56 protein-coding genes, 4 tRNA genes and 2 pseudogenes (2 of these 62 running past the window's edge) are annotated in these 56,819 nt (G+C 48.5%); 42 read left to right on the top strand and 20 right to left on the bottom strand.

The window, feature by feature from the left end; all coding sequences use genetic code 11:
* The 15 genes from MK185_04720 to MK185_04650 form a co-directional block, all read left to right on the top strand.
* Positions 1-30, top strand: the 3' portion of a protein-coding gene (locus MK185_04720; GenBank protein MCH2039912.1) for a hypothetical protein. The gene continues 192 nt to the left of window position 1, outside the view; 30 of the gene's 222 nt are visible here — the last part of the coding sequence; the start codon falls outside the window, past its left edge; the stop codon is at positions 28-30.
* The gene (locus MK185_04715) at positions 30-1,535 is read left to right on the top strand and encodes a phage portal protein (GenBank protein ID MCH2039911.1); all 1,506 of its coding nucleotides are present in this window, start codon (positions 30-32) and stop codon (positions 1,533-1,535) included. The genes MK185_04720 and MK185_04715 overlap by 1 nt, the downstream gene beginning before the upstream one ends.
* 84 nt (positions 1,536-1,619) lie before the next feature.
* A complete protein-coding gene (locus MK185_04710) occupies positions 1,620-3,467 on the top strand; it encodes a phage major capsid protein (protein MCH2039910.1) in 1,848 nt (615 codons plus the stop codon).
* Between the two features lie 83 nt (positions 3,468-3,550).
* A complete protein-coding gene (locus tag MK185_04705) occupies positions 3,551-3,778 on the top strand; it encodes a hypothetical protein (GenBank protein ID MCH2039909.1) in 228 nt (75 codons plus the stop codon).
* 2 nt (positions 3,779-3,780) lie between these two features.
* Positions 3,781-4,104 (top strand): hypothetical protein, encoded by a 324-nt coding sequence (locus tag MK185_04700; protein MCH2039908.1) that lies wholly within the window; start codon positions 3,781-3,783, stop codon positions 4,102-4,104.
* Complete coding sequence (locus MK185_04695) at positions 4,101-4,622, top strand: phage tail protein (protein ID MCH2039907.1); 522 nt, start codon at positions 4,101-4,103, stop codon at positions 4,620-4,622. Before MK185_04700 ends, MK185_04695 begins: the two co-directional genes overlap by 4 nt.
* On the top strand, positions 4,619-5,038 hold the full coding sequence (locus MK185_04690) for a hypothetical protein (protein MCH2039906.1): 420 nt from the start codon (positions 4,619-4,621) through the stop codon (positions 5,036-5,038). The genes MK185_04695 and MK185_04690 overlap by 4 nt, the downstream gene beginning before the upstream one ends.
* A gap of 15 nt (positions 5,039-5,053) precedes the next feature.
* On the top strand, positions 5,054-5,491 hold the full coding sequence (locus MK185_04685; protein ID MCH2039905.1) for a hypothetical protein: 438 nt from the start codon (positions 5,054-5,056) through the stop codon (positions 5,489-5,491).
* Between the two features lies 1 nt (position 5,492).
* Entirely contained in the window at positions 5,493-6,023 is a 531-nt protein-coding gene (locus tag MK185_04680; protein ID MCH2039904.1) for a hypothetical protein, read from the top strand.
* A 224-nt stretch (positions 6,024-6,247) separates the two neighbouring features.
* Positions 6,248-8,362, top strand: coding sequence for a phage tail length tape measure family protein (locus tag MK185_04675; GenBank protein MCH2039903.1), 2,115 nt, complete (start codon positions 6,248-6,250; stop codon positions 8,360-8,362).
* A 71-nt stretch (positions 8,363-8,433) separates the two neighbouring features.
* Entirely contained in the window at positions 8,434-8,856 is a 423-nt protein-coding gene (locus tag MK185_04670) for a hypothetical protein (protein MCH2039902.1), read from the top strand.
* 14 nt (positions 8,857-8,870) lie between these two features.
* On the top strand, positions 8,871-10,994 hold the full coding sequence (locus tag MK185_04665) for a hypothetical protein (GenBank protein MCH2039901.1): 2,124 nt from the start codon (positions 8,871-8,873) through the stop codon (positions 10,992-10,994).
* Positions 10,994-11,524, top strand: coding sequence for a DUF1833 domain-containing protein (locus tag MK185_04660; GenBank protein MCH2039900.1), 531 nt, complete (start codon positions 10,994-10,996; stop codon positions 11,522-11,524). Before MK185_04665 ends, MK185_04660 begins: the two co-directional genes overlap by 1 nt.
* A gap of 50 nt (positions 11,525-11,574) precedes the next feature.
* A complete protein-coding gene (locus MK185_04655) occupies positions 11,575-12,000 on the top strand; it encodes a hypothetical protein (protein ID MCH2039899.1) in 426 nt (141 codons plus the stop codon).
* A complete protein-coding gene (locus MK185_04650; protein ID MCH2039898.1) occupies positions 11,942-14,476 on the top strand; it encodes a phage tail protein in 2,535 nt (844 codons plus the stop codon). The genes MK185_04655 and MK185_04650 overlap by 59 nt, the downstream gene beginning before the upstream one ends.
* Here the strand turns inward: MK185_04650 and MK185_04645 are convergent.
* Positions 14,473-14,736, bottom strand: a complete 264-nt coding sequence (locus MK185_04645; protein ID MCH2039897.1) for a helix-turn-helix domain-containing protein — start codon at positions 14,734-14,736, stop codon at positions 14,473-14,475. The two genes, MK185_04650 and MK185_04645, sit on opposite strands and share 4 nt — an antisense overlap.
* Before the next feature lie 171 nt (positions 14,737-14,907).
* Positions 14,908-15,123: a helix-turn-helix transcriptional regulator gene (locus tag MK185_04640; GenBank protein ID MCH2039896.1), complete on the bottom strand. Its 216-nt coding sequence runs from the start codon at positions 15,121-15,123 to the stop codon at positions 14,908-14,910.
* Positions 15,124-15,334: 211 nt separating this feature from the next.
* On the opposite strand from MK185_04640, the gene MK185_04635 reads away from it, so the two are divergent.
* Positions 15,335-15,532, top strand: a complete 198-nt coding sequence (locus MK185_04635) for a hypothetical protein (protein ID MCH2039895.1) — start codon at positions 15,335-15,337, stop codon at positions 15,530-15,532.
* Between the two features lie 291 nt (positions 15,533-15,823).
* The gene (locus tag MK185_04630) at positions 15,824-16,192 is read left to right on the top strand and encodes a hypothetical protein (GenBank protein ID MCH2039894.1); all 369 of its coding nucleotides are present in this window, start codon (positions 15,824-15,826) and stop codon (positions 16,190-16,192) included.
* Positions 16,193-16,408: 216 nt separating this feature from the next.
* Here the strand turns inward: MK185_04630 and MK185_04625 are convergent, their stop codons facing one another.
* The 7 genes from MK185_04625 to MK185_04595 form a co-directional block, all read right to left on the bottom strand.
* Positions 16,409-16,888 carry a hypothetical protein gene (locus MK185_04625; protein MCH2039893.1) on the bottom strand — a complete coding sequence of 160 codons (480 nt, stop codon included), beginning with the start codon at positions 16,886-16,888 and terminating at the stop codon, positions 16,409-16,411.
* 10 nt (positions 16,889-16,898) lie between these two features.
* Positions 16,899-17,231 (bottom strand): STAS-like domain-containing protein, encoded by a 333-nt coding sequence (locus tag MK185_04620; protein MCH2039892.1) that lies wholly within the window; start codon positions 17,229-17,231, stop codon positions 16,899-16,901.
* Positions 17,232-17,244: 13 nt separating this feature from the next.
* Positions 17,245-18,105 (bottom strand): hypothetical protein, encoded by an 861-nt coding sequence (locus tag MK185_04615; protein MCH2039891.1) that lies wholly within the window; start codon positions 18,103-18,105, stop codon positions 17,245-17,247.
* Between the two features lie 19 nt (positions 18,106-18,124).
* Positions 18,125-18,778 carry a high frequency lysogenization protein HflD gene (gene hflD / locus MK185_04610; protein MCH2039890.1) on the bottom strand — a complete coding sequence of 218 codons (654 nt, stop codon included), beginning with the start codon at positions 18,776-18,778 and terminating at the stop codon, positions 18,125-18,127.
* Positions 18,779-18,790: 12 nt separating this feature from the next.
* Positions 18,791-19,903, bottom strand: coding sequence for a tRNA 2-thiouridine(34) synthase MnmA (gene mnmA, locus MK185_04605; protein ID MCH2039889.1), 1,113 nt, complete (start codon positions 19,901-19,903; stop codon positions 18,791-18,793).
* Positions 19,904-19,984: 81 nt separating this feature from the next.
* Positions 19,985-20,434, bottom strand: a complete 450-nt coding sequence (locus MK185_04600) for an NUDIX hydrolase (protein MCH2039888.1) — start codon at positions 20,432-20,434, stop codon at positions 19,985-19,987.
* A gap of 76 nt (positions 20,435-20,510) precedes the next feature.
* On the bottom strand, positions 20,511-21,143 hold the full coding sequence (locus tag MK185_04595; protein MCH2039887.1) for a pseudouridine synthase: 633 nt from the start codon (positions 21,141-21,143) through the stop codon (positions 20,511-20,513).
* 241 nt (positions 21,144-21,384) lie between these two features.
* On the opposite strand from MK185_04595, the gene MK185_04590 reads away from it, so the two are divergent.
* On the top strand, positions 21,385-23,619 hold the full coding sequence (locus MK185_04590) for an NADP-dependent isocitrate dehydrogenase (GenBank protein ID MCH2039886.1): 2,235 nt from the start codon (positions 21,385-21,387) through the stop codon (positions 23,617-23,619).
* 57 nt (positions 23,620-23,676) lie between these two features.
* Here MK185_04590 and cspD read toward each other — a convergent pair whose 3' ends face one another.
* Entirely contained in the window at positions 23,677-23,931 is a 255-nt protein-coding gene (gene cspD / locus MK185_04585; protein ID MCH2039885.1) for a cold shock domain-containing protein CspD, read from the bottom strand.
* 217 nt (positions 23,932-24,148) lie between these two features.
* Between cspD and clpS the strand changes: the two genes are divergently transcribed.
* Complete coding sequence (gene clpS, locus MK185_04580; protein MCH2039884.1) at positions 24,149-24,508, top strand: ATP-dependent Clp protease adapter ClpS; 360 nt, start codon at positions 24,149-24,151, stop codon at positions 24,506-24,508.
* A gap of 15 nt (positions 24,509-24,523) precedes the next feature.
* Complete coding sequence (clpA, locus tag MK185_04575) at positions 24,524-26,785, top strand: ATP-dependent Clp protease ATP-binding subunit ClpA (GenBank protein ID MCH2039883.1); 2,262 nt, start codon at positions 24,524-24,526, stop codon at positions 26,783-26,785.
* A 55-nt stretch (positions 26,786-26,840) separates the two neighbouring features.
* Here the strand turns inward: clpA and infA are convergent, their stop codons facing one another.
* From infA to aat, 3 genes are all read right to left on the bottom strand, one after another.
* Positions 26,841-27,059, bottom strand: a complete 219-nt coding sequence (gene infA / locus MK185_04570) for a translation initiation factor IF-1 (protein MCH2039882.1) — start codon at positions 27,057-27,059, stop codon at positions 26,841-26,843.
* A gap of 88 nt (positions 27,060-27,147) precedes the next feature.
* Positions 27,148-27,852: an arginyltransferase gene (locus MK185_04565; protein MCH2039881.1), complete on the bottom strand. Its 705-nt coding sequence runs from the start codon at positions 27,850-27,852 to the stop codon at positions 27,148-27,150.
* Positions 27,849-28,565: a leucyl/phenylalanyl-tRNA--protein transferase gene (gene aat, locus MK185_04560; protein ID MCH2039880.1), complete on the bottom strand. Its 717-nt coding sequence runs from the start codon at positions 28,563-28,565 to the stop codon at positions 27,849-27,851. The genes MK185_04565 and aat overlap by 4 nt, the downstream gene beginning before the upstream one ends.
* 192 nt (positions 28,566-28,757) lie before the next feature.
* Here aat and MK185_04555 point away from each other — a divergent pair.
* The 8 genes and pseudogenes from MK185_04555 (at position 28,758) to MK185_04520 (ending at position 38,286) form a co-directional block, all read left to right on the top strand.
* Positions 28,758-29,150 (top strand): annotated as a pseudogene (locus MK185_04555) (DNA translocase FtsK 4TM domain-containing protein).
* A 780-nt stretch (positions 29,151-29,930) separates the two neighbouring features.
* Positions 29,931-31,403, top strand: a pseudogene (locus MK185_04550) (DNA translocase FtsK).
* A 39-nt stretch (positions 31,404-31,442) separates the two neighbouring features.
* Positions 31,443-32,081, top strand: a complete 639-nt coding sequence (lolA, locus tag MK185_04545; GenBank protein ID MCH2039879.1) for an outer membrane lipoprotein chaperone LolA — start codon at positions 31,443-31,445, stop codon at positions 32,079-32,081.
* Positions 32,082-32,098: 17 nt separating this feature from the next.
* On the top strand, positions 32,099-33,442 hold the full coding sequence (locus tag MK185_04540; protein MCH2039878.1) for a replication-associated recombination protein A: 1,344 nt from the start codon (positions 32,099-32,101) through the stop codon (positions 33,440-33,442).
* Positions 33,443-33,817, top strand: a complete 375-nt coding sequence (crcB, locus tag MK185_04535) for a fluoride efflux transporter CrcB (GenBank protein MCH2039877.1) — start codon at positions 33,443-33,445, stop codon at positions 33,815-33,817. It abuts the gene before it with no gap.
* Positions 33,818-33,861: 44 nt separating this feature from the next.
* Complete coding sequence (gene serS, locus MK185_04530) at positions 33,862-35,148, top strand: serine--tRNA ligase (GenBank protein MCH2039876.1); 1,287 nt, start codon at positions 33,862-33,864, stop codon at positions 35,146-35,148.
* 47 nt (positions 35,149-35,195) lie between these two features.
* Positions 35,196-36,572 carry a siroheme synthase CysG gene (gene cysG / locus MK185_04525; GenBank protein MCH2039875.1) on the top strand — a complete coding sequence of 459 codons (1,377 nt, stop codon included), beginning with the start codon at positions 35,196-35,198 and terminating at the stop codon, positions 36,570-36,572.
* Between the two features lie 94 nt (positions 36,573-36,666).
* Complete coding sequence (locus MK185_04520) at positions 36,667-38,286, top strand: methyl-accepting chemotaxis protein (GenBank protein ID MCH2039874.1); 1,620 nt, start codon at positions 36,667-36,669, stop codon at positions 38,284-38,286.
* 83 nt (positions 38,287-38,369) lie between these two features.
* On the opposite strand, the gene MK185_04515 is transcribed toward MK185_04520, so the two are convergent.
* The 3 genes from MK185_04515 to tusD are packed head-to-tail and all read right to left on the bottom strand — an operon-like array spanning position 38,370 to position 40,420.
* Positions 38,370-39,329: a glycosyl transferase family protein gene (locus tag MK185_04515; GenBank protein ID MCH2039873.1), complete on the bottom strand. Its 960-nt coding sequence runs from the start codon at positions 39,327-39,329 to the stop codon at positions 38,370-38,372.
* A gap of 13 nt (positions 39,330-39,342) precedes the next feature.
* Complete coding sequence (locus MK185_04510; GenBank protein ID MCH2039872.1) at positions 39,343-39,654, bottom strand: TusE/DsrC/DsvC family sulfur relay protein; 312 nt, start codon at positions 39,652-39,654, stop codon at positions 39,343-39,345.
* 1 nt (position 39,655) lies between these two features.
* Complete coding sequence (gene tusD / locus MK185_04505) at positions 39,656-40,420, bottom strand: sulfurtransferase complex subunit TusD (GenBank protein MCH2039871.1); 765 nt, start codon at positions 40,418-40,420, stop codon at positions 39,656-39,658.
* Positions 40,421-40,578: 158 nt separating this feature from the next.
* Here tusD and MK185_04500 point away from each other — a divergent pair.
* Positions 40,579-40,669 (top strand) — tRNA-Ser (locus MK185_04500).
* 223 nt (positions 40,670-40,892) lie between these two features.
* Here the strand turns inward: MK185_04500 and MK185_04495 are convergent.
* Together MK185_04495 and MK185_04490 are read right to left on the bottom strand one after the other, a co-directional pair.
* Positions 40,893-41,126, bottom strand: a complete 234-nt coding sequence (locus MK185_04495; protein ID MCH2039870.1) for a hypothetical protein — start codon at positions 41,124-41,126, stop codon at positions 40,893-40,895.
* 112 nt (positions 41,127-41,238) lie between these two features.
* Positions 41,239-42,162, bottom strand: a complete 924-nt coding sequence (locus MK185_04490) for a histone deacetylase family protein (protein MCH2039869.1) — start codon at positions 42,160-42,162, stop codon at positions 41,239-41,241.
* Positions 42,163-42,239: 77 nt separating this feature from the next.
* On the opposite strand from MK185_04490, the gene MK185_04485 reads away from it, so the two are divergent.
* The 9 genes from MK185_04485 to MK185_04445 all read left to right on the top strand — a co-directional run bounded on the left by MK185_04485 (position 42,240) and on the right by MK185_04445 (position 50,382).
* Positions 42,240-44,957: a GNAT family N-acetyltransferase gene (locus tag MK185_04485; GenBank protein MCH2039868.1), complete on the top strand. Its 2,718-nt coding sequence runs from the start codon at positions 42,240-42,242 to the stop codon at positions 44,955-44,957.
* Positions 44,958-45,049: 92 nt separating this feature from the next.
* Positions 45,050-45,712: a UvrY/SirA/GacA family response regulator transcription factor gene (gene uvrY / locus MK185_04480; GenBank protein MCH2039867.1), complete on the top strand. Its 663-nt coding sequence runs from the start codon at positions 45,050-45,052 to the stop codon at positions 45,710-45,712.
* A complete protein-coding gene (gene uvrC / locus MK185_04475; GenBank protein ID MCH2039866.1) occupies positions 45,712-47,538 on the top strand; it encodes an excinuclease ABC subunit UvrC in 1,827 nt (608 codons plus the stop codon). The genes uvrY and uvrC overlap by 1 nt, the downstream gene beginning before the upstream one ends.
* Before the next feature lie 33 nt (positions 47,539-47,571).
* The gene (pgsA, locus tag MK185_04470; protein ID MCH2039865.1) at positions 47,572-48,120 is read left to right on the top strand and encodes a CDP-diacylglycerol--glycerol-3-phosphate 3-phosphatidyltransferase; all 549 of its coding nucleotides are present in this window, start codon (positions 47,572-47,574) and stop codon (positions 48,118-48,120) included.
* Positions 48,121-48,238: 118 nt separating this feature from the next.
* Positions 48,239-48,314, top strand: a tRNA-Gly gene (locus MK185_04465).
* Between the two features lie 28 nt (positions 48,315-48,342).
* A tRNA-Cys gene (locus tag MK185_04460) sits at positions 48,343-48,416 on the top strand.
* A 75-nt stretch (positions 48,417-48,491) separates the two neighbouring features.
* A tRNA-Leu gene (locus MK185_04455) sits at positions 48,492-48,578 on the top strand.
* A gap of 449 nt (positions 48,579-49,027) precedes the next feature.
* Entirely contained in the window at positions 49,028-49,801 is a 774-nt protein-coding gene (locus MK185_04450) for a radical SAM protein (protein MCH2039864.1), read from the top strand.
* 50 nt (positions 49,802-49,851) lie between these two features.
* Positions 49,852-50,382 carry a DUF1285 domain-containing protein gene (locus MK185_04445; protein ID MCH2039863.1) on the top strand — a complete coding sequence of 177 codons (531 nt, stop codon included), beginning with the start codon at positions 49,852-49,854 and terminating at the stop codon, positions 50,380-50,382.
* Positions 50,383-50,500: 118 nt separating this feature from the next.
* Here MK185_04445 and MK185_04440 read toward each other — a convergent pair whose 3' ends face one another.
* Both MK185_04440 and MK185_04435 read right to left on the bottom strand, forming a co-directional pair.
* A complete protein-coding gene (locus tag MK185_04440; protein MCH2039862.1) occupies positions 50,501-51,217 on the bottom strand; it encodes a glutathione S-transferase N-terminal domain-containing protein in 717 nt (238 codons plus the stop codon).
* A gap of 227 nt (positions 51,218-51,444) precedes the next feature.
* Positions 51,445-53,088 carry an electron transfer flavoprotein-ubiquinone oxidoreductase gene (locus MK185_04435; protein MCH2039861.1) on the bottom strand — a complete coding sequence of 548 codons (1,644 nt, stop codon included), beginning with the start codon at positions 53,086-53,088 and terminating at the stop codon, positions 51,445-51,447.
* Positions 53,089-53,429: 341 nt separating this feature from the next.
* On the opposite strand from MK185_04435, the gene MK185_04430 reads away from it, so the two are divergent.
* From MK185_04430 to gspE, 4 genes are all read left to right on the top strand, one after another.
* Complete coding sequence (locus MK185_04430) at positions 53,430-54,179, top strand: electron transfer flavoprotein subunit beta/FixA family protein (protein MCH2039860.1); 750 nt, start codon at positions 53,430-53,432, stop codon at positions 54,177-54,179.
* Between the two features lie 12 nt (positions 54,180-54,191).
* The gene (locus MK185_04425) at positions 54,192-55,121 is read left to right on the top strand and encodes an electron transfer flavoprotein subunit alpha (protein ID MCH2039859.1); all 930 of its coding nucleotides are present in this window, start codon (positions 54,192-54,194) and stop codon (positions 55,119-55,121) included.
* 116 nt (positions 55,122-55,237) lie between these two features.
* Positions 55,238-56,563, top strand: a complete 1,326-nt coding sequence (locus MK185_04420; GenBank protein ID MCH2039858.1) for a UDP-glucose/GDP-mannose dehydrogenase family protein — start codon at positions 55,238-55,240, stop codon at positions 56,561-56,563.
* A gap of 3 nt (positions 56,564-56,566) precedes the next feature.
* A protein-coding gene (gene gspE / locus MK185_04415; protein MCH2039857.1) for a type II secretion system ATPase GspE crosses the window boundary here: on the top strand, positions 56,567-56,819 show its 5' end (the start). The gene runs 1,319 nt beyond the window's last position; only the first 253 of its 1,572 coding nucleotides appear in the window; the start codon lies at positions 56,567-56,569; the stop codon falls past the right edge of the window.

Below are 56,819 nucleotides of genomic sequence, written 5' to 3'. Positions count from 1 at the left end.
CCGCGTCGAATCATTCATAGGATGTACTGATGGGAATTTGGGATATTTTCAGGGGGAGTCGTACGGAGACTCCTATTGCTGACTCTGCGGCGTCAGTAGCGAGGCATCCAAACCACAAGCAGCACGTCCGTTTTGCAGCTGCAAAGCAAAAGCAGCACAGCCTTGGGCGCTTTAGTGGTGGCTCTATGAGTGCTGATGCTGAGCTGCAGCGCGACCTAGTGCGTCTGCGTGAGGCGAGCCGTGTTTCTGGTGGTGATGTTGGTTATGTGCGTCGCTATTTCAATATGGTTCAAACGCATGTCGTCGGTGAAAACGGTCTGCGTTTGCAGTCATTGGTTCGGGATCGTGATGGCAAAATTGACCGCGATGCGAGCCGGATGATTGAGCAGGAGTTTGCTGAATGGGGTGATCGGGATACTTGCGAAGTTGGCGGTAAACTTTCTTGGGTTGCGGCGCAGGAGCTGACTGCAAAAACAACAGCCCAAGACGGCGATATGCTTATTCGCTATCACGTTGATAAGTCGAATCCGTATGGCTTTTGTACTGAGCTGATTGAGTCTGATTATCTCGATGTTTCCCTAAATCAGCAGTTGAGAAATGGCAATCGCATTGTGATGGGGGTTGAATTGAATCAGCGCCGTCAGCCGGTTGCGTACCACCTGCTGACGAATCACCCCGGCGATAACACTTGGTCTTGCGGTGGTCGGCGTTACGACCGTGTTCTTGCTGACGAGATTGGGCTGACGTTCCCTATGTGGCGACCGGGGCAGACTCGGGGGGTGCCGTGGGCGCATGCGTCGTTGTTGGAGTTATATCAGATCAACGGCATGCGCGAAGCGCAGCTGGCAGGCGCTAAAATCGGTGCCGCCAATATGTTCTTTTACGAGCGAGACCCAGAGCAAGAAGTATCTGATGATTTCGACGAAGAAGGTGAGTTCGTTCAGGAGTTGGAGGCTGGTCAGTCGTCAGTGGTGCCGGAAGGCTACAAAGTAAATTCTACTAATTACACCCAGCCAGCAGCGACTGGCTTTCAGAAGGATGCGCTTCGCGGTTCTGCTTCGGGTCTCGATGTTAACTACAACGTGCTGGGTAATGATTATGAAGGTGTTTCGTTTTCCAGTTTGCGACAGGCGGTTTTGGAAGATAGAGAGGCTTGGAAGCGCAAGCAGCGTTGGTTGATAGAGGACTTTGGTTCGCCAGTGTTTAAGCGCTGGCTGAAGATGGCGCTACTGAAAAATAAATTGCGTGGCTTGAGTCCTGCAGATTTAGCTCCGCTCAGTAAGCATAAATTCATGGGGCGTCGCTGGCCGTGGGTCGATCCACTGAAGGATGAGCAGGCGGCAGGTGAAGCGATGAAAAATATGACGACTTCACCACTTCATATCCTGCGTGATAAGGGGCTGGATATCGATGATGTTAAAAACGGCTGGGAAGAGTATTTCGATGCAATGGGAGACGTTATTGAGCGTAAGCAGCAACTGATGCCAGACAAGCCAGTCGAAAAAGCTAAGCCAGATAAAGCTGAGCAAGAATAAAACGAATTCAAATTAATAGACCGTCTCTGTTTTAAAGATAGAGGCGGTTTTTTTATGCCTGGGAAAAGGTAAAGGAAAACTGTAATGCCAAATGAGTTAAGCCCGATTCAAAAAGTGCTCGCGTCAGAGCGTGGTCTGCCTGAGCAAGAAATGGCAGCAACTATTGAGCATGTTGATGAAGAAAATCGACAGGTTACGTTTTCATTTAGCTCTGAGTATGAAGTGCAGCGTTGGTATGGCATTGAGGTTCTTGATCACTCAGACGGGGCGGTTCGCCTGGATCGTATCAATAACGGTGGTGCATTTTTGATGGATCACAACCGTCGCGATCAGCGTGGGGCGGTTGTGAAGGCGGAAATTAAAGATCGCCGTGGAATTTGCACTGTAAAGCTTAGTCGTCACGACCGGGCTGAAGAGTTGTGGCAAGACATTCTCGACGGAACACGCACGCAGGTTTCTCTGCATTACATGATTCACGAAATGGTTCTCGAAAAGCGTGAGGGTGACCTGGAGTACTACCGGGTTACTGACTGGGAGCCAACTGAAATTTCTTCTGTATCTATTGCGGCTGACCCTTCTGTTGGTATGGGGCGTTCTCAGGATGCGGGCAGAAAACCACAAACTTTAAACCCTGTAATTATCAAAGGAGTTCGAGCTATGCCGGACGAAAAAGTAGAAGTGGAAGCACCTGAAGCTTCCGAAAAGAAACCAGCTGCTGCGGCTCGCTCCGGTGGTACGCCCGCGGCAAAAACCACGGTGAAGCCAGCTGAAAAGCCGATTGATCATGCGCGTGAAATTGCAGCGATTGGTAACGAATACGGTCAGCCTGAGCTGGCTATGCGTGCTATCGCAGAAGGTAAAACGGTCGATCAATTTAAAGATGATCTGCTGCAGCAGCATCAAGAACGTTCGTCTTCTGGTGATACAAAAAGCACAGTTGTCGGTTTGGGTGATCTGGGCCTGTCAGATAAAGAGCGTTCTCAATACAGTGTATTAGGTGCTATTCGTGGTTTATTGAATCCCAAGTTGGCTGGTTTTGAGCGTGAAATCTCGGAAGAACTTGCAGACAAAACAGGCAGTGATGCTCGCGGTATTTTGGTGCCTTACGATGTGATGGGATTTGGCTTGCGTCAACAGGAAGTCGCTACTGCTGCAAAGGGTGGTGACCTCGTTTCTCAGGAATTGCACTTCGATAAATTCATTGAGGCTTTGCGTCAGGGCACTGTGCTTGGATCTTTGGGGGCGAAGGTATTGACGGGTCTGGTGGGTAACGTCGATATCCCTAAACAAACCGGTAAAGCCACCTTTGCCTGGGTTGGTGAGGATGGTGATTCCAGTGACTCAGATGTTGATTTTGGTCTGGTTTCTCTGTCGCCTGAGACAGTCACTGCATCTGTTCCATTGACTCGCCGCGTGATGCAGCAAACTGGTGGGTCGATGGAAATGCTGGTTCGTCAGGATTTGATGGCGGGCGTTTACGAAGCGCTGGATACGCGCTTGCTGACTGATATTTTGGCAACAGCGGGTATCGGCGCTGTGCCGTTTGGGGCGCCGGGCGCGCCAACCTGGGCCGAAGTGGTTGGACTTGAGACGGAGGTTGCTGAGGCTAATGCTTTGCGCAATTCACCGGCTTACCTGATGCGCCCAGCGCTAAAAGGTAAATTAAAAACCTCAGCGAAAGCTGCGAACACTGCTGAATTTATTTGGGCAAATAACGAAGTGAACGGTTATCGCGGTGCCGACATCACATCGATGGTTGCCAACAAAATTCTGTTTGGTGATTTCAGTCAGGCCATGATTGGCCTGTGGGGTGCGCTCGATCTGACGGTTGATAAATCAACCAAGGCGAAATCTGGTGGCACAGTACTGCGTCTGTTCCAGGATGCAGATACAGCGGTTCGTCATGCGGGGGCGTTTGCTCTGGGTCAGTAAGTCCGAGCGTTAAATAGACTAAAGCGGCTTCGATATCGGAGCCGCTTTTTTATTTCCAATTTGAAAAAATCAGGGGAATTCTGATGGCTAAAAAGCAAGTTAAAAAAGCTTATGTGAAGGTTCAACGAGCCTTTATGTTTGGTGGTGAAATCATCGTTCCAGGCGAAGAAAAGAAGCCAGTTATTGTTGCGGTTTCTGTGGCGCTGGGACGTGAGCTGGTCGCTAACGGTAAGGGGGAGGTTGTTGAAGAAACCAAGGGTGCAAAAGACCTGACGGTTAAAGATGAAGACGAATTCGACCTGGGTGATTAATCGTGAACATGAACGATATTCTGGCTGACGACATGGAGAATATTTTCTTGTTCGATTTCGGTCAGAACGTACTTGTTCAGGGAGGTGGCCCGGAGCGTGGTATGCGGGCCATCATTCAGCCTGGTATTTACCGGGATATTGATGGTCGGTATATCAAAGCTACCAACGAGATTACGGTCGCTGTTTCTATGCCTTTAAAAGAAAATGAGATTGTTCTGGCTCTGGATGATGATGGTTTGGTCGTTGGAAAGTACCGGGTTGGGAAAATTCTTGAGCGTGATACAGTCTCGATTATTTATGAACTGAAGCGGGAAAAGCTCGCATGACTACCTCATCAAAAAACGACCAGATGCTAAAACTGGTTGAAAAGCGGCTCAAAAAATACGCTTTAAAGGATGTACCCGCAGCGCAAAGGACTGCCATTAACAAAACATTAGCCAAGGCGAAAACACGTGTTGTTCGTGGTGTGGCGAAAGAAAGCAAAATCAGGCCGTCGGCCATTAAGAAGCGGGCGGTGATTAGCAGGGCGACTCCTAAGAAGTCGGCATCGATTGGATTTTATCGTCGTGCTGTTTCTGCCATTGCATTGGGTGCGCGGCAAACCCGGCGCGGCGTTCGTGCTGGTAGTCGTTTTTATGATCACGCATTTATTCAAAAAGTTGGTTCTAAAGGTCGTCAGCATGTGCTGAGGCGCAAAGGACGGGCGCGGTATCCATTGGAAGCGCCGAAGGTAATTATCAGAGAGCCGGTTAATACCATTACACCGAAAGTTGTTAGGCGAGTCATGAAGTCCGATTTTCAACGGCTCTATCAACACGAATTAAAACGGAGGGCTGGCCGGTGACGTTGCAGCCAATGATCAATTTACGTAACGCCGTCAAGGGCGCTTTAAAAGCTGCATACGCTGACCGCAGTGTTTTAACTGCAGAGCTGACCAGCGTTGTTTCTGATGAGGACGATGGTGTGAACCTCTCCGAGTTCTTCACGGTATTTTTTGAAGACTGGGATGAGAACGAAGAGGACGGTGACCTCGATAGTGATCAGTATGAAGTCACCACTCGCCTGACCGTAGGCTATTTCAATGAAGCTGGCGGTAACGATCAGAGTGTTCTCGATGGCGAAGCTGGTCGTATCCGTGAAGTGATTATGGATTTGCCTATCGATGGTGATATCAAACGTGACGGTGGAGAGTTTAAACCTTCTCAGGATGGCTCTACGCCGGGCGTATATTTCTTTTTTGATGTGAAATTTTCTAACTAAGCAGGGTAAGAAACGATGAAAGGTAAGGGTTTAAAAGTTTATGCGCGTGTGGTCGTGGATGAGTCGGCAGCGCCGTCAAAGGATGATTCTGATTACGTTCGCGTAAAGGGCATCAAGTCATTTGCTCCAGGTGATCAGACGGTTAACACTCAAGAAGATACAACGCTGGACCCAGAGGATAATGTCATTGGTCATACTGCTGGTATGGTTGAGCCGGGCGAAGCCACGTTCGGATATAAATATGTTGAGAGTGGTGATCCCGGTCAGCAGTTGGTAGCGGGCAGTCTGGGCAAGGTGCTGGATATCAAAGTTGAATGGGTCGATGACTCGATTGAGATTCATCGCGGCACTCTGACTAAAAAAGGCGGCAGCGAAGCAAGTGAGGAAGAGCTGCAAAAAAGCTACTCCTTAAAGCGTAAGCTGTTACCTGTGGAAATTGCAGCCGGAGCCTAACATGCAATTAGAACAACTCTACTTATTAGCGGTCAGCCTGGTGCTGGCCGTTTTTGTTTTTGGCTTTCTGATCTGGTTGATGCCGGTTGCAGGAGTGGGGTTTAAGACCAAGCGTTTCGAGCACCTCGGTTGGCGCGTTGTTTTGGTTGAGCTGACGGCTCAGCAGCGTATCGAATTTCTGCAGAGAAGCGTTGGCGTCGGTAGTGATGAAAGCCTGGCCGTCATCGTTAAGAACCTGGTAATGGCGGTTGATGTTGGGTCTCTGCATATGCGGCGGTGGTACATGCCTGCGTGGTTTATTCAGTGGCGTTTGCGGCGGTTGCCGGATGAATTGCTTGCAGCTCTGTTTCGTGAATGTGTGCAGCTAAGTCAGTTGCCTTTTGATATTGAGCAGACTGAGGCTGAGCCAGAGGCCAGCTTAAAGTCGATAGACGAGGAAATCGCCGCTAGTGACGGGTGGGATTACCTTGATGAAGAACCTGAAAAAAAGCCGAGTCCGGCTGCGCACCAGTCGGGTTCAGTCATGTCTTAGCGCTTGGCTTGGGTGTTGTTGATGTGGGTCGGATGCTTCGGCGTTTGTCTTGCTCGCAGATCGATACCTGGTACGCGCACTACAAAGTTAATCCGTGGGGTTATGGCATCGAAAGCTACAGGAATGGGCAGCTTTGCTCATCTGTGGTTAACAGTTCCGGGTTGGTGAAAAAGCCAACAAAGCCCTCTGATTTTTACCCGGTTTTTAAATAGTGGATTGGTGTCATGTCTACCAAAATGGATAAATACGTTATCTCTATTGAGGGGGAAAACCAGAAACTGGCGTTGGCTGCGACTCAATCGGTTGGACAGTTAACTCAGGTTAGAAAAGCCGCCAATGATACCCATGGCGGTATTAATAAGTTGGCTCAGGGGGTTCGACATGCATCGACAAACGTTGCTGCATTTCAGGGACCTTTGGGTGGTGTTTCTGGTCGGTTGGGCTCGTTAGCAACGCTGCTGACCAGTGTTAATCCGCTAATGGTCGCTTTGGGTCTTGGGGTTTCTGGCGTCACTCTTATCTTGACTGGTGCTGTAAAGGCATTTGATGAGCTGAATATACGCAACGCAAAAACAGAGGCTTTGCTCAAGGCAACAGGTAATGCTTCAGGTTTAACGGCGGATCAGCTGGATAAGATGGCTCGCTCAGTCGCATTAAATACGCTGGCTAGTGTCGAGGGGGTAAAAGATGCCCAGAACGTTCTGCTGACGTTTAAGTCTGTGTCCGGTGATGTTTTTGAAGATGCGATTACGCTGTCTCAGGATATGGCGGCGGTCATGGGTGGCGATGCTAAATCGTCTGCTTTACAGCTTGGTAAGGCACTCGAAAGCCCAAGCAAGGGGCTTTCTGCATTGTCTCGCTCTGGCGTTTCTTTTTCAGAATCGCAGAAGCAATTTATCAAAGATATGGAAGATGCGGGGCGTGTTGCTGATGCCCAGCGTTTTATTCTGGAAACGTTGTCAGACCAAATAGCCGGTGCTGGTTCTTCTGAAGCTAACGGTTCCGTGGCTGGGTCATTGGATACGCTCGGACAGCGCTGGCAGCGCACGATGCAGATCTTGGGGGAGACGCCCGCAGGTGTCGTCGTTGATTTTTTTAACGGCATGGCTAATGGATTAAAGCGGGTTAATGAGTGGCTTGAGACCACTGACCAAGAGCGTTTCAACGATTTGTTGGCAGAGCGGGTAAAACTTGAAGCTCAGCTGGCAACGATTAAATCGGTTGATGAGGCATATGGCCGCGAAGATAGTCGCCGTGCGCAGAATAAGCAGACAGAAATCGATGCCATTAATGCAGAGATGGCAACGATTCAGGAGGCTCGCAAGAAGGAGCTAGCTGCAGAGACAGAAGCGGCTAATGCAGCAGAAGAGTACAAAAAGAATAAGGCTGATGAGGCTGCAGTAGCAAAAGCTGAGCGTGAGGCCAAAGAGCTGGCCAAAACGCAGGACAAGCACGCGAAAGAACTTGCTGCCATGGATCTGCAATTTGCTGCCGAAGATGAAAAGCTGAATATCCAACTGGATCAGCGCCTGGCCAAAATCGATGCTTGGCAACTCAGTGAGCAAGAAGTGAAAGCGCGTGGTTTTGAAAGTATGGCTGAGCTTCAGGCCGAGTACCGCGACATGGCTTATGAGGAATTTGATGCGGGCCTCATGGCTATCGAAGTACGTGAAGCAGAAAGCCAACGCAAGCGAACAAAAGAAGCTGAAGAAGAGACGAAAAAACGGCTGGCTGCTGAAAAGCGTGCTCAACAACTTGCGTACTCTTCATTGCAATCTTCCACCGGGCAATTTACCAGCCTTTTAGAAAGTGCCGGTAAGAAAAACACCGGTATCTACAAAGCGGCTTTTATGGCTCAGAAGGCCGCAGCAATTCCATCAATGATTACGTCCACAGAAGAAGGGGCAGCTAAAGCTCTTGCGCTTGGCCCTGTAGCGGGTCCTATAGCCAGTGGAGCTATCCGGGCAATGGGTTATGCGGGTGTTGGTATTGTTGCCGGACAGACGATAGCCGGTGCATTCGAGCAAGGCGGCATTATCCCCGGTAACAGCTATACCGGCGACAACCTGTTGGCCATGGTTAATAGCCGCGAAATGGTGTTGAACGTAGGCCAACAGAAACAGCTGTTTGATATTGCTAATGGCAAAGGAGCTGGCGGTGGTGTCGGTGTTGTTGTGAATGTTATCGAAGATGCCAGTCGCGCCGGTACCCAATCGCGCAGTGCAGATGATCAGGGGCAGGAAATTATTTCCGTATTTGTCGCCAATGTTCGCAGTGGTGGTGATGCGGCTATGGCGCTCGAATCCATCTACGGCATGGAAAGGGCGGGGACCATATGACGGAAATAAATTGGACGGACTACCCCGGTATTTTACCTCTGCCACAGCTGTCAGGGTTTGGTTATAAATCGGTGTCTGGCGTCATTAGAACTCAGATGGTTTCCGGTTATACCCGGAAAAGAAACCGAACACTTAATGCGCCGACGCGCTCGGGTTCTGTTGTTTGGAAATTCACCAATGATCAACTCGCAATTTTTGAAAGTTGGTGGCGCAACGAGCTGAAAAACGGGGCCAAGGACTTTTCCATGTTGGTGAAAACACCGCGAGGGCTTCAGCGGCGTATTTGTAGTTTTGAAGATGAATATGCGGTCAGCGTTATTTCGTCTGAAAAATGGACTGTTAAAACAAAGCTGTCCATCCGAGAGATGCCGAAATTAGAGCCTGATTTAACTCGCCTGGTTATCGAAACCAATGAAACAGCCTCGGTGTTTAATGGCCTTCCAGATGTGCTGTCTGATGCCCTGAATAACAACGATCTAGTTAATAACGATTAATCGAGTAATTTTTTATGAGTGATTCTGTAATCCCCACGGTTGAAGATTTTAAACAAGCAAAAACCGATCTGGGTGTTATTAACCAGGTCGTCAACTCCGGCGAGGCCAAGGATGTTGAGTTGGGTAATGGTAAAAAGTTGCCAACATTGAAGAAAACATTAGATAGGCTGACCGCCCACAATCCATTTCGCAACCGTGGCTCGTGGCTTTCCGGGGCAACCTATGCCGTGAATGATATTTGGAAATCGTCTGATAGTGTTTGGTATGTGGCGTTGGAAGAATATTTAGCCGGTGCCAATGAATATGCGGATATCGAATCCGGAAAAGTTCAGGTTCACCAGGTGAATATCCGGTCTGATGTTTCGTCTGATGTAGCTAGTTTGGCAACCAGAAATCCAGATCAGCCAGGGGAAACGGTACGTTTGAATGGTCATTCCAGAGCTGGCTCTGGGTCAGGAGACTTTATTGCCATGTATGGCGACTATTCCGAATGGGTTTCCGCTGATCCCTTGCGCGGTGTTTATGTACCATTCCCTAGTGATAATAGCGGTAAAGATGGTGCTTGGGTCAGAGATTTATCAAGTCTAAATTTCCTAATTCCAACGATGTTTGGCCAGCATATTGGAGACCAGGATAGCTCCTCCGAGGTAGAGGCCTGTATGAAATTATGTTCAAAGCTTGGTTTTGAGTTTCGATGGATTGCAGGGGTGACTTATTGTAAGGACGTAGTTTACCCAGGAAATTTGACAATTTCTGGGTTTGGGAAGGCACTATCTCGTGTCTATGCAGCATCTGGTGATAGCGTTTATGGGGCTATTCTCGTGTCTGATAGATTTTCATATTCAGTTCAGAGTCTCGGCCGACGTGTCGCTATGCGAGAGTTTGCAATTGATGGTCGCCAGGACGACGGCATTGAGATTAATGGGGTGATTAGCTGTAATTATAGGCCTGAGTTTACAGAGATGCATTTTCGCGAATTAAATGGGGTTGGTATTTTAGCTCCCGGTAAGCTTCATGATGGGACAATTGTGAATTTTAATGCTGTTGGCATGAGGATTAAAGATTGTCGCTTTAGGGAAATGAAATCGGCGTTGAAAACAGAGAATGATGCATATTCGGACGGCTGGTTCTTGAATTGCTCAATGAATGGGTTTTCAGAGTATGCAATCGATTTGTACTCGGTGTCTGGCTGGTTTATCTCTCATAATCACCCAGATACAATGCAAAAAGGTTTTGTATCGGGTAAAACTGGGTCGGCACTATGTATTCATGATAATTACAATGAATCATTTGATAAAGCAAACATGGCATGGCCTTTGTTTATGCTGGAGGGCTTGAGGGGGTCTGGTATATCGATTCACAATAATCGTGGTTTCAATAGTTTGTCCCGGAATGATGGTCGGTTGGTCTGGATGAGTGTTAAATCTGCAATAGGCGAATTAAATGTGCGATTAAATATTCATGATAATATTATCGATGTTCGTAATAAAAACGATGCGGTTGAGTTTGTTCCTCTACTCGTTTCATCAGGGTCTGGGTCGGTCTTTAATGTCAATCATCATAATAATCAGGCTAATTCTGTAAATAAACCTATTGAGAAATCAGGCGCGGGAGTTATTAACTACAATGCAAATTATAATAGTTGGCAATATGTGTCCTCTCCAGAATCATCTGAATTCAATCAATATATTCCGGTTGGGTATAAGCTATATAATGACAATAGCAACAGTAATATATCTGGTTGGGTTTGTGTCGATTCCGGTAATAGCGCGAGTGCCGCAAAATGGAGTGCGGAATACAGGGGGATTTCACGTCAGGACTTTGATTCGGATTTAGATATTGGATTTGATGTATACGTAAATCCTATTTCTAAACATGCATTTGGTGTTGATATTAATTCTGCGCGATTTAATGATCAGGAGCGGCTCGCCCATGCGTCATATAAAATATATATTCACTCAGGCTCGAATTCATCAGAGCCGCCAGTCATGTATATAGATAATATTGTTTCGCCTATTGGATTTGATGCCGATCCTTCGTTCGAATTGGTAGAGAAGGGTGTTGTTGGTATTTATACGTTGCGAGTTGTGGCGAAATCGTTGAGTGGTGATGCTAAGTTTGGGGTTACGATTAAATAATGTCCCACACAATCAACGTTATATGCGCCTCTGCTCCCATTGACGAAACCGAATTGCTGACCCTGAAACTGGACTGCTCGCTATGGACTCAGCCTAAGCGCTGGGTTCAGGGTTGGGCGCAGGATGGTGGCTCTGGTTCTGTCGAGCTGGGTGAGTCTGGCATCATGCATGAGTACGAACCGGCGGCTGTAAATATGCAGCTGCCGAGCCGCACTGAGCAGGGTAGTCAGGATCTGAAATTTAGCATTCAGACTTTGGATGGTTCGGGTATTTCTGTGATACGTGATGTTGTAAATGCGATTGCGTCGAATGCAGACAAGAGGGTAACAGCAACGGTATCCCGGTATATGAGCAGTAACCTTTCTGCGCCAGTCGAAAGCTTTCGGATGACGGCGAAATCTGCAACCGGCTCTGTCGAAAAAGGCATCACCGTTGGGTGTGCGTTTCACGATCTGACCAATAAGGCATTTCCAGCCGGGGAAAATTCCCGATACACCGCAGACAATGCGCCTGGGCTTATCTGGATCTGACTTCGCTGTTCTTACTTTTTATTCTGACCTCTTTGTTCTGAAAAGTACCAATGAATCTAAATAAATATACCACGGTTAAATATGTGGACCGGGGGCGAACTGTACCTCGTGGCTGCGATTGCTGGGGCCTGGCTCGAATTATTCTGATGGTTGAGTTTGGTTGGCCGGAGCTACCTGAGTTTGGGTGGGTGTCGCCATCCGTTCAGCAAGATATGAACCTGGCCGAAGTTAAATCGGCCAGTTTATTTCAGGTTGTAGACCGTCCTACGGCGGGCGTAATGGTCTGTGTGTTTGATAGCGCCGGTAATTTCCGGCACGTCGGCGTTACCGTAATTGCTGACGGAATTCTTTCTGTTATTCATATCGCGTCCCGGCGCGGTGTTCAGGTTCCATCCGTTCGAGATTTTGAAAATGACTATGGCCTTACCAATAGCCGCATCGAATACCGCCAATTGCGCGGTAATCCGGGTCTTTAAAGACAAAACCCAGGCAGCGCACGAGCGCATTGAAGTGGCACCGGCAACCACGCTGATATCTTATATTAAGAGCCACTGCGATCAGTTTCAGGATGAACACAAAAAGCTGTTCAGCGCGAACCTGAATGGCCAGCCTTTGCAGTGGGAGGAACAGTGGGATATTCCGCTCAATGCCGGTGATGTTCTCGATCTGTTCAATGAGCCGAAAGAGGCAATCACGGCGACGATGCTGGTTATCAGTGTTATATCGGCTATGTATGCATACAGGGCTGCGCAAAATATACCTGATACTTACAACAGCACGGCACCTGCTGGTTCTTCAATTTATGACGTAAACGTTCAGGCAAACAAATCACGCCTCATGGGGGTGGTTCCTCTGTTGCTGGGTCGTCATAAAATCATCCCTGATTACCTGAATCAGCCACGGCGCGAGTGGAAGAATCACCAACAGGAACTGAATTTGATGTTGTGCGTTGCGCGCAATAAGGTTGAGGTCGAAGAAGATAAAATTCTGATCGGGGATACGCCGGTCAATCGGCTGTCTGATTTTGTTGATTATAGAATTTTTCAGCCTGGCGAAAATGTGACCGGTCACCCGGCGCACCGCTCTGAGTATCAGGTAAAAGAGGTCGGTGGTTCTGATGGCCGGTCGGGGCTGGAGTTGCTTGGGCCTGATTTTGATCTAAATCGTTGGGCGGGTCATATTTATGTAATTGGCAGCAAACGCCTGCAGTTGCGCGACTTGTATAACGGCACTGTGAAGTTTTTCAGCGATTACCCAGGCAATCATGTTGGAAAAATCATTGAAATTTATGATTTTCCTTCAGTAGCTGATCCTCTGTTTTCTGCATTCTATAAGGTTACTGCTCAAAATGATTCGGCAGATGAGCATTGGATCGAAGTCGAACGTTGTGATATTTCAGGGAATGTTGTGCCCGGTTGGGCAGGTTGGCCAGAGGCTGATCACTATAATTGGGTTTCTCAAAAGTATCGGGTGCTGCATCAAAGTTATGGTGCATGGCTTGGGTTCTTTTCAGCAACACCCAGCGAGCAAGGAACCACACAAACGCGGCTGGACTTTAGCTTTCCGCAAGGTTTGACCATTCTGAGCGGTGGCGGTGGCACAGACAGTCATGACGTTAAGGTCATGATTGAGTATCGCAATAACCCCGATGCCCCGATTAAAACGGAGGTTCACACTTTTTCCGATTCAACTCTGGATCAGAGGGCGTATACGCTGACCTATCATTTCCCGGAAGGCTCACAGCCAGAGTTTCGAGTTCGTCGTCTTACTCAGTCAGAAATCAGTATTGGTCACAAGGATGAATGCGACTGGGCTGGCTTGCGCTCAGAATTGCCCACGGCTGCCAGTTACCCATGGACGACGATGGCGGTTACCATTCGTGGCGATAACCGTTTAGGGTCTGCGGCTGAGAGTAAATTCAGCGTGATAGGCACCGGTTGCATACCCAATCTACAGAGGGATGGGGCGGGCAATTTCAGCTGGTCTCAAGAATTACCAACACGGAATCCGGCAGATATTGCAGCCTACGCGGTTAAGCAGTCCGGTCATGGTGATGATGCCCTGGCACTGGGAGAATTCTGGCGTTTGCGTGAGATATTCAAACAGCGGAACGATACCTTTGATGCTGTGATCGACAATGAAACCACGCTATGGAAAACGCTTGAGCGGGTGTTGAAGGTTGGTTTTTCTGAGCCGACCATCGATTTTGGCCAAGTGGTGCCAGTGCGCGATGAGCCAAAGACCGTTTTTAAGCATCAGTTTCAGGTCGACAATATCACCAGTGATTTCAGCTTTGATGCCAGTATGTTCGACGAAGATGAGCAGGATGGCTACGAGGTGGAATACTATGACAGCATTACCTGGAAGCCTAAAACCATTGTCTGTCAGTTGCCCGGTGTTGCCGGTGACAACCTGAAAAAGGTTCGGCTGTTCGGAGTGACTGACCGGACGAAAGCCTATCAGCTGGGGATGCGTATGGTGGCGGTCGATAAGTACCGCCGTATTCAATGGAAGTTCGGGACGGAAATGGACGGGTTCAACTGTCGCAAGCTCGATTACTGCGCGCTGGGTGTGGACACGCCTGAGCTTTCGCAAGTCGGGCGAGTTGTCGCGGTCGATGGTCGATTGCTTGAGTTGAGCGAGCCGGTGCAGTGGGGTGATGGTGTTCATCACATACTTGTTCGCCGTCCTGATGGTTCGGGCCAGTCTCTGATCGCAACGCCGGGACCAAGTGAATACTTCGTAAATATATCTGAGCCATTAGATTTTAAGCCGGTTCTGAATGGGTCGATGGAGCCGCCTTACTTCCAGTTTGGCGAATCAGAGCGAATGACAATACCTGCGAAACTGCGAACGATGAAGCCGAAGGGTATGCATGAAGCCTCGCTGGTTGCTGCAGAAGACAGGCCGGAGGTGTATCAGTTTGATGATGCAGTGCCGCTGGGCGGTTAGTTTATCGTCTTGATCGCACTAATGGTCGCGGTGATGATCTCATCAACTGCGGCCCGCTTCTTTTCATCTAGTTTTAGATATTCGCCTGTCCAGTCTGCTTTTGGAATGCTCGCAAGCAGTAACGCTTGATGCACTGGCATTCCTATCTCTTCCTCCAGACGAGCGATATGGTCAGAACGCAATGTTGTCTGATCATTTTCTACTCTGCTTATTGTTGCTCGCGACGTTCCAATCATGCCTGCAAACTCCAACTGATCCATCTTTAGAGATTCCCTGAGCGCTCGCCAGCGCTTGCCGGAATTGATCATTTAGTTATTAAAAATACCTCTGTGTTCATATATGAACACAATAACCGTGAATTTTACATTATGCGTTCACGGCTGAACGCGAGGATACGTTTATTTAGTTAGAATACGTTTTCTATCAGTATGTCAGGGTGTAAACAGCTCTGACGGATCGATAGAAAGTGATTTAGCGATGGACTCGATAAGATCGAAACGAGGACCTTGTGTGCCTCGTTCGATGTTTGAGATCGTGATTACAGAAACATCGACCAACTCTGCGAGCCGCTCCTGCGTGATACCTGAAAGGTTTCTGAATTTTGCAGTATTGCGGCCAAAGCGTTGCCGGAGTGATTCTGTACTCATGGTTTCCAGAGGATCAAAACTGAAAAGTATGAGTGTGAGAAAGAGGTCGTCACATAAAGTTAAACTTTAAGTTGTAGGCAATGGAGAGTTGGAGCGATGTCTATATTGTGGCTTTTAGAGTCTTGTCGTACTCAGTTGGATGTATTGACTGTTTGTGAATCGGCTGGGTGTTTAGTGACAAGAGAAATTTACATTGAAGGGATTGGGTCTTATGAATAAGGAGGCTTGTACATTAACAACGGAGCGCTGGATCACTCGTGTTGTCTCGGGTCGTGTCGAGCTGGTTCAGCGAATTCCTGAAGATGCGTTTGTCGTTGTGCCTTCAGAACTACCTATGATTTCGGCCGATCGTCAGTATGTGTCTGATGATTTGGCGGCCGAAATCGTCGGTGCAATCAAGGGGAGGTAGGTAATACCGTAAATTCTATGTCCGGGGCGGCGGTCTGAAATCGCTGTACAAATCGCGCCTCGTCTTCTTTGCAGATAAGCGCCACTTTTGGAGCTTTGCCGGTTTTGGCACTGTAGTACAGTGCTTGGCCAATTGACTCTGCCCACTTCTTGCACCAATCGAACTCAATCGCGTGTGTGTCTGTTAAACAATCAATCCTCGTCCTGTCTGGCAGGCGAAGTTCAATTTGCCCTTTCCATTGCTGGCAGTAATGGTCAACATAATCTGATTCTGTATCCATGGTGAAAGTTTATGCCGACTCCCGAAGAAATCGACGCCAGAAAACGGGCAATCCGCGCCAAGTGGCAAGATCAGGGGTTTGTAGTAATGCCAAGTGGTGAGAAAAGAGACCTGCGTTATGTGACTGGAGGTTTTCGTATCGCTGACGAGTCGTGGTTCGATGCAGTTGTAGAGCTGGTACAGCCTAATGAGTCATGGTTGGTTTTGTTTACTGATTGTTCGTTGAAATTTGATCAGCGTCATATGGGTTACCTGGCAAAGCACGGAGGGTTAGCGATGGCTGTTAGCCTTTATGATCCAGCGCAGAAAAAGGTGATCAGCAACCAACCACCGAAAGTAGTTGGTTATGACGGTATCTATGGCGAGTCTGGTGATCGGTAGGCTATCGGCAGTGCAGGGCTGATTTTAGTGATTGCCTCGGCATTTTCGTGCGTCAAAAGTGCGACAGGAAATCCTGCCGACCTCTAACGCATTGATATATGTAGTAAAATGCTTAGTGCCATCCCTATCCATCATTGGAGCGGTACTGAAACGGCGATTAAGCTTTTTTAAATGGGGCATGTATGGGATGCAAGTAAATCTATGGAGTGATGTTGCTTATTCTACATTTTTCACGTGTTCGAATGCGATTCTTAATTTTTGTTTTATTTCAGTAGAGCACGACATAATAAGTGCAATTTTTTCGCGTTTTCTTTCAATTGATACTGAGTTGGGTTGTTCTGCATCTAGTGTGATTGATTTCCGTAGAGCTGCAGTTTCAGTGCTTAGGTCTAGGTCAGAAAATTCCGGAATATTTGTAATTTGGTTCTTAAGATCCTCTAGCTGGATGATAAAAAGCTCTGTTTGGAGCAAATTCTTGGATAGAGTCGAGGAGTTTCCGGAGGTCCAATAAAGCAGTGCTGAGCTTGAAATCGAGTTTAGTTGTTCAATGATTCTAGACTTTCGGTTAAATAACTCATTTCGTGAAGCAAGCTTTTTTGCATTCCTAAAGATGACTTGCCACCCCATTAACGCTATTGCGGCAGACCCTAGGAAAACCATTACACTAACAATCGTACTTACAAGTATCTGTTCCATGGCTTAAGCCTCAAGATCTTCTTTCATTCTCCTCTTCGATGTAGCTCCAAATTTCGTTTTTGTAGCCCTCATCTTTGGTATGAATGATAAGTCTGTTTTTAACGTCGGAATAAGCAATTCCGTTTCTAAGCAGCCCAGCAAAAGACTCCTCAAGAAAGCTAGAGCCGAACCCGCGCTTAACACCATCAAGGTATATGTGGATTTCTTCTTGTGTAGAAGAGAAGGCTTCAATCAATACGTCATTCCTGAAAGCTTCTCCGCTGAATTTTCCATCACTCACATGTCTTCCAAATGGCGATGGGGAGAAGTCATCTGCGATATTTATTTTCATGTTGACACCCATGGTCGCGATTTCCTTATTCGATTGTAAAATCCCAAGCAATCAATGTTCCATTGAACTGGTTCTTGAGTATGGTTTTCTTTACAGGGATCGCATCAAGATTATATTCGTACAATCCGAGTCGACTGAGAACCAGCAGCTTATCTGTCTGAGCGGTTTGTATAGGCTTTTTTATATCATTTGAGCCTTTACCACGCCAAGGGTCGCCTGTACTCGACACTCCTTGCTTCATTGCTTCTTCAATTGCGTCAGCGTCAGATAATTGTAGCGCGGAAAGTTTCCCTGGTATAGAAATGCCACGATCACAGATGGCAAATACGAACCTGTTGTTCGAATGATCTGTGTAGGCGTAGTGCCACCATCTGGGCACGACACCTGGAGCCTCACTATAGGCGTGCTGTTTTATGTTGAGTACGGCCTCTTGAATCGCTTCCTTTAACTTGTATGGCAGCCTTATGGTATTTTCAATTTTTTCCAAGGTTGGTTCTAAGTGTTTATCTGGGTTGAAGCCACTTTGAAATTTAGAGTCAGACTTCCAAAGCTTCTCTAGTTGCTTCTTATCATTAACTTCGATTGCTTTTGTTAGGCCGCTTCTAAGAAATAATCGTTTTGCGCCGACGTTTTTGGGGCCGATGATATGGATATCAGCTTTTAGTGCTTCGTTTATTTTAACGGATGTAATTTGTGCGAAAAGAGCAAGTGCTCCGGAAGCTGTTATTTCTTGAACTAAAGATAAGTCGATCCATATCAGTTCACGCTGGCCCGCAAGTACTCGAATCAATTCAAGGTTTAGTATGCAGTGCTCTCTGTATTCTGGAGAGTAAATGCATAATTTGTTCGGGAATTTCACGAGCCCAAATTTGGCGGTTCCATCCATTTGCTTTTCCTATCCTTAGCTACTTTGTGTTTGGCTCTAATAATTGATTACAGGCCTTCAGATAGCGACCACGATTGACCAGCAGGTGCCAGCGTTTGCCGCCCACCTGGCGCCATAGCATGGCTGCTCGTATTCCGGCCAGTAGCAATGTTCGGACACGGTTGGCTGTGTGGTTTGTTTGCAGGTAGCTGGGATTGCCAGTGACCCGAATGCGGAAGCTCAGGTTGCTCAGTGTTTGCTTGTAGAGGCCCGCCAGTGAAGAAATGGTGTTCTCATGGGTAATGCCAAAGTGATCAGCCTGACGTTCTGCATTATGGATACCCTGGCCGAGGGTATTCAGCATTTCCGGCGCCTTACTGAGCTTTTTTTCCAGGTGCAACAAACTCAGGGCGTAACGCGTTACGTCTGGACTGATGCCTTGCGGGTCTTTGCCCGCGATGGCCTGTAGCTGTCTCAGGCCGATGGTCAGGCGTGTGCTGGCATCGCCATAAATATCGTGGAAGTGATCGGGATTCTGGGTGAACAAACTTTCCAATAGTGGTTGTGTAGTTTCTTGTGGAATATCTCCGGTTCGCGCCAGCTGTTCCACCAAAGAGGCAGCCTGGAAAACTGCAGCAAGAGCGGTTGCCTGCTCATAGTTACGGGTCATAGGCGTGTAGTTGTTTTCTTTCATTATTTCTGCCTCTCAGCTGGCGTTGCCGGTTTGTTCAATGACGCCACCGCCCAGACAAACTTCATTGTCATATAATACCAATGACTGGCCTGGGGTAACCGCTCGTTGTGGCTGATCAAATACAACCCGGTAGCCATGCTCTGCTTTGTAGATGATGCAATCCTGATCAGTCTGCCTGTAACGCACCTTGGCTTTACAGCGCAGTGGCAAGTCAGGCTCATCATTGACCCAATAAATTTCGGACGTCTTCAGCCAGTCTTTAAACAAGCGGGGGTGGTTCTTGCCTTGAACGGCGATCAAAATGTTCCGTTCAAGGTCTTTGTCGGCAACAAACCAAGGTTCTTCTGAGAACCCGTTTAAACCACCAATGCCGAGGCCCTGGCGCTGGCCAAGTGTGTGGTACATCAAGCCCTGATGTTCGCCAATGTCGATTCCATCTTCGGTTTCGATGCGTCCGGGTTGGGCTGGCAGGTACTGCTGAAGAAAGTCTTTAAAGCGGCGCTCACCAATAAAGCATATCCCGGTGGAATCCTTTTTATTGTGAGTGATCAGTTGGTTTTCTTCAGCAATCCGGCGAACTTCTGGCTTCTCCAGTTCGCCGACCGGAAACAGGGTCTTGGCAATTTCAGCACCACCGACCGCATGCAGGAAATAACTTTGGTCTTTATTGTTATCCAGACCTTTCAATAGCTGAGTAATTTCACCGTTATCGCCGCGACGAACGTAGTGGCCGGTCGCAATAAGGTCGGCACCAAGCACCTCGGCGTATTCCAGAAATGCTTTGAACTTGATTTCCCGGTTGCACAGAATATCCGGGTTTGGCGTGCGCCCAGCCTTGTATTCCTCAAGAAAGTGCTCAAACACGTTGTCCCAGTACTCTGCCGCAAAGTTGGCCTGGTGCAGTTTGATGCCCAGAGTATCGCAGACTTGTTGAGCGTCGTTCAGGTCCTCTTTGGCAGTACAGTATTCGGTGCCGTCATCTTCGTCCCAGTTTTTCATAAACAACCCCTCCACCTGATAGCCTTCCCTCAACAGGAGATAGGCTGAAACAGAAGAGTCGACACCGCCGGACATGCCAACGATAACTTTTGTTGTGGCTGGGTTAAGGTCAGCTAACTTTGTCATTTCGCTTGGATGCTTTTGTTAAGTTGTTGATGTAAGTCTTTGCTAATAAGCAAAAACTTGTGTGCTGCAAGGCGCGCCGATTCAAGCGTGTTCGACGATAATTTTCAGCGGAAATTTCCGCCCTGCGAGATAGTCCTCTACACAGGTTAATACCATTTCAGACCGGAGGTTGGGACTGGTGCGTAATTCTTCAATGGTCATCCAGCGCGAACCGATGATGCCGTCATCCAGCACGGCATTTTCTACTGCTTCACCTGCTTCAGCGGCAAAGCAGTAGCGATGGTAGGTAACGCCATTGCTGGGGGCGGTATAGGTGTAGAGACCGATCAGGTGCTTCGGCTCAGCCGTCCAGCCGGTTTCTTCCAGTGTTTCACGACGAGCGGCATCAAGAATGGTCTCTCCCTGTTCAACGTGGCCCGCAGGCTGGTTGATCACTGTTTTGCCCGAACATACTTCCTCTACCATCAGGAAGCGGCCATCTTGCTCGATAACAGTGGCAACCGTAGCATGCGGGGTCCAGCGTTCAGACATACGAATAACCTATCAGATCCAAAGAGTGCAAAAGGCCGCAGAGTCTACCTAAGACGAAGATGTTGCTCAAATTCAATCAGCGTTTTAGTTTCCTGCCACTTCTGTGTTTGTGACGTTGTTGGCGTTTGTTCCGCGGTGGTTGTTTGGCGGTTGGGTTCGTTTCCGGCATGTGAACCGAAAGGCAGCGACTTTCGCCCGGGTTTAATGTTTCCAGTGACCAGCTGCCAATGGCTGTGCGGATAAGCCGAAGAGTAGGAAATCCAATATGTGCCGTCATCCGACGTACCTGGCGGTTTCTGCCTTCAGAGATTTTTATTTCAAGCCATTGCGTTACGTCGTTCTGACGCTGCCGTATGGGAGGATCGCGTTGCCAAATGTCCGGTTCGGCTATTTTTTTGACTTTAGCTGGGCGGGTTGGGCCATCTTTTAATAGGACGCCCTGGCGCAATACATCGAGTGCGGCATCGTCAGGATTCCCCTCAACCTGAACCCAGTATGTCTTTTCCATTTTGAACTTCGGATTGGCGATCTGCGCTTGTAACTGACCGTTATCAGTTAGCAGTAGTAAGCCTTCTGAGTCATAGTCCAGTCGGCCGGCGGGATACACATTTGTTTCAGAAATATGCGTCTTCAACGTGCAGCGACCTTCAGAGTCACTAAACTGTGAGAGAACATTAAACGGTTTGTTAAGCAGGATCAGTTTTGCCATAGATATGTAAGAAAACTACTAATTCTTTCGTCTAGCTTGCAATTTTTGTAGAAAAACTACAAATTAGCGCCCGGAATATCGGTGAATGAACCAAATAATGTGTTTATTGATCTGATTATTACTCGCCAAGTATACGGTTGGCGAGTTTTTAAGGGCGATTCAACCGAAACCTGGCTGCCACAAGCAACCTATTTGTTGAGCCCACGCGATACAGCACAAGCTAAATGCTACAGGAGTAAAGATGTCGACAAACACCCCGAAAATTATCTACACAGAGACCGACGAGGCGCCAGCGTTGGCGACGTACTCTTTATTGCCGATTGTTCAAGCGTTTACCCAGTCTGCTGGAATCGAAGTTGAAACTCGTGATATCTCGCTATCAGGCCGCTTGATTGCGACGATGGGTGAATACTTGCAGGAAGATCAGCGTATTGCGGATTCCCTGGCGGAATTAGGTGATCTGGCTAAAACTCCCGAAGCCAATATTATTAAACTACCTAACATCAGTGCCTCCATTCCCCAGATGAAAGATGCACTGAAAGAGCTTCGTGCTAAAGGATACGCCTTCCCGAAATACCCGGATGAGCCGCAGAACGAAGAAGAGGTTAAAATTAAAGCGCTTTACGACAGAGTAAAGGGCAGTGCGGTTAACCCGGTATTGCGGGAAGGAAACTCTGACCGTCGGGCGCCTGGAGCTGTCAAAGCTTACGCTCGCAAGAATCCGCATACGATGGGTGAATGGTCTGAAGATTCAAAGACCCACGTCGCTCACATGGAGTCGGGTGATTTCTATGGCAGCGAGAAATCCGTCACTGTTGCAACGGATACTTCAGTAAGTATCCAATTTACAGATAATTCGGGTGAAACACAGGTACTGAAGAAGAATACAGCGCTGCTGGCGGGCGAGGTCATTGATGCTTCAGTTATGAGTCGCAAAGCACTGCGCGAGTTCCTGGCGGCTCAGATCGAAGACTGTAAAGAGCAGGGGTTGCTATTGTCGCTGCATTTGAAGGCGACCATGATGAAGGTGTCTGACCCGATCATCTTTGGCCATGCCGTTGATGTCTTTTTCAGTGAATTGTACAGCGAATTTGCCGATGATTTTGCATCGGTAGCCATCAACCCTAACAACGGTTTTGGTGATGTTGTAAACAAAATGAATCGTCTTCCAGAAGATAAGCAGAGTGCGATTCAGTCGAAAATTAACGCTATTTTTGCTTCTCGTACCAAGGTGGCAATGGTTGATTCCGACAAGGGTATTACCAATTTACACGTCCCCAACGACGTGATCGTAGATGCATCCATGCCAGCCTTGATCAGGAATTCGGGTAAAGCCTGGGATGAAAACGGCGGGTTGGGCGATACCAAGGCGATAATTCCGGATCGTTGTTACGCTGGTGTGTACCAGGAGACCATCGATTTTTGCAAAAAGAACGGTGCATTCGATCCCAAGACGATGGGAACTGTACCAAATGTTGGTTTGATGGCGCAGAAAGCTGAAGAATACGGCTCGCATGACAAGACTTTTGAGGTGCCAGGCAATGGCACAATGTCTGTTGTCGATTCTGAGGGTAGCGTGTTACTGCAGCACGCTGTCGAGCAAGGTGATATCTGGCGGATGTGCCAGGCGAAAGATGCCCCGATTCAGGATTGGGTTAAGCTCGCCGTCAAGCGGGCGCGAATCACCGGGACGCCAGCCATCTTCTGGCTGGATAAAAATCGTGCCCACGATGCCCAGTTGATTGCAAAAGTGGAGAAGTATCTCCCTGAATATGACACTGAGGGACTTGATATTCGGATCATGGCGCCAGAAGAGGCCACGCGTTTCTCGCTTGAGCGTATCAAGAACGGCGAAGACACAATCTCTGTCACCGGTAATGTTTTACGTGATTATCTGACAGATTTGTTCCCGATTATGGAGCTTGGCACCAGCGCAAAAATGCTATCGATCGTGCCTTTGATGAACGGTGGAGGTTTGTTTGAAACCGGCGCAGGAGGTTCTGCACCTAAGCATGTTCAGCAGCTGCTGGATGATGATTTCTTGCGTTGGGATTCACTGGGCGAGTTCATGGCTCTTGCTGCATCGCTGGAACATCTGGCCGATCAGACCGGTAATCAGCGGGCTCATGTCTTGGCTAAGGCACTGGATGATGCCACGGGTAAATTGCTTGACGAGAATAAGTCACCTGAGCGTAAAGTCGGTGGGCTGGATAACCGCGGGAGTCATTTTTATATTGCGAAATTTTGGGCTGAGGCTCTTGCCGAGCAAAGTGAAGATGCCGCACTGCAGACTTGCTTTGCTCCTGTGGCACAGTCTTTTGCTGACAAAGAAGCCAAAGTTATCGCTGAGTTGACGGAGGTTCAGGGTAAGTCCGTAGAAATCGGCGGCTATTACCGTCCAGATCCATCGTTGGCTGAAAAGGCCATGCGTCCGAGTGCTACATTGAACGACCTGGTGGCGAATATTCATTGCTAAATGATGAACACCAGCCATAAAAAAACCGCCAGATGGCGGTTTTTTTATGGCTGGTGTTCATGCTTCTTCGAGTTGCTGATCAACTTCCGGGGCAATGCTGGATTCAGACTCAAGCGCCTGAATATTTATTGCATGCGTACCTTTGTCACTGGGTTTGGTATCGAATTGAACGGCTTGACCGGCCTTCAGTGTTCGATAACCATCCATCTGGATCGTAGAGTAATGAGCAAACAGGTCCTCATTACTGCCATCTGCCAGAATAAAACCATAACCCTTAGCGTTGTTGAACCATTTAACTGTCCCTGTTTTCATCCTGAACCTCCTTTGCAAGCCTTTCAAACCGGGCATTTATAGCCAAGAGGTTACATGGAATATCACCGTCCTGGCGTTTTTTGTAACCCTACGCGCCACTCCATATTTCGTCAAGCATTCGGAATAGATTGTTTCTTATGGATCAGCCTGTTTCAGTGGTTGGAGCACTGTTCACTGCAGAGTATCATAGTGTTTCATCCACCAATTATTGAACTCCATGCTTCATACCCCCAAATCTCAACTAGAATTACACAATGATGAACCGGATTACGGCGACGAAGGGAGCGTAGCGTTTGAGACTGCAAAGCCTGAGCTCAAGCGCCCTTCAATGTACAGCGTCATTATGATGAATGACGATTACACGCCGATGGAATTTGTGGTCGAAATATTGCAGAGCTTTTTTGATAAGGGTTCTGAAGAGGCGACCCAGATCATGCTCACTGTTCACAATAAGGGCAGTGCTGTATGCGCAATTTATACGCGTGATATTGCTGAAACTAAAGCGGCTTTAGTGAATCAATATGCAAGAGACTGTCAGCACCCGCTGATGTGTGAAATTGCACCGGTAGAAGATTAACGCTTAGGAGGCGCTATGCTGAATCGTGAGTTAGAGCAAACACTGAATGAAGCGTTCAAGGAAGCTCGCACAAAACGTCATGAGTTTATGACGGTAGAGCACCTGTTGCTGGCTCTGCTCGACAATGACGCTGCAGGTAGGGTACTTGAGGCCTGTGGTGCGGATGTAATTAAGTTAAGAAAAGATCTGCAGGAGTTTGTGGATTCCACCACCCCTCTGATTCCAGAGTCAGATCTGGAGCGAGAAACGCAACCAACACTTGGGTTTCAGCGCGTTCTGCAGCGCGCTGTGTTTCATGTGCAGTCTTCTGGTAAGTCTGAGGTTACTGGTGCCAATGTGCTGGTCGCCATATTCAGTGAGCAAGAAAGCCAGGCTGTCTATTTCCTGAAGCAACAAAATATCGCCCGTATCGACGTTGTTAACTACATATCTCACGGTATTTCCAAAGTTTCCGGTCCGGAAGAGAGTTCCGACCAGATGGCAGAATCTCCTGAGGAAGAGGGTGAAAGTAGCGGTAAAAATGCTCTTGAAGGGTATGCCACCAATCTCAATAGGTCGGCAAAAGAGGGTAAAATTGATCCGCTGATTGGGCGTGATTTTGAAGTTGGTCGCCTTGTTCAGATTCTTGCACGCCGCCGCAAGAATAATCCATTGCTGGTTGGCGATTCCGGTGTCGGTAAGACAGCTATTGTTGAAGGTCTTGCTAAACGTATTGTTGATCAGGATGTACCAGAGGTGATCAAAGATGCGGTAGTGTACAGCCTTGATATGGGTGCATTATTGGCAGGAACAAAATATCGCGGGGATTTTGAAAAGCGTTTTAAGGCTTTGTTGGCTGAGCTCAAAAAGCAGCCTCATGGTATTTTGTTCATCGATGAGATTCATACCATCATTGGCGCCGGTGCGGCATCAGGTGGTGTGATGGATGCAAGCAACCTGCTTAAGCCGCTGCTGAGCTCAGGTGAAATTCGTTGTGTTGGTTCCACTACCTTTACAGAATTCCGCGGTATTTTTGAGAAAGACAGTGCGCTGACGCGTCGCTTCCAGAAAATCGACGTAGCTCAGCCCTCAGTGGACGATACGTATAAGATCCTGAAGGGGCTAAAATCGCGTTTTGAGGAGCATCATGCAATTCGTTACACCGATAAAGCACTCAAAGCTGCTGCAGAGTTAGCAGATCGCTACATCAATGATCGCAATCAGCCAGATAAGGCGATCGATGTGATTGATGAAGTTGGTGCTCAGCAGCACTTGCTGCCGCAGAGTAAGCGCAAAAAAGTTATCGGCGTCGGCGAGATTGAGCAGGTGGTTGCATCAATTGCCCGTATTCCACCAAAGTCTGTTTCAGCATCTGATAAAGAGTTGCTGTTCAAGCTTGAAGACAAATTATCCATGGTCGTATTTGGTCAGGATGAAGCGATACAAAGCTTGTCGACGGCGGTTAAAATGTCTCGTGCTGGCCTGAATGCTCCCGAAAAGCCAATAGGTTCATTCCTGTTTGCCGGTCCTACCGGTGTTGGTAAAACGGAAGTATCGAAGCAGCTTGCATCAGTCATGGGAATGGAGCTGGTTCGTTTCGATATGTCGGAATATATGGAACGCCATACAGTCTCTCGCCTCATTGGCGCTCCTCCGGGTTATGTCGGTTATGACCAGGGTGGCTTGCTGACCGAAGCGGTGAACAAGAACCCCCACTGCGTGCTGCTGCTCGATGAGATTGAGAAAGCTCACCCCGAGGTGTTTAATATTTTGTTGCAGGTTATGGATCACGGCACCTTGACGGATAACAATGGTCGTAAGACGGATTTCCGCAATGTGATTTTGATCATGACGACCAATGCAGGTGCTCAGATGATGAGTCGTAACAGTATTGGTTTTACCCAGCAGGATCATTCTGTTGACGGTGCTGAAGAGCTGAAGAAGGTCTTTACCCCTGAGTTCCGAAATCGCCTCGATTCTGTTATTCAGTTTGCTCCGTTGTCAAAAGATACGATTCTGCATGTGGTTGACAAGTTCATAGCCGAACTTCAAGGTCAATTGGATGAGAAGCGAGTGATGCTGAACGTATCCGAAGAGGCTAAACAGTGGCTAGGTGAGCATGGCTATGATGAGAAAATGGGTGCTCGACCGATGAATCGTCTGGTGCAGGATAAGATCAAAAAACCACTGGCAGAGAAAATTCTGTTTGGTGACCTGGCCGATCGGGGTGGAGAGGTTGATATTCTTGTGGAGGACGGAGATATTGCGATTGAATTGATAGAGGAGGTTCCGGCTTAACGGAACCTTGTTGCGCTTGCCTTTCAGTGAAAATGAGGCAAGCGCGGCACGTAAATTAACGCGCTCTGTAGGTGATGCGGCCTTTGCTCAGATCGTATGGAGTCAACTCCACTTTTACCTTATCTCCAGTCAGGATGCGGATGTAGTTCTTACGCATTTTGCCTGAAATATGAGCAGTAACTACGTGTCCGTTTTCCAGTTTTACACGGAACATAGTGTTCGGAAGGGTATCAATTACCTCGCCTTCCATTTCAATGTGATCATCTTTTGCCATTCGTCACCTGTTTAGACGCTGAGCTTATGCCCGCTTGGTTAGTACAATGCGCGCGCATTCTGCCTCAATTCTCTGTAAAAGCAAAGGGCTATCTCTGAATCGCTTGCCACTCATCATCAATTAACGCTTCCAGTGGAGAGAATTGCCTTTTGTAAGCCATTTTGCGGCAACCATCCACCTGATACCCCAGATAGTTGTATCTCAGGTCGAGTTGATTGCTGATCGCGGAAAGCGACAATATCAGGAACATGGCGGGAGAGCGCTTCGACTGTTCTGGATCAAAAAAACAATACACCGAAGATAACCCGTCATCCAATTGATCAAACACCAGAACCCCCAGCAGCTGATTGTCCTTGTAGGCACATAAAAAACGTGTGGTGTCGAAGTCTTCAAGGAGGAATCCCTGATATTGTTCAAAGGATGGTGGGTACATGTCGCCGTCAGCATGACGTTGGATAATGTAGTTTTCGTAAAGTGGGTAGTGCAATGCTCCGTCAATGGGGCTTTCGATCCTCAGTTCCAGGTCGCGATTGCGTTTCATGATGCGTTTTTGTGAGCGGCTCAACTCAAGATTGTCAGTAAGGATGCGCAGTGGTGTGCAGGCATTGCAGCTGGGGCACTCTGGCCGATAAACCACTCTGCCACTACGGCGAAAGCCTTTTTGGTTCAGTAGCGATAGCATCTCTTGGTTAAGCTCAATCCTTGGGTCGACATATAGGCTTCGGGATTGGAATTGTGGTAGATAAGAGCAGGTGTCGCTCTCGTTTGGCAGAAAAACACGTATTTGTTTCATGTGTTGTTCTCCGTTAACCCGATGACGGCTGGCAATTTAAGCTGTGTAGGTTGTTGGGTAAAGTGTCGGAGGAGGGCCTCAAAGTGGTTGCGATCAATCTCTGTAGCGCCAAATTGAGCGAGGTGGTCGGTATGCATCTGGCAATCAATCAGCTGGATGCCAGCCTTCAGCAAGACCGGTGCAGCAACTGCAAACGCTATCTTTGAAGCATTGGCCTCTCTGGAGAACATAGACTCGCCAAAAAACACCGCGCCTTTCACAACGCCGTAACAACCTCCGATTAGATTTCCATCGGAATTCCAATGCTCAATACTCAGCGCTCGACCATTCAGCCAAAGTCGCTTGTAATGGTGCAGGATGTCTTCGTCAATCCAGGTTCCTTGCTGGTATTCACGGGGTTCCGCGCAGCTATCGATTACCTGATCAAATGCCTGATTTATAGTAACGCTAGGCTTATCCATGCGCTTAATAAGCTTTCTTACTGTCCGTGAAAGCCGGAAGCTGTCCCGGGTGATTACGGCTCGAGGCGCCGGAGACCACCAAAGGCGCACTTCATCAGGGTCGTTCCACGGGAATATACCCTGACGGTATGCTTCGTCGAGCCATCGCGGAGTCAGGCATCCCCCGGCGGCCAGTAATCCATTCGGATCATCCAGTGCTTGTCTGCTATTGGGGAATTTAGGAGGTTGTGTATCATCCAACCAATCAATCATGTAAAACCCGTGGTAAACTCTGCTTTTTCATCTTAAGTGTAACAGGAACGCGATTTGTCTGAGGATAAGTCTTGCCAAGATCTTGATACGACTGCACCAGCGGGTGCACAAGGTTCAGACATCAGGCCAACCAACTGGAGAAAACGCCAGGATGCGGTTTTTCTTTTGCTGCTGGTTGGATCGCTGCTACTGTTGCTTGCGCTGGGCTCCTATTCTCCTGAACAAAATGGCTGGGCTGCTGTTGGTTATTCCTCTGAAACCAATGCAGCAGGACAGGTGGGCGCATACATTGCCGACTTTCTATTTCATGCGCTTGGCTTTCTTGCGTTCGCATTACCTCTGCTGACAATCGCTCGCTTAGGACTGCTTTTCCGAAGGCAAAAAAATAACGCTGGCCACTGGTATGTCCGTTTAATCGGCATTCTGATTACTGTTGCGAGCTTATGTGCATTGGCTGAAGTGAGTGTATTGCACTCGGCATGGCTGCCAGCGGGTCCTGGTGGTGCTCTTGGGCAATCCTTGATGTCGTTATTGTGGCCTTTGTTCGGTTTTGCCGGCTCTGTTGTTATAACCACAGCGTCACTGGCTCTGGGCTTAGTATTATTTCTGGAGTTTTCCTGGCTGGCACTGTTTGAACGTATTGGTGATTTTTTGATGGGCTTGCCGCAGCGCCTTGTTCGTAAACCGGTTGCACCGGAAAAGGCCGATGCAAATCAGTGTGGTCCGGAAATGCCGGTGACTGATCAGGATGCGGTTACTTTAAGTGATGATCTTACTGTTGTTTCTGCTGGAACCGAGGTAATGAACGGCCCCTCGGGAGAGCGTCCTGAGGGCGTCTTAGCCCGTTTAAAGGATAAAATCAGGCGAAGAAAAGACGCAGCGAAGAATAAGCGCAATGCCCATTCGAGTGACTCAGAATCCACTGAATCGCAGCTCTTGGATGCATCGGAAGAATTCTGTTTTACGCCCCTTGATGTCGAGTTTGATGACCCCATTGCGGATCTATCGGTTGAAGGTGCTACTCTCGATTCTTTGCCTGTTGTGGATGACATTGTCGAAGTATCTGCGTCGAGTCCAGCGGATGTCATGAAAAAACAGGTTGCTAGAGCGACTCGCGCAGAGCCGCCAACGGTTCAGCCGGTTTCTTCCGGAACGGTTGCGACGGATCTGGCTCCAAACGGTGCAGCGTATACCAACCGTTCGCAAACCAGAAAAGCGGAGTTACAGCAGCAAGATAGCGTCGCTATTGCGCGGGAGAGTGCAGATAAGGAAATTCCAATTCAGCCTCTGGAAAAGAAAGACAGTGGTTTATCTGAGCGCGCGACTCGCGAATTACAGGGTAACTTATTCAAGGCTGATCAGCCGCTGCCTTCAATTGCATTGCTAGACCCACCTCGAACAGACCAGGGCGCTGGTTTTGCACCAGAACGACTTCAGGAAATGTCTCAGATGCTGGTTCAGAAACTGGCTGATTTTGGCGTTAAGGTTGAGGTCACGGCGGTTGCGCCTGGTCCGGTCATTACCCGATTCGAAATACAGCCAGCTCCTGGCGTAAAGGCCAGTAAAATTTCCGGATTAGCCCGGGATTTGGCACGTTCCATGGCTATGGTGGCGGTGCGTGTGGTTGAGGTTATCCCGGGTAAATCGGTTATGGGGATTGAGGTTCCAAATGAAAACCGTGCCATGGTCTGTATCTCAGAAGTGTTGGCCTCAAAAGAATACGACAAAAGCAAATCTCCGTTGACCATTGCTCTGGGACACGACATCGGTGGCAATCCAATCGTTACGGATTTGGCAAAAGCACCGCACATGCTGGTCGCAGGCACCACCGGCTCCGGTAAGTCAGTCGGCGTTAATGCGATGTTGTTGTCGTTGTTGTTCAAAGCCACGCCAGAAGAACTGAGGCTGATTCTGGTGGATCCCAAAATGTTGGAATTGTCGGTTTACGAAGGCATACCCCATCTACTGACGCCCGTTATTACCGATATGAAAGAGGCTCATAATGGGTTGCGATGGTCGGTAGAGGAAATGGAACGTCGTTATCAGCTGATGGCTGCAATGGGCGTACGGAACATCGCGGGGTTCAACAAAAAGGTTAAAGATGCAATCGACGCCGGTGAGTCGATTATTGATCCTACCTGGCAGATTGATAAGTCATTCGATACCACACCACCGACACTCGAACCGCTACCTTATATTGTGATTGTCATCGATGAGTTTGCTGACATGATGATGATGGTCGGTAAGAAAGTGGAGGAGTTGATTGCCCGGATTGCGCAAAAGGCTCGTGCAGCGGGTATTCACATGGTGCTGGCAACACAGCGACCATCGGTAGACGTGATTACCGGTTTGATTAAGGCCAACGTGCCAACCCGAATTGCGTTCCAGGTATCCTCTAAAATCGATTCCCGAACCATTCTTGATCAAGGCGGTGCTGAGCAACTACTTGGGCATGGTGATATGTTATTTATGCCCCCTGGCAGCGCCCTGCCAGAGCGTGTTCATGGTGCCTTTGTTGATGATGATGAAGTTCATCGCCTGGTTGCAGAGTGGAAGCAGCGCGGAGAACCCGAATATATTGAAGAAATCACTCAGGGTGGGGAGGGGGATGGTGTTCCGGGAGTCGAAGGCGGCGATGAAAAAGACGATCTTTATGATCAGGCCGTCGCATTTGTAACCGAATCGGGTAAATGCTCCATTTCATCGGTACAGCGCAAGCTTCGTATTGGTTATAACCGCGCTGCGCGTCTGGTTGAAACGATGGAGGCATCAGGGGTGGTATCACCTCCAGCTCACAACGGTGCCCGGGAAGTTATTGCCCGTGCTGCACCGCAATAATCATTTTTCAAACACTCAGCAACAGGAATGCCCAACAGTATGCTCTCTCGCGCAATATTGACCTTCACTCTTTTTATGTCGTCATTTGCATTGGCGTCAAACACGCACAATTCAGACCTAGAAAAGTTTCTGGCGCAATTGCAGGGGATGGAGAATTTCCAGGCGGCTTTTGTGCAGACTTCCAAAGCCCAGGGGGGTGAGGTTTTGCAGCAGATGCAGGGTACGCTCAGCGTAGCCAAGCCTGGAAAAATGCGCTGGGAGACGGAAGACCCCTTTGCGCAACTCGTGATATCGGATGGTCTGCTTATCTGGGTCTACGATATGGATCTTGAGCAGGTCACCATTCGTAATATGGATTTAAGGGTTCAGGAGACTCCAGCGCTGTTGCTGAGTGGCGATACAAGTCAAATTGATGCCAGTTTCGCTGTCAGTCATGAAGCGTCGGGAGAGAACTCGTTGTTCCAGTTAGTACCTAAAGATCCTAGTCAACTATTTCAATCACTGGAATTCCATTATCGCGCTAATACCCTGGAACGGATGATGATCTTTGATGCGGCGGGTCAGCTCACTGAAATTATTTTTAGTGATCAAAAAGCCAATGAAGCTATCGACGAGCAAGCGTTTATCTTCGATGTGCCGGAAGGTGTGGATGTGATTGATGGTCGCAAATCCTTTTAAGGTGAGTACCAGCTGTTGTGACGGATGATCTGTTTGGGTCTTCAGAACCCGCTTATGAACCATTGGCCTCTCGCCTGAGGCCGCGGACGTTAGATGAATATGTCGGTCAGGAGCATATTGTAGGCCACGGCACACCGTTGCGCCGCAGTCTTGATAATGGTGACTTACATTCCATCATTTTCTGGGGGCCGCCGGGGGTCGGTAAGACCACGCTGGCGCGCTTAATAGCTCATTATGTCGATGCCACTTTTATCACTATTAGTGCGGTGATGTCGGGCGTAAAGGATATTCGAGAGGCTGTGATTCGAGCCCAGCAAAGTCGCGCCGCAAGCCGAAAAACCGTTCTGTTTATCGATGAAGTTCATCGGTTTAGTAAATCCCAGCAGGATGCATTTTTACCCTATGTTGAAGATGGCACTTTCTTGTTTGTTGGTGCCACCACAGAAAACCCCTCGTTTGAATTGAATAATGCACTGCTGTCACGGGCACAGGTGTATATTCTGAAAAGCCTCTCGCCAGTCCAGATTGAGCAAGTATTAGAGCAAGCGCTTAACAAACTGGATAGCGCACCGCAGTTTGAGCAAGAGGCAATACGACGAATTGCCCAGGCCAGTGATGGTGATGCGCGTAAATCGCTTAATCTGCTGGAGTTTGCGCTGCAGTTAGCAAAAGCAGAACACCGCCTGGATTTAAATGTCGTCGATCAGTTATTGGCGAACAATCTGCGCCGTTTTGATAAAGGCGGGGAAGCTTTTTACGACCAGATCTCGGCGCTGCATAAGTCGGTTCGCGGCTCTGATCCGGATGCCGCAATGTATTGGTTCGTTCGGATTCTGGATGGTGGTTGTGACCCACTTTATATTGCCCGTCGCGTGGTTCGTATGGCTTCTGAAGACATTGGCAATGCGGATCCGCGGGCGCTGGAATTGTGTGTGAATGCATGGGATGTTCAAACCCGGCTTGGGAGTCCTGAGGGAGAGCTTGCTCTTGCGCAGGCTGTTTCATATCTCGCTTGCGCGCCGAAAAGTAATGCGGTGTATATGGCTTTCAATAAAGCAAAAGCTCTGGTGGCAGAGCAGCCAAGCCATGAAGTTCCGCTGCATCTTCGCAATGCACCGACAAAATTAATGAAAGAGTCCGGTTACGGTGCAGAATACCGTTACGCTCATAATGAGCCGGATGCGTTTGCTGCAGGGGAAAATTATTTCCCCGAAGAGATTCGCAATACTCGACTATACGAGCCGACCCCGCGGGGGCTTGAAGGTAAAATAGGGCACAAACTTGAGCATTTGCGTCAGCTCAACCAGCAGTCACCATTAAAAAGGTATGCTGAGCCAGATGGATCACAGGAATCGAATTAAATGCCGTTACTTTGGATCGGATTAGGTGGCGCTCTCGGCGCAATATCGCGCTATCTTGTGGCAACCGCAATCTTTAAATGGATGGATAAACCCTTTCCCTATGGCACCCTGTCAGTGAACCTGATAGGCTCCTTCGCCATCGGCATAGCCTACATTTGGCTAGTGGAGCATGAGTGGGGCGGAGACCATCACAGGCAGTTAGCGATGGTGGGTTTCCTTGGCGCATTCACCACCTTTTCCACCTTTTCCTTGGAAAGTATCTCAATGCTACAACAAGAGCGTTGGCTGGCCGCTTTCAGTTATATGGGTGGGAGTCTGGTGGGGTGCGTGCTCGCAACGCTGGCGGGTATGTGGTTATCAAAATCGATCAGTTAATTTTTATAAGATTTTAATTTTTCTGGAATAGAAGAAGCAGACGAATGCTGGACATCAAATTTATTCGCGACAATCTGGATCAGGTAAAAGCAGGCCTGGCGAAAAAAGGATTTACTTTCGACGACATAGAGTTCAAGCGGCTGGACGAAGAACGCAAGGCCTCATTAACCAAATCGCAGGCATTGCAGGCTGAGAAGAAAAAGGCGTCGAAACAGATTGGTGCATTGATTGGTCAGGGAATGTCGCCGGAAGATGCCAAAGCCCAGGTTATGGGTAGCATTGATGCCGATATCACTGAAGCAGAAGCGAGAGCAAAGCAAGCTGAGCAAACCTTGCGTGAGCTGTTGATGAGTATCCCAAATGTTCCTCGCGAAGAGGTACCGCATGGCAACGATGAAGAAGACAATATCGAGGTGCTCGTCTGGGGTGAACCAACTCAGTATGATTTTGAAGCGAAGGACCATGTCGACCTTGGTGAGCCTCTTGGCCTGAGCTTTGATGCTGGTGCTACTGTAGCAGGATCCCGCTTTGTCGCGATGTCTGGCAAGATGGCCCGCCTGCATCGAGCACTTGCTCAGTTTATGCTGGACACACACAGTGAGGAGCATGGTTATGAAGAAACCTACACGCCTTACCTGGTCAATAAAGAGGCACTTGAGGGCACAGGCCAGCTTCCAAAATTCGAGGAGGATCTGTTTAAGATTCCAAATGCTCAGGGCGATAAAGATCTGTACTTGATTCCAACAGCGGAAGTGCCGGTAACAAACTTGCTGAGGGAGAATATCTCGGTTGCCGATTTACCGATCAAAAAAGTGGCGCATACGCCGTGCTTTCGTTCTGAAGCAGGCAGCTATGGTCGTGATACCCGGGGAATGATCCGTCAGCATCAGTTCGACAAAGTAGAACTCGTGCAATTTGTTCAGGCGCACGAATCCGACGCTGCCTTAGAGGAGCTGACGGGACACGCCGAAAACATTCTTCAAAAGCTGAATCTGCCTTACCGCAAAGTGATTTTGTGTGGTGGCGATCTTGGTTTTTCTGCGGCTAAAACTTACGACCTGGAGGTCTGGTTGCCGGGTCAGCAGAAGTATCGTGAGATATCTTCGTGCTCGAACTTCGAGGATTACCAGGCGCGCCGCATGGGGGCTCGCTGGAGAAATCCGGAGACCAACAAGCCTGAGCTGCTGCATACGCTGAATGGTTCTGGTCTTGCAGTGGGCCGCACCATGGTTGCTGTATTGGAGAACTATCAACAAGAAGATGGGTCGATTATTGTCCCGGAAGTGTTACGCCCCTATATGGGTGGCCTGGAAGTTATCAGCGCTGCGTAAATGTCGCTGTTGCTTAAAACCAGGCGTTTGATGAGAGATCAGATCCGATGATGAATTTACCCCTCGTACTCCGGGGGGATAACACCTCCTTCCTAGTGGTCGGCGGTGGCAATATTGCCCAGCGTAAAATACGCACCTTGATTAGTGCAGGTTGCACGGTATCAATTGTTGCTCCTGAGCTTTCCGCTGACATAAAGCAGTCGATATCCAATGCTGACCAGGTTTCCTGGCATCAGATCATGGCGGATGAGCAGCTTGATTTTGGTATCGCTGAATTCGTTGTGTTGGCAACGGACAACAGCGAGTTGAACGCAGTGCTTGCCGACAAAGCCCGCGCTGAAAACCGAAAAGTTTGTCGCATTGATCAGACAGTCAGTAACGATTTCATTTTCCCCGCAGTGATTGATCGATCTCCTATTCTGGTATCCGTGTCAACCAGCGGAGCCTCACCAGCATTAACCCGATACCTGAAAGAGAGGCTTGAGGCGTTCCTGCCGCTTGAGTATTCAGACCTCGGTAAACTGATGCAGTCACTGCGGGATCGTATCAAGCAAAAGCTGCCTGCAAAGGAGCGCGCCGCTTTCTGGCGCCGCTGGATTCACAGTAGTGTTCCTGAGTTGATTCTTTCGCGCCAGCATGATCAAGCAGAATCCCTGAGTGAAGCATTGGTAAATGGCAATGAACCAGCTGTCGGCGAAGTTTATCTGGTTGGAGCGGGGCCGGGTGATCCGGATTTACTGACGTTTCGTGCTTTACGGCTGATACAGAGCGCAGATATCGTCTATTACGATCGCTTGGTGAATCCGCGGATTCTTGAGCTTATTTCACCAGAAGCTGAAAAGTTTTATGTTGGCAAAGCTAAAAGCGACCATTCTGTGCCTCAGGAAGGTATTAACCAGCTATTGGTCCAGTCTGCGCAAGCGGGAAAAAGGGTGTTGCGGCTAAAAGGTGGCGACCCTTTTATCTTTGGGCGCGGTGGAGAAGAAATCGAGGAGCTGGCATCGGCGAGCGTGCCTTTTCAGGTTGTTCCTGGTGTGACCGCTGCCAGTGGTTGTGCTGCTTATTCAGGCATTCCACTGACCCATCGTGATCATGCTCAAAGCGTTCGGTTTGTTACGGGTCATCTGAAAGACGGTACCTGTAACCTGCCATGGAGTGAACTGATCCACCCTCATCAGACTCTGGTGATTTATATGGGTCTCACTGGCATACCGCTAATTTGTAAGGAACTGATTGGCCATGGTATGACAGCAGATACGCCGATAGCGCTGGTAGAAAAAGGGACATTACCCGATCAGAAGGTGCATGTTTCTAACATTCAAGATATGCCTGCCTATGTCGCAAGCCACGACCTTCAGGCGCCGACGTTGACGATCATTGGCAGTGTAGTATCACTCCATGATCGCCTGAATTGGCGAAAATAATCCTCATTTCGATTGCCAGGGTTAAAAAGTCGGTACTTCTACTGATATCTACTATGCTTATTCCGAGTGAGTTATAAAATCTATGGGAATGAGCATGAATCTCCTGAGTTCGTTAAGCATCAAGGCAAAAATTCTATCCTTAGCTGGAGTGGCTGTAATCGGCTTTATTATCAGCCTGGTGGTGAACGGCAACATCAACAGCGCTAACTCTGAGCGCTTACAAAAAATTCAGCGAACGTTCTTTCCGGTGGTGCAGGATTCTAAGTCGAATCTGGTTCGGCTAGAGCAGATCAAAGAACTGTTTTCAACGGCCGTCAGCACCGGTGAAATGGATTTTGTTAATAATGCTGAAAAGGTGAAAAGCCAAGTCACAATGAGCCTCGATATGTTGGAGCGAATATGGTCTGAACGCGCTTCTGATGTGATCGCCACACGTAACGCCTTCAAGGCGTATTTTTCGGCAGCGAGAGGGCTGTCCGCCGGTATGGTGCAGGGCACGCTTGACCCATCCCAGATGCCCTCAGCGATTCAGCAAATGAACACCAACCTGGACGAAGTTAAAACGTTGATGGAGGACTACTCCGAAGCGGGTTTGTCTGCGTTTAACCGTACTGTTGATGAATCTAACCAAGCTGCTCAGAATGCAACTTCCGTCGGTGTTACTATCACGATCGTAACTGTTGCTGTACTGGCTTTTTTTGCATGGACGACCAGCTCCGTGATCGATACTGCGCTGAAGCGCCTTGTTCGTTCTTTAAAAGGAATTGCTACAGGTGACGGAGACTTGACCCAGCGCATCGAAAAAACGTCTAACGATGAATTGGGGGATGTTGTCGATTGGTTTAATCAGTTTGTTGATAAGCTACATCAGAACATCGGTGAGGTGGTCAGTTCCACCCGGCCGTTAGCGGACGTCTCTGATGACCTTGGCAACCTGACCAGTAAAACATCGCAAATTGCCACCAGTCAAAATCAGGCAACTGAAGAAGTTTCGCGGGTTGTTGAAGATATGGTGGACAGTGTCAAAGAGGTTTCAGGTAACGCGAATTCTGCTGCAGAGGCAGCGACTGAGGCGGATATTGCAGCTAAGGAGGGACGTTCAATCGTCAGTGAGACTGTTGCCAGTATCAATGGGCTTGCGGGGGAAGTTGAGCGCGCCAGTGATGTTATTCGCCAGTTGGAGGCCGACACTGCCAATGTTGGTAGTATTCTGGATGTTATTAAAGGCATTGCAGAGCAAACCAATTTGCTGGCATTAAATGCTGCAATTGAGGCGGCTCGTGCCGGTGAGCAAGGTCGAGGTTTTGCGGTCGTTGCTGACGAGGTGCGTACGCTGGCATCTCGAACCCAGGATTCGACACAGGAAATCCAGGCTGTCATTGAGCAGCTCCAGGGCGCCGCTCAGTCTGCGGTGTCTGTCATGAGTGAGAGTCAGGATCGTGCTCAAAACAGTGTTTCACAAGCGGCTCGTACGGATGAGAGTTTGCAGGCGATTACTGAAAAAGTAGGATCAATCAGCCAGATGAATTCCCAAATCGCCAGTGCTACTGAGCGCCAGGAGCAGGCTGCTTACAGCATTAAAGATAATGTGATTGGCATCAAGGATAGGTCGGAAGAGGCAATGAGCAGCATGACGCAAGTGGAAGCGGCGAGCAGGTCGTTAACGGATATATCGCGGCGACTGCAGAAGGTTACCGATCAATTTAAAGTGTGATATCGAAAGGTCCTGAGAGACTGTCATTCAGCAATAAGCCCGGCATGCCGGGCTTATTGCATTCAGTGCATTGTTAATCGTGTTTACAGAAGGTTGATGTTGCGTTGCTGCCAGGCTTGTTCGCAGCGAGTTAGCGCGAAGGAATAGTCACTGTTTTTTTCGATGGCGCACAAAGCAAGAGCGGCTGTTTTTAATACTGCTTGGTTCGCGTAGTTGCTCTTCATTTCCCCGCGCCAGAAGTTGAGCAGGTGTTGAGGAGATGGGTCGCTTGGCTTGTCTTCAAACAGGCTTTGGTCGTTAGCAATGGAAATTTCTCCTTGCTCTCCGCTAAAGCAATACATGGCGACGCACTTGCGTTCGGGGTTGACTTCAAATTCACCGCCTTCGCCCTTAATTACCAGTGCGTCGTGCCCCAGTTGGCGTGCAGCATCGCAATGTAAGGCACGGTAATTCGGATGGAAAATTCCTTGAACGCTGGGGATATTGTCTGGAGAAATTGTTTTTAAAACGGTGTTGATCGGAGAGCGAACACCCAAAACCGATTTGAGGAGAAGCCAGTCCTGTAATCGCGGGTTGATGGCTGAGCAGGGTAGATAGGCGATATTAAATTGCGAAAACTCGTCAGTGGTTTTAAGTTGCGGCAACCCGAACTGCTCAAACACCTCATGTAAATATACCCGGCCTTCCGTGTGGGACAGACTGCCATGGAACAGAATTTTATAGCCCATCTCACTCAATAATAGGGCTGAAAGCAGTGACCAGAAAGGTTGGCGACGTTTGCCAGCGTAGCTGGCCCAGATCAGGTCCGCTTCCAGTTCAGCAGGGAAATACTCATTGATGGCTTTCGCAAAACCAGCAATTTCCTCAGCATTTTCTTCCAGAACCCGCATCAGCATAAAAATGGCACCGAGCTGTTCCGGGCGATAATTGCCTTTAAGCATATTGCTCATGGTGTAATGCGCTTCCTCGAGGGTCATATGCCGACTGGCGTTTTTACCCCTCGCCAGAATACGAACGTATTCGGCTAAATCGTGCTTTTCCATCAATACTTCTCGGTTATAAACAATTTTCAGGGCGTGGAAGGCCTGCAATCTTCGCTGCGATTTTAGCCGGGCTACCAGGGAATAGTCTGAGCAAGTAAATGCTAGTGGCTTTATCAGCCCCCAAATGTTGTTTCAGGTACTTAGTCAGCGGGCGCATCGCGGGAGAGACATCAAACTCCCTATAAAATGCGCGCAGTGCGTTGATAACTTCCCAGTGTGCATCGGTCAAGGAAATGCCTTCAGATAGCGCAAGGTCTATCGCCACGGCGTTATTCCAATCATCTGTGTCAGCTAAGAAGCCGTCTTTATCGGTTGCTGGGATCATATCAAAAAGCCAGTTGATGCTTGCTTCGAGCCACCAGTTCACACTGCTGTTGAAAAGAGATTTCCTCGACATTGTTGACCAATGTGGCATTTGGTAGCTGATGCTCTTCATCGACAACATAGTAGACCTGATCACAGTCATACATGGCCAATGCCTTGACCAGTTTATCAGCGGCTTTGCCGCCGGGACGCTTCGGCTCCTGTTTGTTGATTAGCCAGTCGAGGCCATCGCCTGAGAAAATCAGGGCGACCTGCCGCTCGAATGCGGCACACGCCATGGCTAGTTCTAAGGGTTCCAGATCGAGCGTCGGCACAGTGGCAATGTGTATAAGAAGGTCTATATCTGTTGATTCGGTCTGTTGTGCCAGGGCGGAATCCCCTTGCGGGAATTGAATGATGCGGTCACTACTGATGACAGCGTCGACCATCTCTCCAAGTCCTGTCAGTTCAAATTGATCAGCCAGGTTGGCCTGGCGATCATAGCGCTTCGCTTCTTCGTCATTGAATATGCCGCGCCGTAAGCTGTTGGCAATGCAGTTTTGCAGCGCAAAGCCGCGCTCGCTGGCAAGCTTCTGCCAAAGTTCGGCGAGGCTGGGTTGGCCTTGTACTGGCTGCTGATTTTTAAGTCCGACCAGAGTGGCGTCTTGATAAAAAAAGACGCGTTCAATTTGCTCGGTCGATGGAAGATTGCGAATGTAATCCATGGCCTGCAGGTGGCTATGGTAAGTAAAAGGGCTTTGATTTAAGAAAAGCGACGTGCGAGCCATGATAAAAACTCTGTTTGGACAGCTTGTATGATAATTGCCGCCAACCCTTAAGGAAAGAAACGAACACAACAGAAAACTGTATCGCATTGATTTAATGAACTTTTTTCAAAATAAGTATTGACGTGAAAAATTCTCAGGGTATTATACGTCTCGCGTTCGGAGGGATGGCTGAGCGGTTGAAAGCACCGGTCTTGAAAACCGGCATAGGTTAATAGCCTATCTAGGGTTCAAATCCCTATCCCTCCGCCATATTTAAAAAGGCCTGCTTATCAAGCAGGCCTTTTGCTTTCTGTCTCCGAATATTTCTGCCATCGCTAATTTTTCAAGTTACTGCCGTTTGTTGGTGGTTTCTTTTACGGTTGTATTTTGCTCTGAAATAAAAGGTGGTCTGGATCAGTCTCCAAAGTGAGCACTGCAAAGTGCCGAAGGTAGTAATGGTTCAGACGCTTTCGGTTTTCTGTCAGTGGCAATATCAGTTGAGTGCCGAAAGAAGGAGAAAGCTTGACCACGTAAATAGCAGGCTGATAACAAGCCATTCAGCTTTGATCAGCCGGGTCAGGTGATTTGATCGCAGGTCAGGAATTGGGAACGATTGCTTGCTGTTTTTTATTAAATGGCTCCAGCGCTGCCAGATTCGGTGATTTCTGGATGCCGCCTCGCGGTTCTGAATGCCCAGTTCTGAGTGTGGTGCCTGGGTGCTTGCCATACTGTCTTCGCTTCATCTGCTGACTTTTGTACAGCATGCCGACAAAGCGAAAGTAGAAATAGCGTGTTTGTGTGTGCGAATGTTTCTCAACGTAATTAAGGCGGATGCTTTTCTATTGCATGGCACGGATGTAGCCCGCTACGGACCTTGCCAGGGCATTCAGATCATAACCGCCTTCCAATAATGACAGGACCGGGGTGTTGCGATTGGCGGCAATAGTACCGATCCAGTGGCCAAGCCAGGCATAGTCCTCGTCCTGTAAGTTCAGTTCTGCCATCGGGTCGGCCTCATGCGCATCGAATCCGGCTGATACCAATATTAGCTCGGGTGTAAATCTTTCGATGGCGTCACTCCAGGCTTTAGTCACTCGACTGCGAAATTCATGGCTGCCGGTGCCAGCATCGAGCGGGACGTTTAGGACGTTGTTATACACGTCGGTCTGATAATGAGAGTGAGGGTAAAACGGATGCTGAAAGCTCGAGCAGATCAGAAAGTTATGGTCGTTAGCAAGAATATCAATCGTGCCATTGCACTGATGAGCATCAAAATCGATGATCAGGACTCGCTGAAGATGATGAACATGGACGGCGCGCAAACCACAGATAGCGATGTTGTTGAAAAAGCAAAAGCCTTTGCTTCTCTTGTGTTCGGCGTGGTGGCCGGGAGGTCGAACGCCAGCAAAAGCATTATTGTGGCGAGTGTCATTGTTCAACACATCATCAAGGGCTTGAGTGCAGGTGCCAACAGAATATAGCGCGGCCTCCAGTGAGCCGGACGACATTGGTGTGTCTTCATCAACAAATATGTGGCCTTGCTCGGGTTGTATCAGTTGTAATTGATCATAGTAGCCGTGGCTGTGAGCTCGTAAAATATCCGGTACACGAGCCATACTTCCCTGGATAACATCCAGGCTTTGCCAAATGCCTGACTGCTTCAGGCCTTGCTCAATGGCGAGAAGGCGCATGGCATGTTCGGGATGATCGTCACCGGTGTTATGAGAAAAATGTTGTTCGAATGTATAGTAGGCAGTCGTCATAATGCGCTTGCTTCAATAATTTTCGTCAGTGTAACCGCGTTCCTAATGTACGCAACTAAACTTATGGATCACTTTGTATGGGCACACGTTCGTTAGAACTCTTTTTTCAGCCTACCAGCATTGCTGTTATAGGTGCATCAGAACGACAAGGGAGTCTCGGTGGAGCCATTGTTCGGAATCTGCGGAGTGGTCAATACAGTGGGCAAATAATCCCGATTAACAGTCGTGGTTACAAGACCATTTATGGCCTGCCCGCGTTGTCTCGCATCAGTGAGCTGGATTCTGTTCCGGACCTTGCGATTATTTGTACGCCGGCTGAAACCGTGGCCAAAGTGATTAAGCAGCTGCATAAGAAGGGCGTTGGTGCGGCCATGTTGCTGACCGGGGGGATCGCGCGGGCACGCTCGTGGCAATTTCGTCCATCTTCTGATCGCCTTGATCAGGTGATTGAACAAACTCGCATGAGGATTCTTGGCCCTGATTGCCTGGGTATGGTGGTGCCGTGGCGTAATCTCAATGCCAGCTTTCTCCATGTGCCGGTTAAGAAGGGCAATATTGCCTATATCGGCCAGTCCGGAACATTAGCATCGGGTGTTATGGATTGGGCATTCAGTCGTAATATTGGTTTTTCTCATGTACTTACGCTCGGGAAAAGCCAGGATGTCATTCTGCCCGATCTGATTGACTACATCGTACAGGAGCCTCATGTACGCACAATCCTGATTCAGTTGGATGAAATTGGTTCGGGCAAGGCGCTGGTTCGTTCCTTAAGGGCGGCATCACGTCATAAGTTGGTGCTTGCCGTTAAAAGTAATCGTTTTCAGGAAAGTCCTCTCAATCGTATTGAGACGCCAAAAGGTCTTCGCAGTCGGGATACTCTTATTGATGAAACGCTTGCCCGTGCCGGTGTGCTGCGCGTATCGGCGACCGATGAATTATTTGATTGCGTCGATGCATTGAGTCCGCGTCGCGAGAATTTTGGTCCAAGATTGGCAATTATTGCCAACGGTCGTGGCCCGGCAATCCTGGCTATGGACCGTTTGATTCATGATGATGGTCAGTTAGCGGAATTATCTTCTGATACCCGCACGCATTTGCGTCGATTACTTCCGGAATATGTCAAAACCGACAATCCGGTGCTGCTCAATCCAGAATTAAAAGCGCAGCAATTGTCCGCGGTGGTTGGCGCCATCGTGCTGGATCGAGGTGTTGACGCAGTGTTGGTTGTGCATATTCCGAGTCTTGGTTCTGATCCAATGGAAAATGCCAAAGCCCTGGTTGATGTGTCGAAGAAAACACCAAAAACCATTTTGACCAGCTGGATGGGAGAGTACACCGCTGAGCCTGTGCGTGAGTTTTTCGATAAGCACGGTGTCCCTACGTTTGATACGCCAGACAATGCCATTAAGTCATACATGTATATGGTGCAGCATCAGAGAACGCAGGATCTGCTGCGCGAGACTCCAGAGAGTCTAGAGATTCCGATTTCTTCAGCCTACGAGGAAGTAGACGCCCAGATTCGTCAAGAACATCGACCGGGGGACTATTTATTGCCCAGTCATGCCTGGGATTTGCTTGAGGCGTATGGCTTCGCAATTTCGGAAAATCATTACAGTCCGGACATGGCGACAATGCTGGAAACGTCGGAGGATATTGAAAAGCCATGGGTGTTGCGTGTTCATCATCGAAACTATTTGTATCCATTTGCTTACGGCAATAACCCGCGTGAACGTTTGCGTGCGGTTACTCGTGAACTCTACAGCAAGCAGGAGCTTCTGCCGGCGGCCGAGAAGCTGGAATCGGCCATTGGGGCTGCGTTTCCGGATAGCCCAGTGCTGGGCTACACCGTCCAGAAGCAATATCGAGCATTGGATAATCTGCAGTTTTCATTTGGTATCGGTCGTGATCGCGAGCTAGGACCCTATCTGTTTTTTGGTGGTGGCGGCTCAACTGCCGATATCCTGGTGGATCGCCAGGTTGCACTGCCACCGTTGAATGCCAACCTTGCTGAGAAATTGATTAAGCGCAGTCACTTCTACCGTGTTCTTAATGAGCGATCAGATAACATTGAGCGTGAGTTGGTAACGCTGGAGCGCTGGTTGGTGGCGCTGTCTCACATGGCGCTGAATCACCCCTGGTTGGCTGGATTCGAAGCTAATGCAATTCGTCGCCAGGTAGGCAGATACAGGGTGATCGGTGTTGCTGGAGAGATCGGGCACCCATTGAAAAGCGCTATATTGCCATACCCGGTAGAGCTGGAAACTGCCTACGAAAGTAAGCAGGGTAACGGATACCGTATTCGCCCTATTCGTGGCGAAGACGAGCCACCGCTTCTGGCCTTCTATCAGCGCCTGAGTCCCGAATCGTTACGATTACGCTTTTTTACCGCGCGACGACAATTCGACCATAAAGAGCTGGCACGATTCACCCAGATTGATTACGACCGGGAGATGGCATTTGTTGCTATGCGCGGTGGTAAACTGTACGGCGTAGTAAGGGTCTGGATAGATCCGGATGATGTTACCGCCGAGTATGCAGTGATTATTGATGATGATTGTCGCGGCGAAGGCCTTGGTCATCGGCTGATGGTCGAAATAATCGAATACCTTAAAAATCGTGGAGTATTGCAGATAATTGGTACAGTCTTGCCGCATAACAATGGTATGCTCAAGCTGTGTGAACGTCTTGGTTTCAGCTTGCATAACAATATGGAAGAGGGCGTTGTCGAAGTTGGTAAAAATTTGAATCCGTTGAAATACGGATGGCAGCGTAAGAAAATGTTGCCTTTGTCATGATGCAACAACACGCGTTGATTAATTTGATAATAATTACAAGCAAACCGTTCTAGTGTGATAGCGGACAGATAGCAAAAGCGAGGTAGTTACCTTTGATTAAGGTTTTGGTCGTTGATGATCACGAATTGGTTCGCTCAGGGATATCGCGAATCTTAGCTGATCAGAATGGCATTGAGGTGATAGGAGAGGCCGCAAGTGGTGAAGATGCGGTGCAGTTCGCCAAGGAAACGCCGCCAGATATTATTCTCATGGATATTCGCATGCCGGGTATTGGTGGGCTGGAAGCAACCCGAAAAATCCTGCGCCAAAACCCTGATGTGCATGTGATCGCGGTGACTGCTTGTGATGACAATCCGTTTGCATCCAGACTGTTGCAGGCTGGTGCCAGTGGATACATCACTAAGGGCGCGGATGCCGCCGAAATGTACAATGCGATTCTCAAGGTAAAAACGGGACAAAAATACATCAGTCCGGAAATTGCTCAGCGAATGGCGTTAAAGCCATTTCAACAGGATCAGACGTCACCGTTTGATGAATTATCCGAACGTGAAATGCAAATTGCGCTGATGATTGTTGGCTGTCAGAAAGTTCAGGCAATCAGTGAAAAGCTGTTTCTGAGTCCGAAGACAGTCAATAGTTATCGCTATCGCATCTTTGATAAGCTCGACATTGACAGCGATGTCGAGCTAACACTGCTTGCTATGCGTCACGGCTTGGTAGATCCGGGAACGGTTAGCTCTGGTGCCTCCGCCTGATGGCGGAGTTTGATATTGCGGCATTTCTTCAAACCCTGAGTCAGCGCTCAGGGGTTTATCGTATGTTCGCGGAAGATGGCGAGCTGCTTTATGTCGGTAAAGCAAAAAATCTAAAAAATCGGGTTTCTAGCTATTTTCGCGCCCGTGGCTTAAACACCAAAACGGTGGCGTTGGTTAGTCATATTCACCACATTGAAGTGACCGTGACAGCTAACGAAGCGGAGGCATTGCTACTTGAGCAAACGCTGATCAAGCAACATCGACCGCAATACAATATTCTACTGAAGGACGGTAAATCCTACCCGTTCCTGCACCTTTCCGATCACGATTACCCATTACTCGCCTATCGCCGTGGTAAGCGAAAGAAAGATGGTCGCTATTTCGGACCATACCCAAACAGTGGCGCCGTGCGCGAAGCGCTTAATCATTTGCAGCGAATATTTTTGCTGCGTTCCTGCGAAGACTCCTACTTTAATCATCGTAGCCGCCCATGTTTGCAGTATGAAATTAAACGATGCTCTGCGCCGTGTGTTGGTAAAATTTCGAAAGAGGATTATCAGAGGGATATAGAGCACGCACGGTTGTTTCTACAAGGCAAGAGTCGTGAGTTAATTCAACTGCTGCAGGAGGAAATGCAGCAGGAGGCAGAAACACTGAATTTTGAGCGTGCCGGTGAATTGCGTGATCAGATTGAGATGATGCGCCGTATTCAGGAAAAGCAATTCGTCGATGGCGGTTCTGGTAATGCCGATGCTTGGGGTATTGTCGACTGGCAGGAGATTATTTGTATTCACCGCCTGACATTTCGCAACGGCCGTCTTACCTCGAGCCAGAATTTCTACCCTGACAATAAGGCTGGCGAAGAATTGCCTGAATTACTGACTGAATTTGTCAGTCAGTTCTACCTGGCTGACCACGCTGTCGATGGTCTTCCTAAAGATCTGATTCTTGATGTAGACAAAGAACAAGTCGAACCCCTGCTTGATGCTATTCAACTGCATTTCCAAAAGAGAGTCCTGCACTCTCTGGGCTTACGGGGATCCAATAGGCAGTGGTTGCATATGGCTCAGGAAAATGCACGCACGGGTGCTCAAACGAAAATTTCCGGACGCCAGGCTGCGCTCAATAAACTGGAAAAAGTAGCTGATTTACTGACCTTACCCAGTGTGCCCAAGCGCATTGAGTGCTTCGATATCAGTCACTCTCAGGGTGAGGCAACGTATGCCTCTTGTGTTGTTTATGGGGATGAGGAAGGATTAACTAAATCTCGCTATCGTCGTTTTTCAATCAAAGGCGTTGCGGCGGGTGACGATTATGCCGCGCTCGATCAGGCAGTAACGAGGCATCTTACTCGGCTTAAAGAACAGCAGGATTTGCCTGATTTATTATTGATTGATGGTGGTAGGGGGCAGATTAACCGGATTAGCGATGTGCTTAATGGCCTCGAATTGGCGGGTGATGTCGCTGCGTTTGGTATTTCTAAAGGGGAGACTCGTAAGTCCGGCTGGGAATTCCTATGGGAAGCCAATGCAACTCACCCTATAATGCCCGACGCTCACGATGAAGGTTTTCGTCTTTTGCAAATGGTTCGCGATGAAGCACACCGCTTTGCGATAACTGGCCATCGTAAAGCTAGGGCTAAAAGTCGAGGCGAATCTCTCCTGGAGACGCTGCCAGGCATCGGCCCCAAACGTCGTCGGGAGCTACTACTGCACTTTGGTAGTCTAAAGAACATGCGCGGTGCGCGTCGCGAGGAACTGGAGAAGGTTCCCGGAATCAGCAGAAAGCTTGCTGGGCAAATATTTGCTCATCTGCACGGTGAATAATTTTTGCGCGGTTAGCGTTAGGAGTAAAAACACATGAATTTGCCAAACATCCTCACATTGGGTCGGATCATCATGATTCCAATGATGGTGATTTGTTTCTATTGGTTGGGTGAGGGTGGAAAGTTATGGGCCGCATTACTATTTTGGCTTGCTGCAGTAACCGATTGGTTTGATGGTTACCTTGCTCGTAAGCTGAATCAAAGTACGCCACTCGGTGCGTTCCTCGACCCTGTTGCGGATAAGCTGATTGTTGCAGTCGCTTTTATATTGCTGGTTGAGGAGTTTGCGACGATATGGTTGACGATACCGGCAATGATTATTGTTGGTCGCGAAATTGTGATATCAGCACTGCGTGAGTGGATGGCCGAGCTTGGCAAGCGTGCCAGCGTTGCAGTCAGTTATGTGGGTAAGGTGAAAACCTTCCTGCAGATGTCAGCTATCTTTTTCCTGATGGCGGGCGGCTTTCATCACTACGTCGAAACGGTTGGCTGGATCTGCCTGTTTGGTGCGTCAATCCTTACTATTTGGTCTATGTTTGTCTATCTCAAAGCTGCTTGGCCCGATTTAGTTGCAAGTAAATGACGCTGTCGGCGATAGCTGAATTCTGATAAAAATTTATAAAAGCAGGCTAAGTGCTTAAAAAGTAAGAAAAAACAGTTGACTTCATTAGCGCATTCTCTAAAATGCGCTGCATCGTTTAGCGGGAATAGCTCAGTTGGTAGAGCACGACCTTGCCAAGGTCGGGGTCGCGAGTTCGAATCTCGTTTCCCGCTCCAACTCCTCGCAGGGGTTGATATCGATATTGGCGCGATAGCAAAGAGGCCATGCCGCGGATTGCAAATCCGCTGACGCCGGTTCGAATCCGGCTCGCGCCTCCACTTTATCAGTGTGGTCGATCAAAGCGATAAATTCCTGGCAGTGCCACACTGCATCAACGTTATGTTGACCCCGATGCCCGGGTGGTGGAATTGGTAGACACAGGAGACTTAAAATCTCCCGTCCTAACGGACGTGCCGGTTCAAGTCCGGCCCCGGGCACCATTTATATTTCATTTTCCAGATACTTTCTAATCGGTTCGCCACTTTTTTTGTTGTGATACCGGCATTTTCCTTATTTGAATCAAGCGCCTTGCATAATCCATTATTGTGATCGACTTAAACGTCTTGTGGATGGAAATTTATCTTACAGAGGCTTGCATGTCTTTTGGGAGTGACGAAGCGCAGACGATTCAAAATGATTGGTATCGTCATGAATTAGTAAGGCTCGTTATTGCTAGAGGGGGACTGGCGGTCTGATTATGCGGATGCATCCTACCTGGTGCTTCAGCTTATTGTTTACTGGCGGTAAAATTAGGAAAACTACTACAAAAGCACCCGTGATGAGTCTTTTCGATTATATAGAACCCGTTTTCCGCCCACCCTCTGAAGGGCGATCTTTGATCCTGCAGGTCACCAATGGCTGCTCCTGGAATAACTGTACCTTTTGCGATATGTACACACAGCCGCAGAAAAAATTCCGAGCGAAGAAGGAGGAAGAGGTTATTGAGGAGCTACAGGAGGCTGCGGCTTTAGGTCCACGTTTCGAAAAGATTTTTCTTGCTGATGGTGATGCGATGGTTCTGTCGTCACGCAAGTTAATCACCATTCTGGAGGCGATTAAGCACTACACGCCCTGGGTTAAGCGAGTGGGGGCGTATTGTTTGCCAAGAAACGTCCGCAAAAAATCTGTAGATGAATTGCAACAAATGCGTGATTTGGGCTTAGGCATTCTGTATGTCGGGGCGGAAAGTGGCGATGATGAGGTGCTGCAATTTATTAATAAGGGCGAGACGTATCAGTCTACTCTCGATGCACTGGTTAAAATCAAGCAGGCGGGTATTAAATCCTCAGTCATGATTCTAAATGGTATGGGTGGCGTTAAATACAGTGAGCAGCATGCGCGTAACTCAGCCTTATTAATGAATGATGCTCAGCCGGATTATCTGTCGACCTTAGTAGTCAGCTATCCAATGGGTGATGAGCGTGTTAAGCAAGGTTTTAATGGCGAGTACCAGTTGCCGAATCAACTGCAATTGTTTAAAGAGCTGCGTTTGTTAATTAATACGCTGGAGCTGAAAAATACTGTATTTCGCAGTGATCATGCGTCGAATTATTTACCGTTAAAAGGAAACCTAGGTGAGGATAAAGCTGCAATGTTAGCGCAGCTTGATGATGCCATGGCTGGGCGGATCGCACTTCGTCAGGAGTGGCAGCGCGGACTTTAATATTTTGGCTGGCATAAAACTATCGACTTTTATTAAAGAAGAGGGTTGTTATGAAACTATCTAATCTTGAACAGCAAATTGGTCTTAAGGACAGTAACCAGTTGCCGCCAATGGAAAAGTGGCAGCCGGCATTAAGCGGTGATATGGATATGGTTATTCGCAAAGACGGCTCATGGTGGCATGAAGGTGTCAAAATTCAGCGTGAAAGGCTGGTGCGCTTATTTGCCAGTATTTTGCGTAAAGAAGGAGAGGATTTTTTTATTCTGACGCCGGTAGAGAAATGGCGGATACAGGTTGAGGACCACCCGTTTATGATCACAATGATTGATCCGAAGCCTGATCATATTGACGCGATTACAAATACCGGTGATTTATTAATAATCAGCAGTCAACACCCGCTAAAATTATCTGAATTAGACGGAGAGTTGCTTCCCGAAATTGATGTCCGTAACGGCTTAAAGGCGCGATTTTCCAGAAATGCCTTTTATGATTTAGCAGGATTGGCCGAAGAGAAGCCATCAGAAGATGCAGCTTCAGAATTTGTTATTCGCTCGGCGGGAGTTGAGTTTAAGGTGGGCTGATTCTGCAGCAGTAATCCAGCGTGACTGACTGGGTAGTCTGCTGCAGTTAAAGCGTTGTCTAGCACCGCCTCAGTTTTAGTAAAAGCTTCTGTTGCAGTGTCTTATGTCGCTATTGTTTTTATGCCCCAGGAATATTCCACCCTTTAATAACAGCAGGTCGCGCCGCAAAGCGCTCAATGTAAGCTTGAACGTTCTTAAATGTTGCCAGTTCAACCTCCTTTTCTGCTTTATAAAATTTTGGAATGGTTTGTAACCAGGGTCCGATTGCGATGTCAGATATAGAAAAGTTGCCCGAAATCCAATCCTGATCGGCGACTTGTTGATCGACCACGTTTAGCAAGCGCTTCACTTCGTTGTAATACCGCTCGCGTGGGCGGGGGTCCTCAATGCCCTTGCCGGCAAATGCATGAAAGTAGCCCAGCTGACCAGTCATCGGTCCTAGGCCTCCCATCTGAAACATCAGCCACTGGGTTATCTTTGCTCTCTCGGCGAGACTGTCACCCAGTAGCTTTCCAGTTTTTTCTGCCAGGTAGAGCAGGATTGCGCCTGACTCGAACAGGCCTATGGGCTTACCATTTGGGCCGGCTGGGTCGATGATGGCTGGGATTTTATTGTTTGGGTTGAGTGATAAAAATTCCGGACTTTTCACATCTGCGTCGTTAAGTCCGACCCTGTGTGGTTCGTAATCAAGGCCCATTTCTTCCAATGCAATCGATATTTTCACTCCGTTCGGAGTGGGATAAGAATACAGCTGGATGATATCTGGGTTTTTGGCTGGCCAGCGCCGACTGATTGGGTAGTCGCATACGGATAAATAGTCTTGCTGAATACTCATAAAAGATTCCAGTTAAATGATAATTGTTTAACAGGGCTTATAGTGAGTTTTTTGGACTGGATGCTCAATTGCCAAAAATAGAACGATTCTTTCTGATAAATCTGATGGTTCAGATCGGCTTTTTAAGGCACTGTTATTGAAGTGGTAAGCCTATACCGCCTAAAAATTTGCAAAAAAAAAGCGGCGCTTCTTTTCAGAAACGCCGCCATTGTCATGACTCGAGCGGTTTACATATTCGGGTAGTTTGGACCACCGCCGCCCTCTGGAGTTACCCAGGTTATATTTTGAGATGGATCTTTAATGTCGCACGTCTTGCAGTGTACGCAGTTCTGCGAGTTGATCTGGAAGCGCTGACCTTTGTCTTCATCTTCAACGATTTCATATACACCGGCAGGGCAGTAACGCTGGGCCGGCTCATGCCATTTCTCAAGGTTTATACCTAGCGGAATGCTGCTGTCTTTTAAACGAAGATGGCATAACTGATCCTCAGCATGGTTCACATTGCCAATGAAGACCGAATCCAGTTTGGCGAAGCTGATGACGCCATCCGGCTTAGGATAGTCGATCGTTTTGCACTCCGACGCTGGCTTGAGCGTTGCATGATCTGGCGTAGTGTCATGCAGGGTAACCGGAAGAGGGAAGAGGTTTTGATCAACGAAATTAAAAGCACCACCTAAGAAGGTGCCGAATTTGTGCATTGCCGGGCCGAAATTACGACTACGATGCAGCTCTTGCCATGCCCAGCTGTCTTCAAACGCTTGGGTAAATTCAACAATTTCATCGTTAGCGCGGCCCGCTTTCATTGCCGCAACAACCTGCTCTGCGGCAACAATGCCGCTCTTCATGGCTGTGTGAGTTCCCTTGATTTTAGCGAAATTCAGCGTGCCAGCATCACAACCGACAACAAGACCACCCGGGAAGGTCATCTTAGGCAAGCAGTTTAAGCCACCTTTAGTGATTGCACGTGCGCCGTAGGATACGCGCTTGCCACCTTCGAGGTATTTCTTGATTACTGGATGGTGTTTCATCCGCTGGAATTCATCAAACGGGCTTAGGTGCGGGTTGTCGTAAGACAAATCGGTAATAAGACCAACAACCACCTGATTATTTTCAGCGTGATACAGGAAGAAGCCGCCAGAAGACCCTGATTCGCTCAGAGGCCAGCCAGCACCGTGCAATACCAGGCCTTCTTCATGCAGCTCTGGGTTGATGTCCCAAAGCTCCTTGATTCCGATGCCGTAATGCTGCGGATCTTTGCCTTCATCCAGCTTGAACTCAGAGATCAGTTGCTTACCCAAGTGGCCTCGACAGCCTTCTGCAAAAATAGTGTACTTGGCTCGCAGCTCCATACCTGGCATGTAACTGTCTTTTTGCTCGCCTTCTTCGCTGATGCCCATGTCGCCGGTCACGATGCCTTTAACAACGCCGTCTTCAACAATGTATTCGGCTGCAGGGAAGCCCGGATAGATCTCCACTCCCAGGTTTTCTGCTTGTTCACCCAGCCAGCGGGCAACATTACCCAGTGATACGATGTAGTTGCCATCGTTGTGCATTGGTTTTGGGATTGCCCAGTGTGGAGCTTTTGTAGCTTTCTCTTCACTGGTCAGGAAGTAAACTTCATCACCTTTAACAGGTGTGTTCAGCGGCGCACCCAGCTCTTTCCAATCAGGGAATAACTCGGCCAGAGCACGATCTTCGATTACTGCGCCAGACAGGATGTGTGCGCCAACCTCAGAACCTTTCTCTACCAGACAAACTGCAATTTCTTCTCCGGCTTCTTCGGCCAGCTGCTTGATTCGGATTGCAGTAGACAGGCCGGCAGGACCGCCGCCGACGATAACTACGTCGTATTCCATAACTTCACGTTGCATGGTCTTCTCCTCAAGCTCAAACGGAACAGCTCACGGTGCTGTTCATGTGTTCGGTGTAACACTTTTATATTAGCCCATTAGTATACTTGACTGTAAACATCAAACGGGCGTTTGAATTTTTACATTATACGTTGGTGTTTTTACCAAGCAACTGATTTAACGGGGGAATTGTCCCAAAGTTGCCTGTTTCAGGCGAGAAAAGCGTGGAAATCGGACATGCTATTGACGCTTACGTCAAACATCCCAATAATGTGGAGCGCTGGAAAGGGGCAATTCCGGTTTCATCTTATGGTGTGGCATCGGCCTCTTTATTCATCCACCAAGATAATTACGAGGAATCTATGAAGGTTCTTGTCGCTGTTAAACGCGTAATCGATTACAACGTAAAAGTACGCGTAAAGCCTGATAATTCTGATGTTGACCTGACCAACGTCAAAATGGCTATGAACCCATTCTGTGAGATCGCAGTTGAAGAAGCTGTTCGCCTGAAAGAGAAGGGTGTTGCTTCCGAAGTTGTGGTTGTTTCTATCGGTCCTAAAGTCGCTCAGGAGCAAATTCGTACTGCTCTGGCTCTGGGTGCTGATCGCGGTATTCTGGTTGAAACTGAAGAAAAGCTGGAATCTCTGTCTGTCGCCAAACTGCTGAAAGCGGTTGTGGAAAAAGAACAGCCACAAATCGTTCTGATGGGTAAGCAAACCATCGATAGCGATAATAACCAGACTGGTCAGATGCTGGGTGCGCTGACAGGCATGCCACAGGGGACTTTCGCTTCAGAAGTTGCTGTTGACGGCGACAAAGTAAACGTTACTCGTGAGATCGACGGCGGTCTGCGTACCGTTGCTTTGAACTTGCCAGCAATTGTTACTACCGATCTGCGTTTGAATGAACCTCGTTATGCTTCGCTGCCTAACATCATGAAAGCCAAGCGCAAGCCTCTGGACATGACTTCTCCGGCAGATCTGGGTGTTGAAGTCGCCTCTACCCTGGCCTTGGTTAAAGTTGCACCTCCCGCTGAGCGTTCTGCTGGCATCAAGGTTGCTGACGTTGCCGAATTGGTCGACAAATTGAAAAACGATGCAAAAGTGCTTTAAGGAGGCTATGTAATGACTATCTTAGTAATCGCTGAGCACAACAACGCTGCTTTGGGTGCTGCAACCCTGAATACCATCACTGCTGCTAAGGCAATCGGTGGCGACGTTGAGGTATTGGTTGCAGGTTCTGGCTGTGGCGCTGCCGCTGAAGCCGCTGCAAAAGTTGATGGCGTAGCTAAAGTACTGGTTGCTGACAATGCAGCTTACGAGTACCAGCTGGCTGAGAACATGGGTGAGCTTGTTGCTGAGCTGGGTAAAGGCTATAGCCATATTCTGGCTGCAGCAACAACGACCGGTAAGGATTTCCTTCCACGCGTTGCAGCTTTACTGGACGTAAATATGCTGTCTGAAGTGATTGGTGTTGAGTCTGCAGATACTTTCTCTCGTCCAATTTATGCAGGTAACGCAATTGCCACTGTTAAGTCTTCTGACGGCATCAAAGTGATGACCGTTCGTGGCACTGCTTTTGATGCAGCAGCTGCCGAAGGCGGTTCTGCTGCTGTTGAAGCGGTAGATGTTGCAAAAGATGCTGGCATTTCTGCTTTCGCTGGTGAAGAGCTGGCTAAGTCTGATCGTCCAGACCTGACGGCTGCTGATGTTGTTATCTCTGGTGGTCGTGGCATGCAAAACGGCGACAACTTCGAAATGCTGTACAAAGTTGCAGACAAGCTGGGTGCAGCTGTTGGTGCTTCTCGTGCAGCAGTTGATGCTGGCTTCGTTCCTAATGATATGCAGGTTGGTCAAACCGGTAAAATCGTCGCGCCAGGGCTGTATGTTGCTGTTGGTATTTCAGGTGCCATTCAGCATTTGGCAGGTATGAAGGACTCTAAAGTCATTGTTGCGGTTAACAAAGATGAAGAAGCTCCTATCTTCCAGGTAGCTGATTACGGTCTTGTTGCTGACTTGTTCGAAGCAGTTCCAGAACTGGAAAATGCTCTGTAATATCAGTAGCTTATAGAAAACCCGGCAGCAGCCGGGTTTTTTTATGTCATCGAGTTGTCATTTTTTGGTAATAGGGTAACGTACTCGTTTAATTGCTCTGACCGAAGGAAAATTTCTTGAATATCACAGTCGTAGGAACCGGCTATGTTGGTTTGGTCACAAGTGCCTGTTTTGCGGAAATGGGAAACGCCGTAACTTGTGTCGATGCTGATGAAAAAATTATCTCTGGTCTTCGCTCTGGCCAGCTACCGGTATTCGAACCAGGTCTGGATGCGATGCTTCAGAACAACAGCAAAGCAGGGCGCTTATCCTTCGCCAGCTCTCTGGCTGAAAACTCCGATGTTTATATTATCGCGCTTGATGCCTCAACCAATGAAAATCATCTGGATGACTTGCTTCGCTGTGCTGCGTCTGTTGCTGATGTGCTTGGCCGCTACTCCCTGATTGTTAATAAATCAACTTCAGCCATTGGTACGACTGACGAGATCCATCGGGTAATCGAGACAGTATTGGCAGACAAAGGCCTGGAAGTTGATTTTGATGTGGTGTCTAATCCTGAATTTCTGAAGGAAGGCGTTGCTATTGACGACTTTATGCGACCTGATCGCATTATCGTAGGGGTGAATAACCAGCGCGCCCGAAATGCGGTCGCTGAACTTTATCAGAGTTTTTCACGTAATCATGACAAGCTCATGTTCATGGGCGTGCGTGATGCTGAAATGACCAAGTTTGCTGCCAGTGCCATGCTGGCTACTAAGATATCCTTCATGAATGAAATTGCCAATCTTGCTGAGAGCGTTGGCGTTGATGTCGAACAGGTTCGTAAAGGTATCGGCTCCGACAGTCGCATCGGTTATTCCTATATTTACCCTGGTTGTGGCTACGGTGGTTCATTTGTCCCGCAGGATGTACAAACCCTGGTGAATATGGGATCGGAGAATGGCTGTGATACGGGCATTCTGAACAGCATTGAACTCCGCAATGCTCAGCAAAAACAACGCCTTTTCGAGAAGCTCAGGCAGCGGTTTGGTGCTGATATGACAGGGCGAACAATCGGCATTTGGGGGCTTGCGTTCAAGCCTGGTACCGACGACATGCGCGGTGCAAGCTCGATCGAACTGATCAACAGTTTACTGGCTGTCGGCGCTAAGATACGTGCCTATGATCCAGTGGCAATGAGTGCAGCAAAACTGCACTTTCCTGACACAGTTTTCAGTGAACAGCGCCTTGTTTTGTGCGAGCATCAGTATGACGCGTTGGCCGATGCTGACGCCATGGTATTGGTGACTGAGTGGAAACCCTTCCGTCAGCCGGACTTCAATGCAATCAAGAAACTTTTGAAGCACCCTGTAATCATTGATGGGCGTAATCAGTACGATCCATACAGCCTCAAAGCTCAGGGCTTCGACTACAGCGGCATTGGCCGCGACCAGTTAGGGTAGAACATGACAGGCGCAGTAACCAGTGAGCTGGATCATCCACAAGTTATGACTCCGGAACCTTCTGAAACGGAAGGTTTGTCAAATGAGCCAATATCTTCCCAGAGTACACACATCAGTACACGCATTCCGTTTGGCTTTGCCAAGCGTTTTGGTGTGCTTGTCGAAGGCTCCACCGATCAGTTGATTGTGTTTCATAAAGAAGGCATTCGTGCAGACGTGATCATGGAAGTTCAGCGTTTTCTGGCTGCACCATTTC

This window comes from Saccharospirillaceae bacterium (assembly GCA_022448365.1).
Lineage (GTDB): Bacteria > Pseudomonadota > Gammaproteobacteria > Pseudomonadales > Oceanobacteraceae > Bacterioplanoides.
Note: the sequence above shows the minus strand (reverse complement) of the source record. Positions and strands in the feature narration are given on the sequence as shown.

What these genes read in the sequence shown, in the direction of transcription:
- serS (MCH2039876.1), top strand. Translation starts at nt 33,862, where the DNA reads ATGCTGGACATCAAATTTATTCGCGACAATCTGGATCAGGTAAAAGCA.
- clpA (MCH2039883.1), top strand. Translation starts at nt 24,524, where the DNA reads ATGCTGAATCGTGAGTTAGAGCAAACACTGAATGAAGCGTTCAAGGAA.
- MK185_04705 (MCH2039909.1), top strand. Translation starts at nt 3,551, where the DNA reads ATGGCTAAAAAGCAAGTTAAAAAAGCTTATGTGAAGGTTCAACGAGCC.
- MK185_04435 (MCH2039861.1), bottom strand. Translation starts at nt 53,088, where the DNA reads ATGCAACGTGAAGTTATGGAATACGACGTAGTTATCGTCGGCGGCGGT.
- cysG (MCH2039875.1), top strand. Translation starts at nt 35,196, where the DNA reads ATGATGAATTTACCCCTCGTACTCCGGGGGGATAACACCTCCTTCCTA.
- lolA (MCH2039879.1), top strand. Translation starts at nt 31,443, where the DNA reads ATGCTCTCTCGCGCAATATTGACCTTCACTCTTTTTATGTCGTCATTT.
- MK185_04445 (MCH2039863.1), top strand. Translation starts at nt 49,852, where the DNA reads ATGAAACTATCTAATCTTGAACAGCAAATTGGTCTTAAGGACAGTAAC.
- MK185_04600 (MCH2039888.1), bottom strand. Translation starts at nt 20,434, where the DNA reads ATGTCTGAACGCTGGACCCCGCATGCTACGGTTGCCACTGTTATCGAG.
- aat (MCH2039880.1), bottom strand. Translation starts at nt 28,565, where the DNA reads ATGATTGATTGGTTGGATGATACACAACCTCCTAAATTCCCCAATAGC.
- MK185_04685 (MCH2039905.1), top strand. Translation starts at nt 5,054, where the DNA reads ATGAAAGGTAAGGGTTTAAAAGTTTATGCGCGTGTGGTCGTGGATGAG.
- MK185_04665 (MCH2039901.1), top strand. Translation starts at nt 8,871, where the DNA reads ATGAGTGATTCTGTAATCCCCACGGTTGAAGATTTTAAACAAGCAAAA.
- MK185_04590 (MCH2039886.1), top strand. Translation starts at nt 21,385, where the DNA reads ATGTCGACAAACACCCCGAAAATTATCTACACAGAGACCGACGAGGCG.
- MK185_04630 (MCH2039894.1), top strand. Translation starts at nt 15,824, where the DNA reads ATGCCGACTCCCGAAGAAATCGACGCCAGAAAACGGGCAATCCGCGCC.
- MK185_04645 (MCH2039897.1), bottom strand. Translation starts at nt 14,736, where the DNA reads ATGGATCAGTTGGAGTTTGCAGGCATGATTGGAACGTCGCGAGCAACA.
- MK185_04710 (MCH2039910.1), top strand. Translation starts at nt 1,620, where the DNA reads ATGCCAAATGAGTTAAGCCCGATTCAAAAAGTGCTCGCGTCAGAGCGT.
- MK185_04595 (MCH2039887.1), bottom strand. Translation starts at nt 21,143, where the DNA reads ATGGCAAAACTGATCCTGCTTAACAAACCGTTTAATGTTCTCTCACAG.
- MK185_04440 (MCH2039862.1), bottom strand. Translation starts at nt 51,217, where the DNA reads ATGAGTATTCAGCAAGACTATTTATCCGTATGCGACTACCCAATCAGT.
- MK185_04430 (MCH2039860.1), top strand. Translation starts at nt 53,430, where the DNA reads ATGAAGGTTCTTGTCGCTGTTAAACGCGTAATCGATTACAACGTAAAA.
- MK185_04515 (MCH2039873.1), bottom strand. Translation starts at nt 39,329, where the DNA reads ATGGAAAAGCACGATTTAGCCGAATACGTTCGTATTCTGGCGAGGGGT.
- MK185_04425 (MCH2039859.1), top strand. Translation starts at nt 54,192, where the DNA reads ATGACTATCTTAGTAATCGCTGAGCACAACAACGCTGCTTTGGGTGCT.
- MK185_04695 (MCH2039907.1), top strand. Translation starts at nt 4,101, where the DNA reads ATGACTACCTCATCAAAAAACGACCAGATGCTAAAACTGGTTGAAAAG.
- clpS (MCH2039884.1), top strand. Translation starts at nt 24,149, where the DNA reads ATGCTTCATACCCCCAAATCTCAACTAGAATTACACAATGATGAACCG.
- MK185_04635 (MCH2039895.1), top strand. Translation starts at nt 15,335, where the DNA reads ATGAATAAGGAGGCTTGTACATTAACAACGGAGCGCTGGATCACTCGT.
- MK185_04620 (MCH2039892.1), bottom strand. Translation starts at nt 17,231, where the DNA reads ATGGGTGTCAACATGAAAATAAATATCGCAGATGACTTCTCCCCATCG.
- crcB (MCH2039877.1), top strand. Translation starts at nt 33,443, where the DNA reads ATGCCGTTACTTTGGATCGGATTAGGTGGCGCTCTCGGCGCAATATCG.
- MK185_04660 (MCH2039900.1), top strand. Translation starts at nt 10,994, where the DNA reads ATGTCCCACACAATCAACGTTATATGCGCCTCTGCTCCCATTGACGAA.
- infA (MCH2039882.1), bottom strand. Translation starts at nt 27,059, where the DNA reads ATGGCAAAAGATGATCACATTGAAATGGAAGGCGAGGTAATTGATACC.
- tusD (MCH2039871.1), bottom strand. Translation starts at nt 40,420, where the DNA reads ATGGCTCGCACGTCGCTTTTCTTAAATCAAAGCCCTTTTACTTACCAT.
- MK185_04615 (MCH2039891.1), bottom strand. Translation starts at nt 18,105, where the DNA reads ATGGATGGAACCGCCAAATTTGGGCTCGTGAAATTCCCGAACAAATTA.
- MK185_04485 (MCH2039868.1), top strand. Translation starts at nt 42,240, where the DNA reads ATGGGCACACGTTCGTTAGAACTCTTTTTTCAGCCTACCAGCATTGCT.
- MK185_04450 (MCH2039864.1), top strand. Translation starts at nt 49,028, where the DNA reads ATGTACACACAGCCGCAGAAAAAATTCCGAGCGAAGAAGGAGGAAGAG.
- MK185_04640 (MCH2039896.1), bottom strand. Translation starts at nt 15,123, where the DNA reads ATGAGTACAGAATCACTCCGGCAACGCTTTGGCCGCAATACTGCAAAA.
- MK185_04675 (MCH2039903.1), top strand. Translation starts at nt 6,248, where the DNA reads ATGTCTACCAAAATGGATAAATACGTTATCTCTATTGAGGGGGAAAAC.
- MK185_04510 (MCH2039872.1), bottom strand. Translation starts at nt 39,654, where the DNA reads ATGATCCCAGCAACCGATAAAGACGGCTTCTTAGCTGACACAGATGAT.
- MK185_04495 (MCH2039870.1), bottom strand. Translation starts at nt 41,126, where the DNA reads ATGGCAAGCACCCAGGCACCACACTCAGAACTGGGCATTCAGAACCGC.
- MK185_04490 (MCH2039869.1), bottom strand. Translation starts at nt 42,162, where the DNA reads ATGACGACTGCCTACTATACATTCGAACAACATTTTTCTCATAACACC.
- MK185_04520 (MCH2039874.1), top strand. Translation starts at nt 36,667, where the DNA reads ATGAATCTCCTGAGTTCGTTAAGCATCAAGGCAAAAATTCTATCCTTA.
- MK185_04650 (MCH2039898.1), top strand. Translation starts at nt 11,942, where the DNA reads ATGGCCTTACCAATAGCCGCATCGAATACCGCCAATTGCGCGGTAATC.
- cspD (MCH2039885.1), bottom strand. Translation starts at nt 23,931, where the DNA reads ATGAAAACAGGGACAGTTAAATGGTTCAACAACGCTAAGGGTTATGGT.
- hflD (MCH2039890.1), bottom strand. Translation starts at nt 18,778, where the DNA reads ATGAAAGAAAACAACTACACGCCTATGACCCGTAACTATGAGCAGGCA.
- uvrC (MCH2039866.1), top strand. Translation starts at nt 45,712, where the DNA reads ATGGCGGAGTTTGATATTGCGGCATTTCTTCAAACCCTGAGTCAGCGC.
- MK185_04655 (MCH2039899.1), top strand. Translation starts at nt 11,575, where the DNA reads ATGAATCTAAATAAATATACCACGGTTAAATATGTGGACCGGGGGCGA.
- MK185_04680 (MCH2039904.1), top strand. Translation starts at nt 5,493, where the DNA reads ATGCAATTAGAACAACTCTACTTATTAGCGGTCAGCCTGGTGCTGGCC.
- mnmA (MCH2039889.1), bottom strand. Translation starts at nt 19,903, where the DNA reads ATGACAAAGTTAGCTGACCTTAACCCAGCCACAACAAAAGTTATCGTT.
- MK185_04565 (MCH2039881.1), bottom strand. Translation starts at nt 27,852, where the DNA reads ATGAAACAAATACGTGTTTTTCTGCCAAACGAGAGCGACACCTGCTCT.
- pgsA (MCH2039865.1), top strand. Translation starts at nt 47,572, where the DNA reads ATGAATTTGCCAAACATCCTCACATTGGGTCGGATCATCATGATTCCA.
- MK185_04715 (MCH2039911.1), top strand. Translation starts at nt 30, where the DNA reads ATGGGAATTTGGGATATTTTCAGGGGGAGTCGTACGGAGACTCCTATT.
- MK185_04625 (MCH2039893.1), bottom strand. Translation starts at nt 16,888, where the DNA reads ATGGAACAGATACTTGTAAGTACGATTGTTAGTGTAATGGTTTTCCTA.